The sequence below is a fragment of the Streptomyces sp. NPDC026575 genome (assembly GCF_055567415.1).
The window spans coordinates 1-42,572 of sequence record NZ_JBVHQM010000047.1 but is presented as its reverse complement, the minus strand read 5'-3'; the positions used below and the strand labels follow the sequence as shown (position 1 = coordinate 42,572).

At 71.7% G+C, this 42,572-nt stretch carries 33 protein-coding genes and 1 pseudogene; 12 read left to right on the top strand and 22 right to left on the bottom strand.

Annotated features, from left to right (window positions below; all coding sequences use genetic code 11):
* Positions 1–345: 345 nt before the first annotated feature.
* Positions 346–1,791: a glyceraldehyde-3-phosphate dehydrogenase gene (locus ACZ4NB_RS37325; protein ID WP_467667496.1), complete on the top strand. Its 1,446-nt coding sequence runs from the start codon at positions 346–348 to the stop codon at positions 1,789–1,791.
* Between the two features lie 181 nt (positions 1,792–1,972).
* Here ACZ4NB_RS37325 and ACZ4NB_RS37320 read toward each other — a convergent pair whose 3' ends face one another.
* Positions 1,973–4,144 carry a TerD family protein gene (locus ACZ4NB_RS37320; protein ID WP_467667495.1) on the bottom strand — a complete coding sequence of 724 codons (2,172 nt, stop codon included), beginning with the start codon at positions 4,142–4,144 and terminating at the stop codon, positions 1,973–1,975.
* A gap of 236 nt (positions 4,145–4,380) precedes the next feature.
* Here ACZ4NB_RS37320 and ACZ4NB_RS37315 point away from each other — a divergent pair.
* Positions 4,381–4,458, top strand: a pseudogene (locus ACZ4NB_RS37315) (hypothetical protein); the annotation flags it as partial.
* 20 nt (positions 4,459–4,478) lie between these two features.
* Here the strand turns inward: ACZ4NB_RS37315 and ACZ4NB_RS37310 are convergent.
* From ACZ4NB_RS37310 to ACZ4NB_RS37255, 12 genes are all read right to left on the bottom strand, one after another.
* On the bottom strand, positions 4,479–5,423 hold the full coding sequence (locus tag ACZ4NB_RS37310) for a PE-PPE domain-containing protein (RefSeq protein ID WP_467667494.1): 945 nt from the start codon (positions 5,421–5,423) through the stop codon (positions 4,479–4,481).
* Entirely contained in the window at positions 5,305–6,453 is a 1,149-nt protein-coding gene (locus tag ACZ4NB_RS37305) for a baeRF2 domain-containing protein (RefSeq protein ID WP_467667493.1), read from the bottom strand. Before ACZ4NB_RS37305 ends, ACZ4NB_RS37310 begins: the two co-directional genes overlap by 119 nt.
* A 38-nt stretch (positions 6,454–6,491) precedes the next feature.
* A complete protein-coding gene (gene polX / locus ACZ4NB_RS37300; protein WP_467667492.1) occupies positions 6,492–8,231 on the bottom strand; it encodes a DNA polymerase/3'-5' exonuclease PolX in 1,740 nt (579 codons plus the stop codon).
* Positions 8,232–8,350: 119 nt separating this feature from the next.
* Complete coding sequence (locus ACZ4NB_RS37295; protein WP_467667498.1) at positions 8,351–9,403, bottom strand: chitinase; 1,053 nt, start codon at positions 9,401–9,403, stop codon at positions 8,351–8,353.
* Between the two features lie 234 nt (positions 9,404–9,637).
* On the bottom strand, positions 9,638–9,934 hold the full coding sequence (locus ACZ4NB_RS37290; protein WP_467667491.1) for a hypothetical protein: 297 nt from the start codon (positions 9,932–9,934) through the stop codon (positions 9,638–9,640).
* Between the two features lie 142 nt (positions 9,935–10,076).
* On the bottom strand, positions 10,077–11,669 hold the full coding sequence (locus tag ACZ4NB_RS37285) for an ABC transporter substrate-binding protein (protein ID WP_467667490.1): 1,593 nt from the start codon (positions 11,667–11,669) through the stop codon (positions 10,077–10,079).
* A gap of 6 nt (positions 11,670–11,675) precedes the next feature.
* The gene (locus ACZ4NB_RS37280; RefSeq protein ID WP_467667489.1) at positions 11,676–13,724 is read right to left on the bottom strand and encodes an ATP-binding protein; all 2,049 of its coding nucleotides are present in this window, start codon (positions 13,722–13,724) and stop codon (positions 11,676–11,678) included.
* A 279-nt stretch (positions 13,725–14,003) separates the two neighbouring features.
* Positions 14,004–17,225: an NACHT domain-containing protein gene (locus tag ACZ4NB_RS37275; protein ID WP_467667488.1), complete on the bottom strand. Its 3,222-nt coding sequence runs from the start codon at positions 17,223–17,225 to the stop codon at positions 14,004–14,006.
* Positions 17,226–17,421: 196 nt separating this feature from the next.
* Complete coding sequence (locus tag ACZ4NB_RS37270) at positions 17,422–20,241, bottom strand: caspase, EACC1-associated type (protein ID WP_467667487.1); 2,820 nt, start codon at positions 20,239–20,241, stop codon at positions 17,422–17,424.
* Complete coding sequence (locus tag ACZ4NB_RS37265) at positions 20,238–20,645, bottom strand: effector-associated constant component EACC1 (RefSeq protein WP_467667486.1); 408 nt, start codon at positions 20,643–20,645, stop codon at positions 20,238–20,240. Before ACZ4NB_RS37265 ends, ACZ4NB_RS37270 begins: the two co-directional genes overlap by 4 nt.
* 88 nt (positions 20,646–20,733) lie before the next feature.
* Complete coding sequence (locus tag ACZ4NB_RS37260; protein ID WP_467667485.1) at positions 20,734–21,465, bottom strand: haloacid dehalogenase type II; 732 nt, start codon at positions 21,463–21,465, stop codon at positions 20,734–20,736.
* A gap of 155 nt (positions 21,466–21,620) precedes the next feature.
* Positions 21,621–23,141 carry a PepSY-associated TM helix domain-containing protein gene (locus tag ACZ4NB_RS37255; protein WP_467667484.1) on the bottom strand — a complete coding sequence of 507 codons (1,521 nt, stop codon included), beginning with the start codon at positions 23,139–23,141 and terminating at the stop codon, positions 21,621–21,623.
* A gap of 261 nt (positions 23,142–23,402) precedes the next feature.
* Here ACZ4NB_RS37255 and ACZ4NB_RS37250 point away from each other — a divergent pair, with 261 nt between their 5' ends.
* Both ACZ4NB_RS37250 and ACZ4NB_RS37245 read left to right on the top strand, forming a co-directional pair.
* On the top strand, positions 23,403–23,741 hold the full coding sequence (locus ACZ4NB_RS37250; protein WP_467667483.1) for a hypothetical protein: 339 nt from the start codon (positions 23,403–23,405) through the stop codon (positions 23,739–23,741).
* A gap of 184 nt (positions 23,742–23,925) precedes the next feature.
* The gene (locus tag ACZ4NB_RS37245; protein ID WP_467667482.1) at positions 23,926–24,546 is read left to right on the top strand and encodes a sigma-70 family RNA polymerase sigma factor; all 621 of its coding nucleotides are present in this window, start codon (positions 23,926–23,928) and stop codon (positions 24,544–24,546) included.
* 53 nt (positions 24,547–24,599) lie between these two features.
* Here the strand turns inward: ACZ4NB_RS37245 and ACZ4NB_RS37240 are convergent, their stop codons facing one another.
* On the bottom strand, positions 24,600–25,190 hold the full coding sequence (locus ACZ4NB_RS37240; protein WP_467667481.1) for a GNAT family N-acetyltransferase: 591 nt from the start codon (positions 25,188–25,190) through the stop codon (positions 24,600–24,602).
* 393 nt (positions 25,191–25,583) lie between these two features.
* On the opposite strand from ACZ4NB_RS37240, the gene ACZ4NB_RS37235 reads away from it, so the two are divergent.
* The 3 genes from ACZ4NB_RS37235 to ACZ4NB_RS37225 all read left to right on the top strand — a co-directional run bounded on the left by ACZ4NB_RS37235 (position 25,584) and on the right by ACZ4NB_RS37225 (position 28,344).
* The gene (locus ACZ4NB_RS37235; protein ID WP_467667480.1) at positions 25,584–25,949 is read left to right on the top strand and encodes a hypothetical protein; all 366 of its coding nucleotides are present in this window, start codon (positions 25,584–25,586) and stop codon (positions 25,947–25,949) included.
* Positions 25,950–26,248: 299 nt separating this feature from the next.
* Positions 26,249–26,842: a carbonic anhydrase gene (locus ACZ4NB_RS37230; RefSeq protein ID WP_467667479.1), complete on the top strand. Its 594-nt coding sequence runs from the start codon at positions 26,249–26,251 to the stop codon at positions 26,840–26,842.
* Between the two features lie 26 nt (positions 26,843–26,868).
* Positions 26,869–28,344 (top strand): SulP family inorganic anion transporter, encoded by a 1,476-nt coding sequence (locus ACZ4NB_RS37225; protein WP_467667497.1) that lies wholly within the window; start codon positions 26,869–26,871, stop codon positions 28,342–28,344.
* A gap of 121 nt (positions 28,345–28,465) precedes the next feature.
* On the opposite strand, the gene ACZ4NB_RS37220 is transcribed toward ACZ4NB_RS37225, so the two are convergent.
* The 3 genes from ACZ4NB_RS37220 to ACZ4NB_RS37210 form a co-directional block, all read right to left on the bottom strand.
* Positions 28,466–29,644 (bottom strand): DUF2306 domain-containing protein, encoded by a 1,179-nt coding sequence (locus ACZ4NB_RS37220; protein WP_467667478.1) that lies wholly within the window; start codon positions 29,642–29,644, stop codon positions 28,466–28,468.
* Between the two features lie 102 nt (positions 29,645–29,746).
* On the bottom strand, positions 29,747–30,262 hold the full coding sequence (locus ACZ4NB_RS37215) for a helix-turn-helix transcriptional regulator (protein WP_467667477.1): 516 nt from the start codon (positions 30,260–30,262) through the stop codon (positions 29,747–29,749).
* A gap of 120 nt (positions 30,263–30,382) precedes the next feature.
* Positions 30,383–31,084, bottom strand: a complete 702-nt coding sequence (locus tag ACZ4NB_RS37210; RefSeq protein ID WP_467667476.1) for a TetR/AcrR family transcriptional regulator — start codon at positions 31,082–31,084, stop codon at positions 30,383–30,385.
* Between the two features lie 81 nt (positions 31,085–31,165).
* Here ACZ4NB_RS37210 and ACZ4NB_RS37205 point away from each other — a divergent pair, with 81 nt between their 5' ends.
* Positions 31,166–32,101 (top strand): alpha/beta fold hydrolase, encoded by a 936-nt coding sequence (locus tag ACZ4NB_RS37205; RefSeq protein ID WP_467667475.1) that lies wholly within the window; start codon positions 31,166–31,168, stop codon positions 32,099–32,101.
* Between the two features lie 345 nt (positions 32,102–32,446).
* Here the strand turns inward: ACZ4NB_RS37205 and ACZ4NB_RS37200 are convergent, their stop codons facing one another.
* Complete coding sequence (locus ACZ4NB_RS37200) at positions 32,447–33,055, bottom strand: TetR/AcrR family transcriptional regulator (protein WP_467667474.1); 609 nt, start codon at positions 33,053–33,055, stop codon at positions 32,447–32,449.
* 258 nt (positions 33,056–33,313) lie between these two features.
* Between ACZ4NB_RS37200 and ACZ4NB_RS37195 the strand changes: the two genes are divergently transcribed.
* From ACZ4NB_RS37195 to ACZ4NB_RS37180, 4 genes are read left to right on the top strand one after another with little or no spacing between them, the layout of a single operon-like run.
* Positions 33,314–33,871, top strand: coding sequence for a (2Fe-2S)-binding protein (locus ACZ4NB_RS37195; protein WP_467667473.1), 558 nt, complete (start codon positions 33,314–33,316; stop codon positions 33,869–33,871).
* Positions 33,868–34,869 carry an FAD binding domain-containing protein gene (locus tag ACZ4NB_RS37190; RefSeq protein ID WP_467667472.1) on the top strand — a complete coding sequence of 334 codons (1,002 nt, stop codon included), beginning with the start codon at positions 33,868–33,870 and terminating at the stop codon, positions 34,867–34,869. Before ACZ4NB_RS37195 ends, ACZ4NB_RS37190 begins: the two co-directional genes overlap by 4 nt.
* On the top strand, positions 34,866–37,001 hold the full coding sequence (locus ACZ4NB_RS37185) for a xanthine dehydrogenase family protein molybdopterin-binding subunit (protein ID WP_467667471.1): 2,136 nt from the start codon (positions 34,866–34,868) through the stop codon (positions 36,999–37,001). Before ACZ4NB_RS37190 ends, ACZ4NB_RS37185 begins: the two co-directional genes overlap by 4 nt.
* Positions 36,994–38,205 carry an XdhC family protein gene (locus ACZ4NB_RS37180; protein WP_467667470.1) on the top strand — a complete coding sequence of 404 codons (1,212 nt, stop codon included), beginning with the start codon at positions 36,994–36,996 and terminating at the stop codon, positions 38,203–38,205. The genes ACZ4NB_RS37185 and ACZ4NB_RS37180 overlap by 8 nt, the downstream gene beginning before the upstream one ends.
* A 59-nt stretch (positions 38,206–38,264) precedes the next feature.
* On the opposite strand, the gene ACZ4NB_RS37175 is transcribed toward ACZ4NB_RS37180, so the two are convergent.
* The 4 genes from ACZ4NB_RS37175 to ACZ4NB_RS37160 all read right to left on the bottom strand — a co-directional run bounded on the left by ACZ4NB_RS37175 (position 38,265) and on the right by ACZ4NB_RS37160 (position 42,407).
* Positions 38,265–38,537, bottom strand: coding sequence for a hypothetical protein (locus ACZ4NB_RS37175; protein WP_467667469.1), 273 nt, complete (start codon positions 38,535–38,537; stop codon positions 38,265–38,267).
* 96 nt (positions 38,538–38,633) lie between these two features.
* Entirely contained in the window at positions 38,634–40,877 is a 2,244-nt protein-coding gene (locus ACZ4NB_RS37170; RefSeq protein WP_467667468.1) for a xanthine dehydrogenase family protein molybdopterin-binding subunit, read from the bottom strand.
* Positions 40,874–41,869, bottom strand: coding sequence for an FAD binding domain-containing protein (locus ACZ4NB_RS37165; protein ID WP_467667467.1), 996 nt, complete (start codon positions 41,867–41,869; stop codon positions 40,874–40,876). Before ACZ4NB_RS37165 ends, ACZ4NB_RS37170 begins: the two co-directional genes overlap by 4 nt.
* A 10-nt stretch (positions 41,870–41,879) precedes the next feature.
* The gene (locus tag ACZ4NB_RS37160; protein WP_467667466.1) at positions 41,880–42,407 is read right to left on the bottom strand and encodes a (2Fe-2S)-binding protein; all 528 of its coding nucleotides are present in this window, start codon (positions 42,405–42,407) and stop codon (positions 41,880–41,882) included.
* Positions 42,408–42,572 lie beyond the last annotated feature (165 nt).

Here is a 42,572-nt window from a genome sequence, read left to right as displayed (position 1 = left end):
CCGATAGCTCCGCTATCGAGACGCTCCGGCGCCTTGCGATGCACCGCACCAGACGCCGCGGTCTTTCCGACCCTGACCCATCGGACAGGCCCTAGCCGGACGGCATCCGTGGACCGGGACGCATAGGGGCGATATTTGCCATTCGCCGCTATGCGTCCCTTTTCTCCATCCAGGAGGTGATTGGCTCCGATTGGCGGCTTCCTCTTTGTCGGGCCAAAACGGTGCATTCCATGCCCGGTCTGACCGTGGCGGCCGACTTGCGTCATCTCATCAAGGGGGCGCCGTGAAGGGGCCGAAAGGGCAGGGGCTAGCATATGAGCACCGCCTAGCTCGAAAGATAAGCCTGTGACTGTCAACGACGACTCGTTCACCAACTGGAATACCCGCGAGGAGATCGCGGAGTCGATGATCCCGATCATCGGGAAGCTGCACAGGGAGCGGGACGTCACGGTCCTCCTCCACAGCCGCTCCTTGGTGAACAAGTCGGTGGTCAGCATCCTCAAGACCCACCGGTTCGCTCGGCAGATAGCCGGCGAGGAACTCTCGGTCCTGGAGACCATGCCGTTCCTGCAGGCGCTCACCACGCTCGATCTCGGCCCCTCCCAGATCGACATCGGCATGCTCGCCGCGACGTACAAGACCGACGACCGCGGTCTTTCGGTGGCGGAGTTCACCGCCGAGGCCGTCGCCGGCGCCACGGGTGCCAACAAGATCGAGTGCCGCGAGGGCCGCGACGTCGTCCTCTACGGCTTCGGCCGGATCGGCCGCCTCGTCGCCCGTCTGCTGATCGAGAAGGCCGGCTCCGGCAACGGCCTGCGGCTGCGCGCCATCGTCGTCCGCGGCGGCGGTGAGGCGGACCTGGTCAAGCGCGCCTCGCTGCTGCGCCGCGACTCCATCCACGGCCAGTTCCAGGGCACCATCACCGTGGACGAGGCGACCAGCACGATCGTCGCCAACGGCAACGCGATCAAGGTGATCTACGCGAACGACCCGTCCGAGGTCGACTACACCGCGTACGGCATCAAGGACGCCATCCTCATCGACAACACGGGCAAGTGGCGCGACCGCGAGGGCCTGTCCAAGCACCTGCGCCCCGGTATCGACAAGGTCGTCCTGACCGCCCCGGGCAAGGGCGACGTCCCGAACATCGTCCACGGCGTCAACCACGACACGATCAAGCCGGACGAGCAGATCCTGTCCTGCGCCTCCTGCACCACCAACGCGATCGTCCCGCCGCTGAAGGCCATGGACGACGAGTACGGCGTGCTGCGCGGCCACGTCGAGACCGTCCACTCGTTCACCAACGACCAGAACCTGCTGGACAACTACCACAAGGCCGACCGTCGCGGCCGCTCCGCGCCGCTCAACATGGTCATCACCGAGACCGGTGCCGCCTCCGCCGTCGCCAAGGCGCTGCCCGACCTCAAGGCGCCCATCACCGGCAGCTCGATCCGCGTCCCCGTCCCGGACGTCTCGATCGCCATCCTGAGCCTGCGCCTGGGCCGCGAGACCACCCGCGAAGAGGTCCTCGAATACCTCCGCGACGTCTCGCTGCACTCGCCGCTCAAGCGCCAGATCGACTTCACCACCGCTCCCGACGCCGTCTCCATGGACTTCGTCGGCTCCCGCCACGCCTCGATCGTCGACGCCGGCGCCACCAAGGTGGACGCCGACAACGCGATCCTCTACCTGTGGTACGACAACGAGTTCGGCTACTCCTGCCAGGTCATCCGGGTCGTCCAGCACGTCTCCGGGGTCGAGTACCCGACCTACCCGGCGCCGGTGGTCTGACCGCCACCTCGGCGGACCAAGGCGGCATGACAACGGCCTCCGGCCACTTCCCCAGGGAGGTGGCCGGAGGCCGTTGTGCGCCGGACGCGGCGCGACGTCGGTGGCGAGGAAAGCGAAGGGACTATGTCAGAGGTATGAGAAGGAAGCCCCTTCATGGCCTCGCCGCGCTCAACGCTACCAGTCAGTCGGGGATCAGGTCGCGCAGATTTTCCGGGGTCAGGATCCGGGAGCCCGCGGGCAGGCCATCGGGCCGTTCCAGCCCGATGTAGGTGACCGGGCCGTCCGGGACCGTCGTGCCGTCCCACAGCGTCACGGTCGTGGTGCCGCCGGCCATCAGGTCGGTGAGGTAGCGGACCGTGAGGTGCTCGCGCTCGACGATGCCGCGCAGCAGTGCCGCCACCGACACCCGGTTTCCCTCGACCTGGTTGGCCGCCGGATGGCCCTTGAGGTACAGATGCAGCCACTTGGCGCGCCACCGTCCGTCCTCGCCGCGCAGGAACGCCAGCGGCAGCGCGACCCGGCCCGGTCCGCGCAGCTCGGACTTCATCCGCACGGTGCGCGGCTCGAACGGGCGGCCGCGCTGATCGGCGTCGCGCAGCATGAAGCCGAAGAACGACTCGTCGACCTCCTCGAAGCCTTCCCCGGAGAAGATGTTGACCTGCGGGACGATGAAGGTGCCGCGCACGGCGCCCAGGCGCAGATTGATGAACTCCGAGGCCCCGTCCGGTGCGTCGGTGATATCGCCGGAGTGCTCGCCTTCGACTTCGGTGAGGGCGGTGTACGACAGCCAGGCGACCGTCGCGTAGCCGGCGTCCAGCATCAGCGCCGACAGGTCGTAGTCGGTGCTGCGGTGGGTCTGCTTCCAGTACACGAAGAAGCGCAGCAGTTCGCCGTCGACCGGGGATATCGAGCCGCGGGGCAGCACGCCGAGACCGGCGGCGGTTGCCTTGCCGCTGAGGGGGAGGGCGACGTCGAGGACGTCGGGGTCGATCAGCAGACGGTCCGGGGACGGCAGACGGCGGCGGATCTCGGCATCGATCGCGTCGATCAGGCGCTTGCGCTCGGGGGGCAGCACCGGCGGGCGTTCGTCGGCGGTGACCCAGGCCCGGCCCAGGCGGTTGACGAAGACGCGGCGTTCGCCGGTATCGCCGGCACGGTTGTGGAGGTGCTCGCGGACCGACAGCACGACCCGGCCCGCGACCTTGGGGGCGACCTGCTCCGCGGCCGCCACCACCGCATCGCGCTCGGCCTGGGTGAGGGCCATCCGCAGCAGGCGGTCCAGTGAGCGGAACAGCTTGCCGGGGGCGGCCCTGAGCAGGTCGACCGCGCCCGTGACGTCGTGCCTGCCGAGCAGCTCCTCGACCCGGCTGTCGAAGGAACGTGCCTTCTTCTCGCCCCGGGCGACTGCGAAGACCTCGGCGGCGTGCGGCCAGCGCGGGTACTCGTGCGGATGGAGGCGCTCGCCCAGGCGCTTCCATGCCTCGCGGTGCACGGCGACGTCGGAGAGCTTGGCGGGGGCCGCGGCGACGACGGAGTCGAGGCCGGCGAGCAGCGCGCGGCGGACCGGACGCGACAGTGCGCAAAACCGCGTCGGTTCCTGGAGGGTCACATCGCCGCCGGACAGCGCGCAGGCCAGCCGGAGCACGTCGGTGACGGTGTCCAGCAGCAGGTCCGCGCCGACGCCGAGCCGGGCTCCGTTGACGACCGCGCGGTTCTCCCGGATCGGGATCGCCTCGGGCTGGGCGCCGTGCACCTGGTGCTCGGCGAGGGTCCGCAGATCGCGCAGATCGTCCTCGCCCAGGGGCGTGGTGGATCCGGCCAGGGCCAGATACAGCGCACCGATCTCGTCGTCCAGGTCGCCGCCCCGATGCAGGACCGTGACGCGGTCGCCCGCCGCGGCGATCAGCTCGTCATGGGCGGCGAGCATCTCGGTATAGGTGTGGTGGTAGGTGCCGTAGGACGGGAGGGTGAGCAGGTCCAGCACACCGCTCCGAAGCTGGGCGAGGGTGCCGGGGCGGGCGGTGTCGTCGGCGAGCGCCTCGGCGATGCAGCGCATCCAGAAGTCGAACGTGTCGGGCACGTTGGCCGGGAAATCGATGAAGTGGACATTGTGCTGGACGTGGTCGCCGACCATCTGGCGCACGGTGCGCAGGGTGCGCACCGCGGTGTCGATGACGGTGCCCTCGGACAGTCCCGACAGCTGCTCCAGCAGATCCGCCGAGAGCTTGAAGCCCACGGACATCAGCACGGCGTCGAACTGCCGCGCAGCGACGCCGCCTTCACCGGCGGGGCCGGTGGGGGAGGGGAGACGGAGGGTGTGCCGGATGACCAGCGGTTCGAGACTGTCGTCCATTGCGGCATGATCCCATTACCGCGCGCGACCGCGCATGTGGGTTTTCCGGTGGGGAACGCGCTGGTGAAGGACGGGGCGGTCGGCCGGCGACCACCACCGGGGCCGTGCGCCCGATCCGAAGCCATGTGGAGGCAACAGCGGCCGAGTCCCCGCGGAACGCCGCCCGGCGCGGCCCCCTGCCCAGCGGCCGGCACCACCTCAGCCGTGAACAGGTGGTGGCGTCGCAGCGGATACGCATGCTGACCGCCACCGCGGACGCGATGCGGGACAAGGGGTACGCGGGGACCGCGGTCGCCGAGATCATCCGGCGCGCCGGGGTGTCGCGGGAGACGTTCTACCAGCAGTTCCGTTCCAAGGAGGACTGCTTCATCCAGGCTCTGGACGCCGCCACGGAGCGGCTGGCGGGCCTGCTGGAGGTCGCCCGGCAGCCGGAGCGCGGACCCTCGGCGAACAGTCCGCCTTCGCCCCGCTGTTCCTGGTCGAGGTCTACGCCGCCGGGCCCGAGGCGATGGCCCGCCGTATGGCGTGGCAGCGGCGGTTCGCGGACGCCATCGCCGAGATCTTCGGCGTCGGCGCCGGCAGCGGTGCGGACGAGCGGCGCTTCGGCTGCGAGGCCCTGGTCGCGGCCGCCGCGCAGTAGCTGGTCGCCGCCGCCGGAGACGGCGTGGGGGTTGATGTCGTAGCCGTGGTCGCCGGTGAAGTAGCCGGCCACGCCGTTGGCGAAGCAGGCCAGGTTCGTGATCACGTTCTCGGAGTAGCAGATGCCGTCGTTGGTGTTGCAGATCTCCTTGACCGTCAGATCGCCGAAGCCGCGCGGCCCCTTCATGGTCATGCCGGGCAGCACCGTCGGCAGGTTCGTCTCGATGCCGCCCGGGCCGCCGTCCGCGCCGGGACGCCGGGGATCGCCGTAGAGCACGCCGTTGATCTGGTCGTGCGGGACGGCGTCGCTCCCGGACAGGGCGGCCAGCTCGTCGCCGGCGACGAGCGCGCCCTGCGAGTAGCCGGCGATGGTGAGATGGCTGTCGGAGCAGCTGCCGTGGAAGTTCCTCACCGCCGCGTCGAGTGTGGCGATGCCCTCGGCGACGGAGTCGTCCAGCGACACGGTGTCGCCGGGGTACGGGGCGATGGACGCCGAGTAACCCCCGCGGCCCCCCTTGTGGTCACGTGGTCCAGCGCAGTACCGCGCCGAGGCCGCCCGCGGGGCCCGCGACGCCCTCGGGGACGAGCAGTACCTCGGCGTCCGCCGCCGCGGCGGACCGCAGCAGGGCGTCGTCCGCACGCGCCCGCTCGGGCTTGCCGACGCCCATCGCCTGCGCCTGGCCGCGCCGGACGGCGACCTGGTCGGCGCCGGGTCCGATCCAGACGTCGCGGCCCGCGTCGGACGCGTCCTGCCCGAGGAGCAGTGTGTCCATCTGATGGCTGCGGGCCGCGTCCACGACGGCCGGCACGCCTTCCGCCGCATCCCCGGGGTTGCTGTCGGCCCCGCGCACACCGTGCTCGCCGGGGCGGCCGCGGCCGGCGCGGAAGCGGCCGAGCGCCTCTTCGAGGCGGTCCTGCGCGTACGCGGCGCGGGCCTGTGCGATCTGGCGGTCCAGGACGCTCTTGGAGGCGCCGGCCGACCGGCTGCCGTTCTCGGCCTCGACGGTGGCGGCCCGGATCGGCTCGGGCAGCCGGTTGTACACGGCCCGGCGCTCGCGGGCGTCGCCGGTCAGGACCAGCAGCCGTGCGTCGGTCTGCGACCACTGCCGGGCCAGCTCGGCCGCGATGATGTCGGCGGTCTCGTTCCGGCTGTTCTCGACCTTGTTCCGGTAGTGCCACTCGTACCGGTCCGTGGGGATGCTGCGGTGCCCCCGGCCCCGCCACTCCCTGCCCTCCGCCGTCGCCACGGCCCGGCTGCGCTGGGCGTCGCGCAGCTCCAGATCGGCTCCGGTGCGGTCGATGTACGCGACCAGGCACGCCGGCTCCTCGCCGATCAGCCCGGGAAGCGGGGCGATGTGCGGCAGCAGGGTCCAGGTCGCCTCAAGGCGCGTGGGCGTCACGCTGAGTGGGACGTCGAGTACGACCTCGGCGCCGGCGGCGAAGACGGCCCGGCCGGGAGGCGCCCCGGAGGACGGTTCGTGGGCGAGCCGGTCCACCACGGCCCGGCAGGTGTACGGGTCGGCGCCCGCGTCGATCAGCAGCGAGGCCACGGCGCGCTGGCGGAGCTTCTGCTGCCGTGGCGCGTCCTCGGTCGCGCGGGTGGTGTCGATGTACACGGAGGCCCAGGGGCCCAGACGACCGAAGAGCGGCTTGAGAAAACCGAGTTCCATGATCTTCCCCCGGATCGGGGACGGTGTGTACTACCAGATTAGGCCGATGTGGCCGCGGGGCCCCCTTTGCGGAGGAATCGGCGCAACCGGGCCAGGGGCCAGGTGTTGATCACGTCGTCCGCGGTCAGCCAGCCCCGCTGTGCGATGCCCACGCCGTAGCGCAGGTACTCCAGGTGCAGTGGTGCGTGCGCATCGGTGTTGATCGCGAACTTCACGCCGTACCGCTTGGCGCGCAGGATGTGCTCGTCGGACAGGTCGAGCCGGTCGGGGTGGGCGTTGATCTCCAGCGCCGTCCCGGTGCGGGCGCAGGCGGCGAACACCGCGTCGAGGTCGATGTCGAGGCCCGGGCGCCGGCCGATGATCCGGGTGGTCGGGTGGCCGATGATGTTGACCTCGGGGTTCTCGCAGGCCGCCACGAGCCGGCGGGTCAGGGCATCGCGCCCCTGGCGGAAGTGATCGTGCACGGAGGCCACACAGAGGTCGAAGCCCCGCAGGAACTCCTGCGGCCAGTCCACCGCGCCGTCCGGGCCGATATTGAGCTCGGTGCCGTGCAGCAGGCGCATCTTCCGGTGCCGGCCGTCGAGTTCGCGCACCCGCTCGCGCTGGGCCAGGGCCTTCTCGTCGGTCATCCGCTGCATGGCCATGTCCGGGGCGTGGTCGGTGATCGCGTAGTAGCGCAGGCCCCGCCGGGCGGCGGCCGCCACCATCTCCTCCAGCGGGGCCAGGCCGTCGGTGAGGTCGGTGTGGGTGTGCAGGTCGCCCCTGATGTCCGCCTCCGTGACCAGGTCCGGCAGCTCGCCGCGCAGCCCCGCGGCGACCTCGCCGCGGTCCTCCCGCAGCGTCGGTGGGATCCAGGGCAGGCCGAGCCGGGCGTAGACCTCCTCCTCGGTCTGCGAGACGATCTTCTTTCCGCTCTTGGCGTGGAACAGGCCGTACTCGGAGAGCTTGAGCTTGTGGTGCACGGCCATCTCGCGGGTGCGGATGTTGTGCGCCTTGGAACCGGTGAAGTACTGCATCCCCGCGCCCCAGGAGTCCGGCGGCACGACCCGCAGATCGATCTGCAGGCCCTTCGTGGTGCGCACGGAGGTCTTCTTCGTGCCCTGGACGATCACCTCGGCCGTGCCCGGCAGCCCTACGAAGGCGTCCATGAAGGGGGCGGAGCGGGCCGCCGCCACGAGGATGTCCACATCGCCGATCGTCTCCCGCATACGGCGCAGCGACCCGGCGTAGCCGCAGTTCTCGCAGCCGGGCAGGGTCGACAGCGCGGCCACGATCTCCTCGGCGACGTCCATGGCGGCGTTGATCGGCACCCGGTCTCCCGCGGCCCGCATCAGGTCGATGCCGTGCAGGATGTTCTCCTCGGTCTTGGGGCCGAACCCCTTGAGGTCGCGCAGCCGCTCCTCGTGCACGGCGTCGAGGAGTTCGGGCACCGAGGAGATATGCAGGTCCTGGTAGAGCGTCATGGCCTTGCGCGGGCCCAGGGTGGGGATGGCCATCAGCTGCCGTACGCCCGCGGGGACCCTCGCCCGGACGTCCTCCACGGCGGGCATGCTCCCGGTCCGCAGATACCCGATCACCTTGTCGGCGATGGACCTGCCGACGTTCGGGATCTCCCGCAGGCCCTCGGCGTCGAGCCCGGCGACATCGGCGTGGTGGCTGCCGATGGCGCGTGCGGCCTTTTCGTAGGCGCGGGCCTTGAACGCGTCTCCGCCGGTGATCAGGACGAGGTCCGCGTACTCCTGGAGCAGCGCCTCGACCTCCTCGTTGCGCCGGACCACGGGACCATTTTAGGGCCTTTCCGACCCCGACCCATCGGACAGGCCCTAGTGCGGTCGCGTGCCCCGGACCTCTCCTGGCGGCGCGGTCGCCGTCGCCGCCAGGAGCCCCGTCGCCGGCTTCAGCGGCCCTGCGCGGCCTTGACGTTGTCGCCGAACGTCCAGCCCTTCGACCCGTCCCAGTTGAGCGACCAGGTCATCAGGCCCTTCAGTCCGTTGTCGTAGGTGTTCCATGCCTGCGTCACCAGGTGCGGTGGCATATGCCCGCCGCCCGCGCCCGGTTGCGCGGGCAGTCCGGGGACCTGCTTGTCGTAGGGGACCCGGATGGTGGTGCCCTGGACGGTCAGGCCCTTGTCGAGGCAGTCCGTCTGCGCGGTGAAGCCCTCAAGGGTGCCGGCGGAGTACGAGTCGCCCCGGCACCCGTACATGCTGCCGTTGTAGTACTGCATGTTCAGCCACCAGAGCCGGCCGTTGTCCGCGTACTTCTTGACGATGGGCAGGTACGCGCCCCAGATCGATCCGTAGGTCACGCTGCCTCCGGTGACGTAGGCCGTCTCGGGCGCCATCGTCAGACCGAAGCCCGGCGGCATCCGGTCGAGCACGCCGTCGATGATGCGGATCAGGTTGGCCTGCGAGGCCGACAGCCGGCGGATGTCGCCGCTGCCGGTCAGGCCGGTCTCGATGTCGATGTCGATGCCGTCGAAGTGGTACTTCTGCAGAATCGGCACGAGCGTTTCGACGAACCGGTCGGCGACGCCGGTGGAGTTGAGGTCGATACCGGCCGACGCTCCGCCGATGGACATCAGGACCGTGAGGCCGTCGCCCTTGGCCCGGCACATCTCGGCCGGGGTCGGCACCTTCACGGTGGCGTCCATCCCGTCCTCCCACAGGACCGTGCCGTCCGCGCGGATGACCGGGAACGCCGTGTTGAGGACGTTGTACCCGTGGTCGCGGATACGGGCGTCGGTGATCGGAGTCCAGCCGAAGGGCGGATGGACGCCGTTCGCCGCGCCGTCCCAGTTCTCCCAGTACCCCTGGAGGACCTTGCCCGAGGGTCTCGGTTCGACCGCGCAGGGATCGTCGTCCCGGGGCGTGCCCGGTGCCGCGGAGACCAGCATCGGTACGACGCAGGCCATCGCCAGGCCGGCCCTCAGCAGACGCGCCATCCGACCGATCACGGTGTGCTCCCTTCGGAGTGTGACGGGGCGTCACCGAGGGCCGGGTGCGGTGCGGCGGGAAGTCCGCGGGGTGTCCGCGGTGCTCCGTGCGGGGTGGTGACGGGCGGCGGTGACGGGCACAACGTAAGTTGGTCCATACCTGTCGTCAAGAGGTATGGACCAACTGGGGATCCGCCGCTGCGGGCGGTTCGGCTGCGGGCGTCGTCACCGGCCGGCGCCGCCGGGGAGCGGTCAGTGAACGGGGGCGGTGAGCTCGCCGCCCCGGTAGCAGCCCTCCCGCTCCTCGACCACGAAGGGCGCCATGGCCGTGCGGCGGCGCTGCTCCTCGTCGGAGGCGCGCCAGGCGTCGCATGCCTCCTTGGAGTCCCAGAACGAGACGCCGGTGATCTCGTGTCCGTCCTCGGACCAGTACGCGTAGGCGCGGCGCAGGGCTCGCGGGTACGGATGAGGGCGCCAGGACCGCTCGAAGTCCTCCAACGTGCCCGGCTTGATGCGGCGCGTAGTCACCCAGACGAAGTGCTCCTCCATGGTCGCCTCCTGGTGAACGCTGTGGCGGCGGGATCGTGCCGTGCGCCCCTGGTGGGGCGTTCTCCCACCACCGTAGGTCGGCCGCGGCGGTTCCGCCCTGCGGTCACCCGCCGCATCGCACCGGGTCGGGCGGGTGCCGGCGTCAGAAGGCGGGGCAGGTGTCCTTGGCGCCGTCGCGGTAGGTGCGGTAGAGGGGGAGCGGGTTCTGGTTGCCGGTTCGGGCGGGCGCCGGGTACTCCACGACGGGTACGGGTTTGCACACCGCCCACTGGTCGTTCTTGCCCGGCCCCTCGAAACCGTAGGTGCCCGCGGCGCCGACCAGGCAGGAACTGCAGCTGTCGCCGGCGATGCTCGGAATGACCAGGGTGTTGTAGACGTCGTCCTTCGTCGGGATGCGCAGGGCCTCCGGGGCGTGCTTCCCGCCCTCGTTGATCTCGCTGAAGGTGCGGTCCACGGCGTCGGCGAGCAGGGTGAAGGCGTCGTGGTACATCACGGCGTAGCCGTCGTCGAGCGGCTTGGCACCCAGCTCGTACTCCTTCGAGAGCTCCTCGAAGCGGTCGAGGAAGCGGCCGAGGGCCTTCGCGGGCTTGTCCTTCCCACCCCACCAGGCCGGATCGACGGAGGACGCGTCGACGATCGTGGCCTGCGCCTCGTTCAGCCACCGCGTGGGCGCGTCCGCGGTGAGCGTGGGCTCCAGGCCGATGCCGACCTTCAGGATGCGCAGCTTCGTGGTGCGCCCGCAGCTGCCCTCCTGGGCCAGGCGCTCGATGAACGCGGGCAGGTCCTGATCGCGCCCGGCGAAGAAGACGGTGTCGGACCTCTCGTTGCAGATCTTCTGCACGGCGTCGGTGAACCGCTGGGGGATGCCCTTGTCGGTGCCGGACGAGCCGGTGAAGTTCGAATGGTGGTTGGACAGGTCGTACCCCTTGCCGAAGTGCCTGTCGAAGACGGCGCGCAGGTTCTTGGAGTAGACGTCCTCCTCGCGGTTGTCCCAGACCAGGAACCCCTTGTGCTTCCCGGGTTTGGTGTCCAGGTAGAGCGCGAGGGCGCGGGCGAACTGGTCGTTGTTCGGCGAGGGCTTGAAGAAGTACCGGGAGTTCATGGTGGCCGCGGTGATCACCGGCCCGACGGTGGGAATGCGGTGCTCGCTGAGCGCGGCGATCGTCTTGCGGGTCTCCGGTGTGCTGCTCGGTATGCCGCTCACGCCGACCAGCGGCGCCCGGGTGTCCTTGGCCAGCTCGGCGAGCCGCTCGACGACCGGCTGCCAGGCGTCGAGGTTCCGGCCGTCGGGGGCGAGCAGCAGCTGGTAGTGCGGTCCGGCGAAGCGGTTGGCCTGCCGCTGCGCGGCCAGCGCACCGGCAAGTCCGCGGCGGATCATGTCCGTTGTCATGGCGCTGTGGTCGTCGGCGGTGAAGGGCATCATCAGCGCGATCCGCACGTACGGGATCTTGGGGCCGCTCGGCGGGTTCTCCCCGTCCTGCCGCACCCGGGCGTTCTCGTCCGCCACCGCCTCGATGAGACCGGCGATGCCCGGGTCCGCCTCGAAGGCGCCCGCGGTGACGCCCACACAGTCTCCGCCGATGTCCTGCAGATCGCCGCCGCACCGCCCGGGACCCCGCACGAGGCGGACGGCGGAGAGAATCACGAGGGCGGCCAGCACGCCGAGTCCGAAGGCGGCCAGCCACTCGATGGGCCCCCACTCACGGGGATGACGTCGGAACAGACGGACCAGCATGCTGCCTCACTGACCGGGGAGGGGGAAGGGGCGCCTCTTCCGCGCCGCCGCAGGCCAGCTGCGGGCGGCCTGGCCGAGGACGGCGTGCCAGGTCGGGTGCCGCGGCGAGAGGTACGCCAGCTCCTCGCCGACCGCCTTGCACATATCGGGGTCCGGCTCCGCGTACGGCTCGGACACATGCCACAGGGCGTGCAGCAGCCGGTTGACGCACCGCTCGACCTCGTGCAGGTCCGCGTACCGGGCGTCGTGCGCGCCCAGCGCGACCTGCATCCGCACATCGGTCCACTCCCCGGCGGGCGGTGTGGGGGCGGTGGCGGCGTACTCCAGACACCGCAGCCAGTGCGCGGCGCCCTGCTCGTCCTGTTCCGACTGGAACTCCTCGGCCAGGGTGGCCACCACCGTCTCGGCGTTCCCGGCCGCGAGCGTGTGCCGCAGCGCGTCCGCCTCCCCGCTCTCACCGCGCTGGGCGTGGTGCATCCGCAGAAAGCGGTGGATCTCCTGCCAGCCGCGGCCGTCGTCGGCCCCCCGGGAGGTGCGGCGCGCCTCGTGCACCAGCAGCGTCTGCAGCAGGGCGTCGCTGACCAGCGGCCGGTCCGGCGGGGTGAACTGCTGCCACTGCTGCTCTTCGAGGTAGTCGGTGGCGGAGTTGGCGGGCAGCTGGTCGGGGCCCTGCAGACGCAGATGGCCGGCCAGCGCCTCCGCGGCCGTGCTGTCGCGGGCGAGCGAGAGCAGGGTCAGCCGGTCGCGCTGGCGCCGGTTGGGCAGCAGCCGCTCCAGGAGCGCTTCGGTGACGGGGCGGCCGTCCGGCGTGTCCAACTCCAGGAGGTCGCGCGGTGCCACGCCGGCGCCCTGCTCCGTCGCGTTCAGCACCGCCGCGCACAGCACCGTGGCCGCCGCGGGGTGCCCGCCGGTCAGGGAGTGCACGGCGGTGGCCAGATACGGGTGGAGCGGCCGGGCCGGCCGGTCCGGCACCAGCAGGGGCAGGATGTCGTCGCGGTTCAGCGGGGTGAGCGGCACGGTGAGCAGCCCGGCGGAGGGAGCGAGGCCCTTGCGCTCCCAGCCGGAGGACTTCACCAGGTCGGGCAGGGCGCGGCGGACCGCGGCCGGCGCGCTCTCCGGTAGACCGCCGAGCCGGGTGGCCACCACGACCAGCTCCTCGCGCTCGGGGCGGTGGGGCCGCGCGCGGTGCTCCAGCAGCAGTTCGAGGAAGTCCTGCCCCGCGGCGCAGTGCGCGTCGTCCAGCAGGATCAGCGGCCAGGGCTCGCGGTTCCACCGCTGCAGCCTGCCGTACGAGGCGGAGACATCGCGCAGGAAGGCGGCCATCAGGCTCTGCTCGGCCGCGTGCCGGTAGTCGCCGCCCTGCTGGAACCACTCCCCGAGGAGCACCAGCGGATCCTGGCCCTCCGCACCCGGCGGAAACCGGCGCCGGTACCACTCCACGGCCCCGGCCGGACGGTACCGCTCGGCGTACTCCGCGACCACGGCGGCGGTGACCGCCTCCCGGCTCCCCGCCGCGTCCACCGCCTCCTCCAGACGGCCCTCCACGGCGGTGGCCCAGGTCTGCCGCAGGGCGTTCTCGCTGCCGGTGGCGAGGCGGCAGGCGAGCAGCAGCCGGGCATAGCGCAGGCACGCCGCGTCGCGCTGCTCGCCGTTGCCGTGCTGCCAGCCGGAGACCGCGAACAGGCCGGGCAGCAGCACGGGGAAGCGCCGGCGCAGCGCCGGCGCGAGCCCGCACACCAGCTCGGCCAGGATCTCCACACACGTCGAGGCGACGGCCGCACCGCCGGACGACACGGGCCCGAGCGCGTCGGCATCCGCCGCCACCGCCTGGACGTGGGCGAGGGGCAGCCGGTCCGCGTAGCGCGCCGCCAGCTCCTTGAGGACGGCGCTGCGCCCCATGCCGTGGTGCCCCGTCAGCAGCACCACGGGCAGATCGCCCGCATGTTCCCGCGCGGTCCGGGACCTCTCGTCGTAGGCCAGACCCGTGAGCCGGGGGATGAGCGAGCGCAGCAGCGGGTCCCGGCCATAGAGCGGTGACCCTTCCCAAATGCGCATCTGGCTGCGTCCTGCCTCCGTCGTCCGTGGCTGCCAGACAGCCGCAACCTCGGAGACGGGCGGCACCGTTCCCCCGAGAAATCAGCCGCTAGACACCCGTATCAACCACGCCTGGAGTCATAGAACTTACAGGCGCCGCAAACCGCCCGCCAGGCGAATGCCACACTGCGTCACCTGGTTGTGACCGCTGGAACCGGCGGCGTACGCGGGGCGCGGACGGTGGCACGCCCGGCGTCGGGGGGCGCATGGGCGGCGCATCGACAGCGCGTCGACGGCGCGTCAGGGATGCGGATAGATCTCCAGCTCGACGCTCTCCGGAAGCGCGTCCGCTCCCCGGACCTCTCCCGGGTAGGCGAGCCGGACCCGGCGCAGTCGGCGCAGCCCGGCCAGCGAGGCCAGATCGAGCTCCGCGACCTGCGACAGATGGATCTCCTCAAGCCCCGGAAGACGCAGCGCGATCCGCCGCAGCGGTACCGGCGAACCGGCCCTGGCCCGCACGTCGAGATGGGTGACCTGGGGGATCTGGGTGCGCGGCGCGAACAGCAGCATGCTCAGCTGCTGCGGGGAGAGGGTCAGCTTGCGCAGATTCGACAACCTGCCGATGAGCGAGCCCCATTCGTCCGGCGTCAGCCGCTCGCTGGCGTCCTGGAGCCGCAGCTCCTCAAGCCCCCGGCAGGCCACTATGCCCCCCATCTGGGCCGCGGCCGGCGGCAGTGACAGCAGGCGCAGCTCGGCGGCCCGGGGCAGGTCGGGCAGACCCCGCCAGGGCACCTCCGGTCCCACCAGGAGCCCCTCCAGCCGCGGGCAGTCCGCCAGCTTCAGCAGCGGCTCGAACTGCGGCAGGTCCCGTAGCTCCAGCCGCTGCAGGCGCGGCAGTCGGGTCAGCGGCGTGGGGTCCTTCACGTTCCGGCACCCCTGCAGGACGAGCGTTTCGAGGCCGGGGTAGGCGGAGAGCAGATCGAGGTCCTCCAGCTGGAGGGTGTTGCGCAGCCGCAGCTCGCGCAGCCGGCGCGGATCGAGTGTCGAGCGGATCTCCTCGGGGCTGAAGTCGCCGTGCAGACCCACGCGCTGATACCCCGACATGGTGCGCAGGGCGTCCAGCTCGGCGCGCGAGCGTACCGTGACGGCCTCCTCGGGGGCGGCTTCGAGCAGCGGGCGCACGATCTCCTCGGCGTACACGTCCGTGTCGAACCGGTCCCAGTGGCCCAGGAGTTGGGCGCGGACGGCGGGCTGGTCGGTGCCCAGGAACTCCCGGAGCCGGGGGATGGCGGCGTCCCCGCCGATCTGGCATATCGCGTGGACCGTGGCCAGCTCCTCGTCGCCCGCCAGTTCCCCCGCCCGGGGCAGCAGGCCCAGCAGCAGCGGGCCCGTACGCGCCAGCGACCTGGCCTCGCGCAGACTGCGCGGCGGGACCATCCGCGCCGCCCGGTCCTCGATCGCCTGGCGCACGGTCGGCTCAAGGCGGGTGGCCTGCTCCAGCGAGGCCAGCGCGAGGAGCCGCAGCCTGGCCTGCACCGCGGCGTCCTTCTCCCGGTCCCCGCGCTCCCGCAGGCGCGTCAGCAGGTCGGCGCGCTCCTGGTGACGGGCCTGTGCCACGGCCATCTGCACCACGTCCTCCCACTGGTCCAAATGTGCGTTGTTCACCAGCATGCCCATATCACGCTCCTCCAGCACGGCCTTGGCGCCCAGAAAGTCCTGGAAGGTCCGGTGGATGAAGTCCACCGCTCCGGTGGCGGGTTCGCGCAGCAGCCCGGACCGCTCCAGGAGGTGCTGAAGGGCCTCCTCGGCCGTCCCGACCTCGGCCAGGCGCGGCACGGAGGGCTGCAGCCGCCGCACCACGTCCACCGCGTCCGGCCAGTCCAGTTGCGTCCGCTCATTGCGGATCAGCCAGTACGCGAGCTTCTGCAGCGGCTCCGTGGCGGCCTTCTCGTCCAACTCCGGCCTGCGGCCGCGGCCGTACACCTCGCGCTCCAGGTCGCGGCGCTCCAGAAGCATGGAGAGCGCCGCCTCGTACAGGGAGGCGCGGCCCTGGGGCAGAAAGCCGCGGCGCTCTCGGTGCAGGGCGCAGATCAGGCTGCACATCAGCGGGTTGGTCGCCAGTCGGCTCAGCTCGGGGCTGCTGCGCAGCGACAGCGTGAGCGACTCACCGAGCTCCTGCGACGCCCCGGCCGCCGTGTGCCAGCGCCGGATGAACTGCTTCATGTCGGCGGGCCGCATCGCGGTGAGCGTGAACTCCTGGAAGCCCTCGCGCCCGAGCCAGCCCCGCTCCAGGGCGGACGGGCGGGAGGTGAGCAGCCACAGATTGCCGGGGAAGACGGCGAGCAGCTTTCTGATCCACGCCCGGGCGCGCGTCCGGTCGTCCTTCGGGATCTCGTCCGCCCCGTCGATCAGCAGCACTCCGCGGCCGTGCTGGAGAACCCGCGCCGCCCATCCCTCGGGCTGGGTGCCCACCAGCGGGCAGCCGATCCAGCGCAGGAAGTCCTCGGGCATGGGCAGGTCGGCGTCCTTGCGCGCCAGGGTGCGTAACGGCAGCACGAACGGGACCCGCCCGAGCAGCTGCGACAGACCGCCGGGCACCCGGTCCTGCTGGGCCGTGGTGATCGCCAGCCACTGCACCAGGGTCGTCTTGCCGGTCCCCGCCACCCCGCGCAGCAGCGCCCGCTCATGGCTGGCGAACACCGCGTCGGCCGGCCCCGCGGCCCGTTCGGCCTCCGCGTCCCGGTCGGTGCCCGGCTCGCCGATCGCGACCGGAAGCGGGTCGGCTCCGCCGCGGTACGGCATGGCCTCCAGGCTCAGATACGCGGTCTCCAACGGCCAGTCCTGGCCGTCCGGTTCGCGCAGATCGACGCCGTAGATCGTCAGCCGGCCATGGCATTCGACGATATAGCGCGCGTACTCCTCCTCGAACCGCATGTCCTGCCGGCTGATGTCCGGCAGCCGCTGCAGAATCCGGTCCAGCTTCTCGCTCTGCTCGCGGATCTCGCGGCTCTGCTCGATCTGGGCGCGGGCCGCGAAGCCCGGCTGCTGGCTGAAGAAGCGCACCAGATGGACACAGGCCGTCTCCAGCAGCCGGTCGTGGAAGCGGGCGGCGTCGTCGCTCAGGAGCCGGCGGGTGCTGGGGCCCGCGACCCTGGACAGCTCCGCGGCGAGCCGTTCGGGTCCGAGGGCGAAGGCGTGCACATCGTCGATGTCGAGGTCGCCGAGCGCGTGCAGGGTGCGGGTCAGCGCCTGCCCGACCGCGTCGTGCTCATCGGCGCCGACCGGCGGATCGTGCGGTCCGGCGGCCCGCACGGCGCGGCGGACCAGCTCGCGGGCGATCTTGTGCAGATCGTCCTCGGTGAGGGTGCGGTGCTCCTTGGCGAAGGACACCAGCCGGCGGATCGGGATCGGACGTTCACCGAACTCCGCACCCGGCGCCTTCGCGGGCGGCAGCAGCAGCCGCTTGAGCAGGGGTACGACCACCGCCGACGCGATCCGCAGCCCCACCGTGCCGCCGTCCACAGCAGCCCCTCCCTCACCAGCGCCGCGTACCCGTACCGGGCCCGCGGTTCCCCCGATGCCTGTTCACCTTATCCGCGGAGGCCCGTCTCACGTCAGGGCGCACAGTCGTCCCGCCGCGCGCCAGCGCCGCCGCACCTGTACTACGCCGACCGCGCGGGAACCGGTTCCCCACCGGCGGCAAGGCTGGAGACACCCGCTATGACCCCTTGACGCCGAGTGAGGCGTAGTCGTAGGCCCCGTAGGCGTCGGACGTGTAGACGTTGGTCAGCCGGGGGCTCCGCCAGGTGACGACCTTGTCGTAGACGAACGGCAGGTAGGAGGCGGCCTTGGCGACCGAGCGGTTGACCAGCCCGTACAACGGTGCGGCCGATTCCGGTCGGATGTCGGCAGCCGCCGAGTCGAGGGTCTTGTCGATGAACGGGTCGTCGACCTCGGAGACGTTGTAGTTGCCGGTCTGCAGGATGAATCTGCTGTCGACCAGCGGCTGCCAGAACGCCTGGCCGGTCGGGTAGTCGGCGCCCCAGCTCCCCAGGACGATGCCGTAGCCGTTCTTCCGTACGACCTCCGGCGCACCGGCACGCTCGACCCAATGCAGTCTGTCGAGCTGATCGATCTGGGCGGTGATCCCTACCTTCTTCAGCGATTCCTGGAGGGCTTCTGCTGCGTTCCGTTCCTGCGGATTGTCACCGCGCACCACCACATGCGTGCTGAACCCGTTCGGATGGCCGCATTTCTTCAGTTCCTCCTTGGCCTTGTCCACATCCGGCCGGCCACCGTTCTTGCGCACGCCGTACGGGTCGTACGAGGGGTCCGAGCCGGCGAGTCGAGGCGGCAGCATGCTCGGGGCGATGTCGCCGCCCGTGACACCCCCGAACGCGCTCTGCAGCGCCCTGTGGTCGGCCGCGTAGACGACGGCCTTGCGGCAGCTCACGTTGTCCATCGGTTTGACCGACTTCGGAAAGGCCGCGTAACGGACCATACTGGTAAGGGGGTTGTCGAGGTTGTTCTTTTGGGTGGCGTCCCGCATTGCCCTGGTTCGGGCGGACGGACCGAGTCCCCGGCTGCCGAAAGCCAGGTCGTACTTACCGGCCAGCAGACCGGCGTCCGCGGTGTCCTGCTTGGCGAAGTCCACTGTGATCTTGTCCGGCAGCGCCGAGCGGATGGGGTCGGAGGGCTTTCGCCAGTGCGGGTTGCGGACCAGCTCCAGCGACTTGCCGGGCACGTAGGAAAGGAATGTGTACGGCCCGCTGGAGAACGGGTGGTCGCCGTATTTGGCCGCGGTGTCCTTTTCCTGTTTCACCGGTGAGGCGGCGGTCATGGCCAGCAAGTACTCGAAATCGCTGTTCGGCTTGGGCAAGCGGAAGACGATGGTGTGGATGTCGGGTGTCTGGATCGCGTCGAGGCCCAGCTTGTCGCGCGAGGTGTCCTTGTACGGACCCTGGTAGGTGCGGCCGGGGTCGAGCGCCTGCTGGAGGTAGAGCGGGCCCCCGGAGACGACGTCCTGCGCCCAGAGCCGTTCGATGCCGTACTTGATGTCCTTGGACGTGAGCGCGGAGCCGTCCTCCCAGGTCAGCCCCTTGCGCAGGGTATAGGTGTAGGTCTTGCCGTCGTCGGACACCTTGGCTCTGTCGGTGGCCAGATCCGGTCTGAGTTCCGTGCCCTTGGCGCCCGGCTTGGCAGCGTAGGTCACCAGCTGACGGGTGTAGAAGCGGGCGAAGTTCCAGACGAAGCCGTAGTAACTGCGTTGCGGGTCCCAGGAGTCGGGTTCCAGGCTGCCGGCGAACCTGAGCGTTCCGCCGGTTGCCTTCGACGCGTTGACGACTCCCTTCGTCGCGGCGTTGTACAGGGCGCTGGAGCCGCCGCTCTCGTCGGACCGGTCCGGCAGCCAGTGGATGACGGCCGGGATACCCGCGGCCAGCAGCACCGCCAGCGCCGCCGCCAGCCCGATCTTGAGCCGTGGTCGGTCGACTCCCGTGGACTTGCGCGGCTGCGGGGAGGCGATGGTCTGCGGTGCCTTGTTCGTCTGCGGGGACCCGGTGGTCCGCGCGGGCTCGTTCGCCTTCACGGAGGGAGACTCGGCCGGAGCCGGAGGAGCCTCAGCGGGAGCCGGAGCCGGTGTCGAAGCCGGAGTCGGATCCGGTGCGGGCGAAGGGGACGGTGGCCGTGGGGGAGAGGGCGAAGGACCAGGAGCAGGAGCAGGCGAAGGAGACGGGGGCCGCGGCGGTGGCGCCGAGTCCGTCTCCGGGGCCGGGGCCGGGGCCGGGGCTTCGCGGAGATGGACCCGATTACGGGCCAGCGCGATCGACCCGCCCGTGTTGCGGTTGCGTTGCTGCGGCAGGGGCCTGGCCTTGGCCGCCAGGTTGGTGTGCAGATGCCGGTACAGGGTGTGCATGTCCAGCAGGGGCGGACCGTCGGGGATGCCCTCGGCCAGGGCGGTGATCAATTCGCCGGTGAAGGCGGTGAACTCCTCACCCGGAGGGGACAGTGCCGTACGCGTCTCGGCGGAGGCCGCCATCAGGCAGGTGCCCTCGATCAGCGCGCGATCGGCGACCTGATCGATGCCGCTCATCCCGCCCAGGAGCGCCCGGCCGCTGTAGCAGCAGTCCAGGATCACCACCTTGCGCCGGGCCTTGACCCGCGGATCGAGAATCGCCCGGCGCACCCACTCGTACGGCAGCGCGCGGTACATGCGCTTCTGGTCCGAAGCGGGCAGCGCCAGGAACAACTCGTCGCTGTACGGGTCGGTGAGTCCGTGGCCCGCGTAGTAGACGACCAGGGTGTCGGTGGCCTGTAGGGCGACGCTGTGGAGCGTGTCGAGCACCGCCTCGGCGCTCTCGGGCTGGGGCAGCACGCGGCAGTGGGCATCCGGCAGCCCCCACAGCGCGTCATCCGTGAACGCCCGCTTGAGCCCGGCCAGATTGCGCTCGACGGCGGGCAGGGCGGTCAGACTCGCGTACTCATGGACGCCGATGAGCAGCGCCCGTGACTCGGCGGGGTCGGGTAACGCCGTCGTCACGGCTGGGCGTCCGTCCCGGCCCCGCTCACCGGTGTGCCCGGTTCTCCCGGGGGCTCGCGCAGGGCGTCGACGATGCGGCGTACGGCCTCCGGGGAGCCGTCCTCCACGGTCACGGTGACACCGTCGATCTCGATCCGTACGGCGGGTGCCGAGGGGCGGCTGGACCGCCACGTGGCGCAGGCCACCGCCAGGCTGCTGAGGGCGATGCCATGGGTGAGCACCGCGTTGATCACCTCGAACGCGCCGCCCATTTCACCGGCCCCGGACGGCCCCGAGTCCAGCGTGATCTCGGCCTGTTGGGCCACATCCGGATCCTGGGCCAGCCAGCGGTACAAGGACGTCACGGACGCCGTCGAGGAGCTTCCTTCCCCGTCGTCCCCGTCCACGATGATCTCGACCCGCACCCTTGCGTTCCCCCTAGGGCCTGAAGGCCGCACGGGCCCCAACAGAAGTGCCCATGCTAGTCACTTGACCCGGGGCACGGAGGGCATGTCATGAGACTGGTGTGTTGACTGTGTCGGTCTCGGCAAGCCTGCGGGCGAGGTCGATCACGTCGTCGGCGATGAGGTCGACTCCGGCGGGCGGATCGCTCGGTGCGGCGTCCGGCCCCCACTCCAGCGGGCGCGGGATATAGGCGGTACGGAGTCCGGCCCCGGCCGCCGCCGCGAGATCGTCGGGGTGGCAGGCCACCATCAGCAGCCGTCGCGGCTCGACTTGGAGCAGCTCGGCGGCCATGCGGTAGACCTGCGGGTCGGGCTTGTAGGACGTGGCCAGCTCGGCCGACAGGACGCAGTCGAAGCGGAGCCCGGCCTGCTTGGTGAGGCGGGTGAGCAGGCCGACGCCTCCGTTGGACAGCGTCGCGGTGAGCACCGGGGTCTGGTGGAGCAGCTCCAGGCCGGGTGCGGCGTCCGGCCAGGCGCTGAGCCGGTGCCAGGCCCGCACGAGCTGGTGCCGCTCGGCCTCGCCGAGGGCGGTGAGCCCGTGTTCGGCGAGCACCTCGTCGAGCATGAGCCGGTGCAGCTCGTCCAGCGGCCGCCAGGGCAGCTCTCCGGCCAGGAACCTGTGCAGGACCGGGCGGTAGCGGCGCCGCCAGGCGTCGGCGACGGCGGGCCAGTCCGCCTGCAGACCGGCCCGGCCGCCGACCTCGGCCAGCGCGTCGGTGACGCCGGAACGCCAGTCGGTCATCGTCCCGAACACATCGAACACGGCGGCATCTATGTCCATGAGCCCCTCCCCATCCCCTCGGGTGGTGGTCGCACCCGTCTGCTGGTGCTGCTTTCCCGATCATGCCGCAGTGGTGGGGTGAGGGGCGTCTGCGCCGGCGGGAAGGGCTCCTCTTCGGCGTTCGAGGGGGCCGGGCAACTTCCCTTGCCGAAGCGCTACTTGTCGCGGCGCTGACCGGCGGAGGCCGGCGCGCGGCGGCGGCGCGCGATCTGACCGAGGACGAGGTCCACGACCAGGAACGCGACGAGCGATATGCCGAGCAGCGGCACCGCCCAGCCCACCGCCCCCGCGACCACCACGAGCGGCAGCAGCAAGGGCAGCGGGACCTGACGCCATGCACCGCGCGCGACCGGACGTCCGAAGGACAGGGCGCGGTCGCGGGTGGGGCGGCGCTGCCACCACATCCGGTAGCCCCAGACGATCAGGAAGATCAGGGTCAGCGCGAGCGCCGCCAGGGCGGCCTGATTGGCGAGCCCGAACAGGGTGCCGGTGTGCAGATCGATGCCGTAGCGGGTGAGCTTGGCCAGAACGGGGTAGTCGGCGAAGCGTTTGACGTCGGTGACCTGACCCGTGGCCGGGTCGACGGCGATGGCGTCCTGCTTCTCCGGCCAACTGCGCTGGACCTGCTTGACGACGTAGGCGGTGCCCCGCTCCGCCGGCAGGACGATCTCGACCGGGTCGGACAGCCCCTTGGCGCGCGCCGCCTGCCATACGGTGTCGACACCCACGTCACCAGCCGCGGACCCGCCCTGCGTGCCGCCCTGCTTCCCGTCCTTCCCCGGCATGCCGGGCATCCCCGCCATCCCCCCGGAGCCGCCGTGGTGGGCGTGCTCCCCGGCCACCTCCGTGGAGACCGTCGGGGTCGCCTGCCCCAGGGACTGGCGGAGTTCGTCGATGTTCGCCCCGGCGTACGTGGACCAGGTCAGGCCGGTCGCGGAGAGGAAGAACAGGCCGGCCGCCGCCCAGATACCGACCGCGCCGTGCCAGGACAGCGACCTGCGGCGCCCGGTGGCGGAACAGTCCGGCAGCGCGAGGGTCCGCAGTCGGCGGGTCGTCCGCTTGCGTCCGATCCACAGCGCGAGCCCGCCCCCGGCGACCACCCACAGCCAGCTGGCGGCCAGTTCGCTGTAGAGCCGGCCGTTCTCGCCCAGGTGCAGATCGCGGTGGAGGTCGTCGAGCCAGGTGCGCAACGGCAGCGCACCCGTGGCACCGTACGTGTCCAACGCTCCCCGGACCTCGCCCGTGTAGGGGTCGACGAAGACGGACAGCTGGTGCTCCTCGGGTACGCCCGGTACGCCGGACAGCAGGACGCGGGTGGTCGTCCCCGGCTCGGGTGCCGGGCGTATGGCGGCGATCTCGCCCTGCGGATGCGCCTCGCGGGCCTCGGCGACCTGCCGTGACAGCGGCAGCTCGCTCGTACCGACCGGGACCGTCAACTCGTGTGCGTAGACCAGCTTCTCCGCCTGGAACGAGCCGGCGTACAGCAGCCCGGTGACCGCGGAGACGAGAAGGAAGGGCGCGATGAGGACACCGGCGTAGAAGTGCAGGCGGAGCACCAGGGGGCGGAGGGCGGCCCAACCGGCCCGCCGGGTCGTCGCCGCCGGCTGCGTGCCGGGGTCGGTGGGATCGGGGGTCTCGCCGGCGGTGTTCGACGCGAGAGGTTGTTCGGTCGTCACGTGGGCCTCCCGGTTCGGCGATGGTCGCGAAGGTGCGGTGGCTCGGCCTGCTGCTGAAGCCCGCTGCCGTGCCCATCAGGGAGTCGGACGCGGGGAGGGGCGAGTTCCGAGAGCGAGATGTGAGCTGGGTCACATGCCTGGCCGTCGTGCGGTGCGGATGCATGGCGCCCCGGTCGTGCGAAAGCGTGAATGCGCGAATGCGCGAATGCGCCCCGGGCCGACCCTCCCGGAGTGTCCGAAGGCGATGGCACGATGTCAGACATGACGGCCGGGTCGGTTTTACGTGCGGTACGCGTCGCGATCTTCGCGGCCGTGTGTGACGGCATGGTCCTCGCGCACGCCGCGGCCGCCCTGGTGTGCGGCTGGTGGCTGTGGCGCGGTGAGAAGGCGGTGTTCCGGCTCGCCCGCAGCGTGGCCGCGGCGCTGGCCGCGGCGCTGTTCGCGCCCTTGCTGCTGGTTCTGACGTCGCTGTGCCGGAGCGGCCCGAGGCTGCCCGTTCGCCCGGTGGCCGCTCAACGCCCGCTGGAGCGCCTGCGTGGAGTGCGCCTGCAGTACGCGGTCTCCCGCAGAGGCCCACCGGGGCCTTCGTTCTGCCGCTGACCGCGCGTCCACCCTGGGCCGGCGACGGCCGCCGCCCCCATCGCTTCACCGGGCGCCGCCGCCCTACCTGCCGCCCCCCTGGCCCTCCGGCCTGCCCATGGAAGTACGCCCGGTTGCTCCCGCGGACGTGCGCGCCTGGACCTGCGCCTGTCGAGCGGCCCCGCACCCCGAAGGACGTGTGGCGATGATTCCTGCCCTTGTCGGTCCGGCCCGCGGTTCGCGGATCACCGTCGATGACGAGCAGTTGACCGGCCTGGCGCTGGCCGCGCGGGGCGGGGATCCCGACGCCGTCGAGCGCTTCATCTGCGCCTCCCACCGCGATGTGTGGAGGTTCGTGGCCCACCTGTGCGGCGATCCGAACGGCGCCGACGACCTCGCCCAGGAGACCTACCTCCGCGCCCTCACCGGGCTGCCGAGGTTCGCCGGGCGCTCCTCCGCCCGCAACTGGCTGCTGTCCATCGCCCGCCGGGTGGTGGTCGACCGCTACCGGTCCGCCGCCGCCCGCCCGCGCATGGCCGACGTCGACGACTGGCAGGCGGTGGCGGAGCACCGGCAGCCCGGCGGACTGCCCGGCTTCGAAGACGGTCTGGCCCTGCGCGAGTTGCTCGACGCACTCGACGGTGCGCGCCGCGAGGCGTTCGTGCTCACCCAACTCGTCGGCATGCCCTACGCCGATGCCGCGGCGGTCGTCGGCTGCCCGATCGGCACCGTGCGCTCCCGGGTGGCCCGGGCCCGCGCCGACCTCACCGGCTGGCTGAGGTCCGCCGACAACGCGGCCCGGGTTCCTCGTGCCGCCGCGGTGTAGCCGATTCCCGGTCGCTGATTCCCGGTAGCCGATTCCTGGGCGCTGACTTCTGGTCAGCGGGGCGGGAGGGGGATCTCGTAGTGCACGGTGCCGAAGCCCGCTCCGTGTTCGCCGGTGGTCCTGGCGTCGAAGACCTCCTTGGCGATGCTGTTCCAGAAGCCCCGGGCGCCCGGGATGTCGACGTTGGTGTGGAGGTAGACGCAGTCGTAGCCCCCGGTGGCGGCGGCGAACTCGCAGGCCATCGTGACCATCGCGCGGGCCAGCCCGTGCCGCCGGTGCTCGGGGCGGACGTAGACGCGGACGAGTTGTGCGGTGGAGCCGGAGGGGTAGCGCTCGGCGAGCCATCGAGGGTGTGGCGGGTGCGCCGGGCCGTGTGACAGCAACCCGGTGGTGGCCACCACCTCGTCGCCGGACAGGGCGACGATCAGCTGATGGCGCGGATCGTCCAGGTACCGGCCCTGGATGTCGATCACGTCGGGATGCCACGCAGGCACATATCCGTAGCCGAACTCGCGGTAGAAGGTGTCGAGCATGACGCTGCGTGCGCCGGCTGCGTCCCGGGGCTCGGCCGGGCGGATGGTGTACGGGCCGATGGTCTGATCGGTGACGGGGTGCGGGGCTTGCCCGTGGTGTCGCTCGTGCATGTCGTTCCAGGTGTGGGGTGGGGGAGGTGGGGGTGTCGCGGTCCGTCCGTCACGTTAATGGAAATGACATCCATTACCAAGTTGGGGTAAGGTGAGGTATCAGGATTCGCGGGATTCGAGACAAGGAGCGGGAGCCGTGCCGCTGGCGATGTTGCAGGTGCGAAAGACGGCCCATGCGTTCGTGGCCCTGATCTCACGGGCCGGGGAGTAGGGCGGAGAGGGGACGGGGTCGGATGGGTCGCGGCCCTCGGACGGGGTTGAGTTCACAGCGAGTTAACCCGCTGCCTACACCGGCCCCCTTAAACTTCTGAACGGACATGGGCCGAGTAAGGCCGTCAGCACGCACACCGTCCGACCCGTTGTACAGCCCGACTCTCTGTGAGGAGCCGAGTAGTGACACGAGCCAGAACGGTCCAGGTTCTCCTGGGAATGCTGGCCGCTGCCCTGCTGGTCCTCCAGCTGTTCGCCCATGGGGCCCGCGGAACGGAGGCCCATGTGGCCGCGCCCGCCGGCACCGGTGGCCAGGCCGTGTCCTTCGACCACCCTCCAGTGCCGGAAGAGGCGTCCGGACACCACTGGACCACCCGTAGCCGTCAGGAACCCGAGGGCGTGCCCACGCCTTCGGCGGTCCCCGACGCGCCGTCACCGCTCGCCGTCCCCGTCGTCGCCGCTCCGGACGCTTCCGGTGCCGTGCGCCACGGCGACACCGAAGCATCGGGTGACAGATCCCGCGCCGCGCTCCAGGTCTTCCGCTGCTGAGCGGAAGGTAGCGCGAGCCACGGTCCGCGAGCGCGTCGCGCCGGTCCCGCAGTCACCTTCCGTACACGCTTTCCGTACGCGGTTCAGACGCGGGATCAGGTGCCCGTCCGTGCCCGTCCGAGCGGAAACCCCGCCGGGCGGCCATGCCTGGGGATTCCCCGATTCCCGGCGCTCGCCGGTGCTTTCCGCCGGGCGCGCGCTCGCTCCCTGCACCGTCACCTCTTTCACGATCCGCGTCACACCGACGCGGTCTCCCGTCACACCGACGCGCCCCAAGGGCGCTCAGGAGGCACCTCTTCATGAAGCACCTCATCGACCATGCCCGCTCCTTCCCTCAACTCGCCGCACGGCGACCGGAGGAGTGGAGCCGCCTCGCCGAAGGGCAGTCGCCGCACGCCCTGTTCATCACCTGCTCGGACTCCCGGGTCATTCCGTCCCTGATCACCGGAGCGCGCCCCGGGGAGCTCTTCGAGCTGCGCACGGCGGGCAACATCGTTCCTCGGCACGGCGGGTCGCGGCCCGCAGGCGAGGCGGCCACCATCGAATACGCGGTGGAGGTTCTCGGCGTCGCCGACATCATCGTGTGCGGCCACTCGCACTGCGGCGCCGTGGGCGCGATGCTGCGCGGCGAGGACCTGACGGCGGTGCCCGCGGTCCGCGACTGGCTCGGACACGCGACACCGCTGCCGGACGGTACGGACTCCACCGCCCCCGACATCGCCGAGGCGGTGCAGTCCCACGTCCTGGACCAGCTCGACCGCCTGCGCGGCTACCCGTGCGTGGCGGCCCGGCTGGCCGACGGACGGTTGGGCCTGCACGGCTGGTTCTACGAGATCCACACCGGTTCCGTGCTGGCCCACCAGCCGCACGCCGACGCCTTCCGCGCGCTGTGAGCGCGCCCGACCGGCAGCGGACCGGCCTGTTCGGCCTCCGCGGGAAGTCCGGTTCCCTCGATCTGCGGCGCGACTTCGCCGCCTCGCTCGTGGTCTTCCTCGTCGCGCTGCCGCTGTGCGTCGGGGTGGCCGTCGCCTCCGGGGTGCCGGCCGAACTCGGTCTGATCACCGGCATCGTCGGCGGACTCCTCACCGGCCTGCTGCCGGGCAGCAGTCTCCAGGTCTCCGGCCCGGCCGCCGGACTGACGGTGCTGGTCTACGAAGCGGTGCGGGAGTACGGCGTGGCCGCGCTCGGCGTGCTGGTGCTCGCCGCGGGCCTGCTCCAGCTGCTCATGGGCGCGCTGCGGCTCGGCCGCTGGTTCCGGGCCATCTCCGTGGCCGTCGTCGAGGGCATGCTCGCCGGGATCGGGCTGGTCCTGATCGCCGGTCAGCTGTACGCCATGGCTGACACCAAGGCCCCGTCCAGCGGTATCGACAAGATCGCTGGGCTGCCCGGAATGCTCGTCGACACCGTGGGTTCCGGCACCGCGCTGACGGCCTTCGGGCTGGGCGCGGGCACGATCGCCGTCCTCGTGCTGTGGAAGAAGCTGCCGAAGGCCGTGCAGGTCGTGCCCGCGCCGCTGGCCGCGGTGGCGCTGGCCACCGCCGCCTCGGTCGTGCTCAAGCTGCCCGTGGCGAAGGTCGAGGTGCAGGGCCTCCTGGAGTCGATCCAGCCGCCGGGCCTGAGCGACCTCGACCGGCTCGCCGGTGTGGGCGTCGTCGGCACCGTGCTGGCGTTCACGCTGATCGCGTCGGCGGAGTCGCTGTTCAGCGCGGCCGCGGTGGACCGGCTGCACGACGGGCCGCGGACCGACTACGACAAGGAACTGATGGCGCAGGGCGCCGGCAACACCGTCTGCGGACTGCTCGGCGCGCTGCCGATGACCGCGGTGATCGTCCGCAGTGCCGCCAATGTGCAGGCCGGGGCGCGGACCAAGGCGTCGCGGGTGATGCACGGGGTGTGGCTGCTGCTCTTCGCCGCGCTGCTGCCCGCCGCACTCGGCGTCATCCCGCTCGCGGCGCTCGCGGGCGTCCTGGTGCACTCCGGCTGCAAGCTCGTCCCCGTAAGGCAGTGGGGGAAGCTGTGGCGTGAACACCGGGGCGAGGCGCTGATCCTGGCCGTCACCGCGGTGGCGATCGTCGCGGTGAGCATGTTCGAGGGCGTGCTCATCGGCCTGGCCCTGGCCGTGGTCAAGACGGCGTGGGAGACCTCGCATGTACGCGTCGACGTGATCGACAAGGGGGCCGGTCCGATCCAGGCACACCTGACCGGCAACGCCACGTTCCTGCGGCTGCCGAAGCTCCTCGACACCCTCGAAGCCCTGCCGCAGAACCGGCCGATCGAACTGCACCTGGCCGGTCTGCGCCACCTCGACCACGCGTGCCGGATGTCCCTGGAGAACTGGGCCGCCCGCCACAGCGCCGAGGGCGTCGAACCGGTCCGGATGGCCTCCGTCACCTGAGGACGGGCGGGGCTCCCTTCGGGGGACTCCCCGGGTACGGGCCGGGGCCCGCCGCCGACACCACGGCGGCGGGCCCGTCACCGTGACCGCACTGCAGCAACTGCCCTCCTGTGGGCGCGAGTTATCCGAGCGGCGACGCAGCCCGCCCCGTGCGGTGGGCGACGGCCGGGCCCTCCCGCCCGATCCGCTCCCGGCCGTACACGACGCGCAGGCCGACCACGGCGGTCGCCGCGAACGCCAGCACACCGCAGCCGATCGCGACACCCGCCGACAGCGCGGTCTGCCGGTCCAGACCCAGGTACCGCTCGAACGGCAGCGCCACGGACGCCGAGAACACCGGCGCCAGGCACAGGGCCGTCAGGTGCAGCCGCCACTCCTCGCGCGCCCAGCTCCTGCCGTCGCGGCCCGCGCGCCCGAGGGCGATGAGCATCACGGCGTAGGTCGCGGCGTACGGGACCAGGTAGGCGAGCAGCAGCCGCCGTCCCCCGGTGCCCCACCCCAGGTAGGACGTGGCGATCCACACCAGGGCGGCCGCGCCGGCCAGATGCGCGGCGGCGAGCACGGGCCGCGGCACCCATGTCCCGGTCACCCCGGGAGCCGCCTTGCGCCTGTCCATGGCGCGGGAGGCGATCAGCGCACCGAACGCGACCACGGAACCGAGGTGCATGATCGCGATCCGGTTGATGGCCGTCATGGAGAGGCCGGGCCAGATCCACGGGAGCGCACCCCACTCAAGACGCAGCAGCGGCGCGGTCATGAGGAAGCCGTAGCACAGCAGCATCCACCGCTGGTGCAGGTCGGGGAGGCGCCGGACGGCGGCGAGGATGCCGAACGTCACGCTCAGCACGGTGCCGACCAGGATGGTGGTGAGGTCGATCCAGAACGCCGCCCCGCTGAACGCGTCGTCCGGTGCGGTCCGCGCCAGATAGGCCGCCGCGCCCGCCATGGAGACATACACCGTCAGCGCGAACACCACGCCCACGGCGCGGTGCAGCCGTATGCGCCGCCGCACCGCCGAGAGCAGCTGGACCGGCCCGAGCAGCATCAGCGCACCGCCCAGCACCGAGTGGACGATCATCGCCGCCAGGCTGTGCCCGTAGGGCCCGATCCGGGTGGCGAGGGCGTCGGCGACGTACCGCGGGGACACCGCGCGGGACAGGATCCACTCCCCGAACGCCGGTGCGCCGCGGTGCGCGTACGGCCACAACCCGGTCATCGCGATGGGCGCGTAGCCGACGCAGACGCCCACCACCGCGATCGTGGCCACGCGGCGCCAGGGCACCTTCCGGAGACGGTTCACGGTGACTCCCTCGATCGCGGCACCGGGCCTCGATAGTCCTGTCTGGACTATCGAGACGGTAGGGGTGCTCCGTCGCCGTGGTCAACGGTCACCGCGGCGGCATCATGCGCCGCGTCGCTTCACCCACTGCCAGAAATCGACCATCATCCGCTCATACCGGATCCCGAACTCCAGCGCCTCGCGCTGCCCCCGGGTCAGCGCGTCGCCCACGGTCTCCGCGAGTTCCTCGTAGTTGGCGAGCGTGTGGTGATGCTCGGTCAGCTGCACCGGGGCGAGCGCCTCCGGCCGGGCCCCGAACCACAGCTTCAGGATGCCGCGTTCGCGCGCCTCCACCGGTACGAAGGCCGGATCGGCGAGCCACTCCTCCAGCGCCGCCTTGCCCGCCGCGGTCAGCTTCATCAGCCGCCGGTTGCGCCCGCCCGCCTGCCGGACCTCCGACAGCAGGCCCGCCTCCACGAGGCGGTCGCACTGCGCGTAGACCTGTGCGTGCGGCATCGACCAGAACGGCGCCACCGTGCGGGCGGCCTCGCCCTTGACGTCGTACGGACTGGCCTCACCCAGTTTGTCGATGATGCCGAGGACGAGGAACGAGGGTGTGGTCAACCGGGCGTCAGGCATGGCGTGACGGTATCGCGAGGGCCGGCCGGTCGTAGTGGTGCCGTCGATGTGCCGTAGCACCCGCGTGGTGAGGGGGCGGAGTGCTTCGGTCGGCGGTCGGCGCGGCGACCGAAGCGCACCTCAGGAGGGTTCGGGCAGGAGGAGCCCGGTGAGCACCCGGTGCATCGTCCGCTCGAACCGCACCTGCGCATCCTCCGCCGGGTCCGTTCCGGAGCGCTCGGCCAGGGCGGCCGCGAGATGCGGATGGTCTCCTTGGGCGGCCGCCTCGCCCAGGTAGGCGGCCTGTGCCGCCTGGCGGTCGGTGTTCCCGCGGCTGCCCTGGAGTTCGGCCCGGGCGAACTGGGTGACCAAGGCGTTCATCAGGGCGACGACTTCCAGCTTGGCCGGGCCGGGCAGTCGGACGGAGGCCATGGCCCGCAGGGCGTACTCCAGGAAGTCCAGGCTCCTGGGCCCCAGCCGCAGCGGCTCCGCCGGGACGTCCGGCAGCCAGGGGTGCCGTAGGTGGACGGCCTTGGTCCGGGCGGCCAGGGCGACCAGATCCGCCACGGGGTCGCCACGGAGCGGGACGTCGAGGTCGATCTCCTCCGCCACCGCGTCCGTCATCAGGTCGAGCAGGTCCTCGCGGCCGGCGATATAGCGGTAGAGGGATGCCTGTCCGGTGCCCAGCTCCTTGGCCACCTGGCGCATCGACACCGCCGACAGGCCGCCCCGGTCGGCCAGTTCGACGGCGACGGCGGCCAGCTCCGCGCGGCTGTGCACGGCCGCGGGGCCGCGGCTCCCGCGCTCGGGCCGCGCCCAGACCGTCAGCTGTTCCTCGGCCATTCCTCCACCCGCCTCCTGCGTTCCCATGGCACATCCCTTACTCTAAAACTGCGAACATAGATCGCAGTTATGGAGGTGCTCATGTCCCCCACCCCGGAAAACCTGTGGAGCCCGGTCCGCTGGGCGGAGAACGGCGCGGTGCGGCTGGCCTTCGACTCGCTGACCGAAGGGGCCGACGGTGAGCCGCTCCTGCTGGCCACGGGGCTGGGCGCCAACCGGCTATGGATCCCGGACGGGTTGTGCCGGATGCTGGCCGCGCAGGGCTTCGCCGTGGCCCGGTACGACCAGCGCGACGGCGGGGAGTCGACCCATCTGCCGCCCACCCCCACCGGCAACCCCATCACCGCGCTCTTCGCCAAGCGGGGAGAGGCGTACACGGCCGAGGACATGGCGGATGACGCCGTTGCCGTCCTGGACGCCCTGGGATGGCGATCCGCACACCTGATGGGCGTCTCCCTCGGCGGAGCCGTCGCCCAGCGCGTGGCACTACGGCACCCCGGTCGCGTCCGGACCCTCGTCTCCATGGCGGCCGTCCCCGGAGACGCCTCGGGACTGCGGACCATGCGGTACGTCCGGCTGGGGACCCTGGCGAAGTTCGCCCGCCTGCGGTTTCCCGATACGCCCGAGGGGGCCCTGGCGGCCGGTGTCGAGGTCTCCCGCCTCCTCGCCTCGCCCCACCGGCCCTTCGACGAGCCGGCCGCCCGAGAGGCCGTCGCACGCAACATCGACCGCGGCATACACGACCCGCAGGCGCAGAGCCGCCAGATCGGCGCCCAGTGGCACGGCCCGTCGATCACCGCCGTCACCCATCCCACGCTCGTCCTCCACGGGGCGGACGACCCCCTGATCAAGCCCGGCGCGGCGAAGGTGATCGCCTCCCGGATCCCCGGCTCGCGCCTGGTCCTCCTGCCCCGAGTCGGCCATGAACTCCCCGCATGCGCATGGGGCGACGTCGCCACCGAACTCCGCGCGCTGGCTGACACCCATCGCCCCCTGCCTCGACCGTCCGTCGACTGAAGCGCCCAGCGGGAGGGGGGCTCCGCCGCGGCATGCGCAGTCCGCGCGCGCGACGTCCGGCGACCGCGTCCGACCGGCCGTGGCAGGTTGCTGACGCCGCCTGCGCAGGCACATACCCGCAGTGGAGGGGCTGCACGATGATGAGTCGGGTGAAGAGAACCACTGAGCCTGAAGCCGTCGTGGCGCGCCTTTGGCGGGAACACCTGCGCGCGCCGTTCCCCGCCGCGCACTCCGCGGCTCGGAGAGCCGAGCAACCACCTCAGGCGCCGTTTCACTTGGCGGGCTGCGGGCCGGCGTCCGACACGAGCCGAGCCAGCCGACGCAGCCTGGGACTGCGGGCCCGCCTCACCGTCCGGGCGCGCCCGCGCGCAGGCCGTCCATGACGAGGTCCAGCAGGCGGTCCGCGCGGGAGTGCCAGTCGCCGTGCGGGTCGATCTGCCAGAGGCCGGCGATGGCCAGGAGGAAGTCGTCGGGGGTGAGCCCCGGGCGGATGGTGCCGGCCTCCTCGTTCGCCTTCAGCAGGGCGGCGACGGCCGCGGTGACCGTGCCGTGTCCCAGGCCGGCCATGGCGCCTTGTGCGGTGGTGGCCTTGCGCATGGCGTCGCGCAGACCGGCCTTGGTCATGGCGTACTGGGCGAGGCGGTCCATCCACTCCCGCAGCGCCTGGTCGGGTGCGCGGGTCTCAAGGAGCTGGCAGGCGGTGTCGGAGACCTGCCGGACCTCGTGGCGGTAGACCTCCAGGACGAGCGACTCGCGGTTGGGGAAGTTGCGGTAGAACGTCCCCTGTCCGACGCCCGCCTTCTTCGCGATCGCGCTCAGCGGGGCGTCGGCGGAGTGCGTCAACTCCTCCAGCGCGACTTCCAGGATGCGCTCTCGATTGCGCTGTGCGTCCGAGCGCAGCGGTGCTTCTTTCGCCGGGGTGGCCTTCCCCGGCGTGCTCTCTGCGTGCTGCACTCGTCCCCCTTTCGGGAATCACCGACGGTCGACTCTTGCTAACCGGACAGGTGTCCGATAGATTCGACGGTAACCGGACAACTGTCCGCTAGGTTCACCATAGCTTATGTCGCTTCGCACAGAGACCCCTGTGCAGAGCCGTGCCACGACCTTTCGAACCGCTCACGGGGACAGCTCGACTTCCCGGCCCCTCACGCAGGCCCCAGCGACCGCGCCCCGATGCCCGCCGCGCCTTATATACGCGAAAGAAGGCTGATCATGGCCCTATCGGCGTCCAGCGCCATCACCCTGAACGTCAACGGCGAAAAGCACACGCTGCCCGTCGACCACCGCACCACCCTCCTTGACGCGCTGCGTGAGCGACTCGATCTGACCGGGACCAAGAAGGGCTGCGACCAAGGCCAGTGCGGCGCTTGCACGGTGCTGATCGACGGGCGCCGGGCCGTCTCCTGCCTGCAGCTCGCGGTCGCCGCCGAGGGGCGTGAGATCACCACCATCGAGGGCGTGGCGGACGGCGAGCGGCTGCATCCGGTGCAGCAGGCGTTCCTCGACCTCGACGGCTATCAGTGCGGCTACTGCACGCCGGGGCAGATCTGTTCGGCCCTGGCGGTCATCGAGGAGCACGCGGCCGGCTGGCCCAGTGCCGTCACCGAGGACATACGGCCCGAAGCGGGGGCGCCGCCGCTGACCGCCGACGAGATCCGGGAGCGGATGAGCGGCAACCTGTGCCGCTGCGGCGCGTATGTATCGATAGTGCAGGCGGTCGCGCGGGCGGCGGAGGCGAACGTGGACGTGGACACGGAGGCGGGGGTATGAGGGAGTTCGGCTATCAGCGTGCGTTCGACGTGCCGGGTGCGGTCGCCCTGCTCGGCGCCGAACCGGACGCGCGCTTCCTCGGCGGCGGCACCAACCTCGTCGACCTGATGAAGGCCGGCGTGGAGCGGCCCGCACTCCTCATCGACGTGCGCGAACTTCCCCTGGACCGGATCGAGGTCACGCCGGACGGCGGTCTGCACATCGGCGCGACGGTCACCAACAGCGATCTGGCCGCCCACCCCGAAGTGCGGCGCCGCTACCCGGCGTTGGCGCAGGCCGTGCTGGCCGGGGCCTCGGGACAGCTGCGGAACATGGCCACGGTCGGTGGGAACCTCCTCCAGCGCACCCGCTGCGGCTACTACGCCGACCTGGCCAAACCGTGCAACAAGCGCGTCCCCGGAAGCGGTTGCCCCGCCATCGAGGGCGAGCACCGCAACTCCGCGATCCTCGGTGCCTCCGATCAGTGCGTGGCCGTTCATCCGTCGGACATGGGGGTGGCGCTCGCCGCCTTCGACGCCGTCGTGGCCTATGAAACGGCCGACGGGCCGGGCGAGTTGCCGTTCGCGGAGTTCTATCCGCCCGTGGGGGACAGTCCGCATCTGGAGACCGCGCTGCCGGCCGGGGCGTTGATCACCGGCGTCACCCTGCCGCCGGCCCCGGTCGCCGCACACTCCCGCTATCGAAAGGTGCGCGAGCGCGCGTCCTACGCGTTCGCCATCGGCTCGGTCGCCGCAGCCCTGGACGTCCGGGACGGTGTGGTGCGCGAAGTGCGCCTCGCCTTCGGGGCGGTGGCGTCCCGGCCGTGGCGGGCCCGGGAGGCCGAGCGCGTGCTGACCGGAGGCCCGGCGGACGCCGCCGCGTTCGCCGCCGCCGCGGACGCCGAGCTGGCCGCCGCCGCAGCACTTCCCCACAACGGATACAAGGTGACGCTGATGCGCAACCTCGTCGTCGCCGAGCTGACCGCACTGACCGAGCCCGCCGAGGAGGCCGCGCGATGACCACGACGACACAGGCCACGTCCGCGCAGGGCGCCGTCGGCGCCGCGCACACCCGCGTGGAGGGCCGCGACAAGGTCACCGGCGCGGCCCGCTACGCCGGCGAGATCCCCTTCGCCGACCTCGCCCACGGCTGGCTGGTGTTGTCCACCGTCGCCCGCGGCCGCATCCGTTCGGTCGAGTCGGCCCCCGTTCTCGCGATGCCCGGCGTCCTGGCCGTCCTGCACCACGGGAACGCGCCGCGCGTCGACGGCGACTACCTGGGCATGCTGGGCCGTCCCGACCCGATCGTCGAGGTCTTCCAGCACGACCGGGTGCCGTTCATGGGCTGGCCGGTGGCGCTGGTCGTCGCCGAGACGTCCGAGCAGGCTCGGGAGGCGGCCGAGACGCTGGTCGTCCACTACGACGCGGAGTCGCACGACGTGGCGTTCTCCGCCGGACGTCCCGGCACCTACACGCCGGACGCCGCGGGCATGCAAACGGAGAAAGGCGACCTGGAGGCCGAACTCGCCGCGTCCACCCACGTCGTGGACGCGGAGTACACCACGCCCGAAGAGCACCACAGCGCGATGGAACCGCACGCGGCGACCGCGCGCTGGGACAGCGGCCGTCTCGAAGTCTTCGACTCCAACCAGGGCAGCACCTGGGTCGCGGACGAGCTGGCGAAGCTGTTCTCCCTCGACCCGGCCTCGGTCCGGGTGCGGTCCGAACACGTCGGCGGGGCCTTCGGGGCCAAGGGCATACGCGTGCACCAGATCCTCGCCGCGATGGCGGCGACGGTCCTGGACCGCCCCGTCAGAGTCATCATGACGCGCCGTCAGACGTTCTCGCTGGTCGGCTACCGCAGCCCCACCGCGCAGCGCGTCAGGCTCGGCGCCGACAGCGATGGACGGCTGCGCGCCTTCGACCACCAGGGGCAGAGCCTGACCTCGACCGTCCATGAATTCGTCGAGCAGAGCGCTGGGTTCGGACGTCCGCTGTACGACGCCGACGCGCACCACACCGTCAACCGCGTCGTACCTCTCGACGTGCCGACGCCGACCTTTATGCGCGCGCCCGGTGAGGCTCCGGGCTCGTTCGCGCTGGAGTCCGCGCTCGACGAACTCGCCGAGAAGTGCGGCATGGACCCGATCGCGCTGCGGGCCCGCAACGAACCGGACGTGGGGCCCGTCTCCGGCCTCCCGTTCAGCAGCCGCAATCTCCTGTCCTGCTTCCAGGAAGGTGCCCGCAGGTTCGGCTGGGCGGACCGGGATCCGCGTCCCGGACTGCGCCGTGAAGGGCGCTGGCTGCTCGGGACCGGCACCGCCACGGCCACCTTCCCCGTGCTCGTCGGCCCGTCCACGGCGGCCGTGACGGCGGAGGTCGACGGCACCTTCACCGTACGGATCACCGCGGCGGACGTCGGGACCGGAGCGCGGACCGCGCTGACCCTGATTGCCGCGGACGCCCTTAAGGTGGCACCGGAGCGCGTCCAGGTACGCATTGCGGACAGTGACTTCGGCCCGGCGATGCTTGCGGGCGGCTCGATGGGCACCCGCTCCTGGGGCTGGGCGGTCACAGCCGCGGTGCGCGAACTGCGGGATCAACTGGCCCTCGGCATCGACATTCCGGAGCAGGGCATCACGGCACGGGCCGACACTACCGAGGCCCTCGGCGCACTCACGCAGAAGGAACGGCACTCCTTCGGAGCGCAGTTCGCCGAGGTCGCCGTGGACGTCGCCAGCGGCGAGGTCCGCGTCCGGCGGATGCTCGGCATCTTCGCCGCGGGCCGGATCATCAACCCGCTGACCGCACGCAATCAGTTCATCGGCGGTATGACCTGGGGCATCTCGATGGCGTTGCACGAGGAGGCCGTCAGGGACCCGGCATCGGGCGGTCATGTGGGCGCCGACCTCGCCGGATACCACATCGCCTCGAACGCCGATGTCCCGCTCATCGAGGCGGACTGGGTCGACGACCCCGATCCGGAGGACCCGGTCGGGATCAAGGGCATCGGCGAGATCGGCATCGTCGGCGCCGCCGCGGCGATCGCCAACGCGGTCTGGCACGCGACCGGTGTACGCCACCGGCACCTGCCCATCCGCCCCGACCGCGTTCTGCAGGCGGGAGCGCCCGACGGGACCCGACATGCTTGATATCGCCGAGGAGTTGAACCGCTGGGCGGAGGAGGGCCGGTCCTTCGCCGTCGCCTCCGTCGTGGCGGTGAGCGGCAGTGCGCCGCGCGGCCCCGGCGCCGCCCTGGCCGTCGACGCCGAGGGCACGGCCATCGGGTCGGTCTCCGGCGGCTGCGTCGAGGCGGCGGTCTACGACCTGTGCGTCCAGGCGCTGAAGGACGGCGAGACCGTGCGCGAGCGGTTCGGCTACAGCGATGAGGACGCCTTCGCGGTGGGGCTGACCTGCGGCGGGGTCGTCGAGGTCCTGGTCACGCCGATGGGCGCCGGCGCGCCGGTCAGAAAGGTGTGCGAGGCGGCGCTGTCGGCCGCCGCCCGCGGGGAGACCGCGGCGCTGGTCCGGGTGGCCCGGGGGCCGGAGCGGCTCCTGGGCCGGGCGCTGCTGGTGCGCCCCGACGGCTCGTTCGAGGGCGGCCTGGGCGGCCTGGGCGGCCTTGGGGAACTCGACCGGGCGGCGGCCGGCGAGGCCCGTGCCCTGCTCGACGCCGGCCGCACCGGCACGGTCGCCCTCTCGGAGAGCGGCTCGCGCTGCGACCCCGCCGACCTCTCGCTGTTCGTCGAGTCGAGCGTGCCACCGCCCCGCATGATCGTCTTCGGTGCCGTCGACGTCGCCGCGGCGCTGGTGCGTACGGGCAAGTTCCTCGGCTATCACGTGACCGTGTGCGACGCCCGTCCGGTCTTCGCCACCCGCACCCGCTTCCCCGAAGCCGACGACCTCGTGGTCGACTGGCCGCATCGCTACCTCCAGCGCACCGCGACCGACGCCCGTACGGTCCTGTGCGTACTGACCCACGACGCCAAGTTCGACGTTCCCCTGCTGACGGCGGCGCTGCGGCTGCCGGTCGCGTTCGTCGGCGCGATGGGCTCCCGCCGCACCCATGAGGACCGCAACCGGCGGCTGCGCGAAGCAGGTCTCACCGTCCGGGAGTTGGCCCGGCTGCGGTCCCCGATAGGTCTCGACCTCGGAGCCCGTACACCCGAGGAGACCGCGCTGTCCATCGCGGCGGAGATCGTCGCGGCCCGGCGGGGCGGCACGGGCGCTCCGCTGACCGGTTCGGGGACTCCGATCCACCATGACGCGGACGCGGACATGGACATCAACGCGGACCCGGATGACGAGGCGGACGGGCGGGGGGCCGGTAGGGCCGGGAGACATGCGGCGGCATGAGGCGGCTCGGGGCACTGACGAACGCCGGGGCGCCGATCCGGGCACCGGCGGCGAGCCCGTCAGCTGTGGCCCGGAGCCCCGGCCGTTCTGCCGTGCGCGTGGTGCCAGGCCGCGACACCCCGGCAGAGCCCGTGCGACAGCATCACCAGCACGAGCGTCAGCGCGCAGCACAGCACCCAGCGCGGGATGCGGGCTCCCCACCGTGTGACGGTCGCCAGTGCCACCGTCGCCGCGAGCGCACCGAGCGCACCGAGCGCGGCGTTGGCAGCCTGGGCGAGCCCGGCGTGTGCGAACTGCGCCTGTATGGACTCGGGAGCGGGCTGACCGGGCATGCCGACAGGTGCCCCACAACGGGCACCGCACTTACGGGCAGTGCCCGGCCCACACCCCCGCTCCCGCCCACACCCCCGCTTCCGCCCCGCCCTGGCTCACAGCAGGTCTTCGAGGGTGATGGGCAGTTTGCGGAAGCGGCGTCCGGTGGCGTGGTGGATGGCGTTGGCGATGGCTGCGGCGGCGCCCACCTGGCCGACCTCACCGACGCCCTTCACGCCGAGCGGGTTGACGATCTCGTCGGTCACATCGACGAGTTCGACCTCCACCGACGGTGCGTCGGCATGGACCGGAACGAGGTAGTCGCCCAGGCTGGAGGCGACCCAGCGGCCGCGGCGCGCATCCATGTAGTTGGCCTCCAGGAGCGCCTGGCCCAGCCCCCAGAGCATCCCGCCCATGAGCTGGCTGCGGGCCGTCTTGGGGTTGAGGACCCGGCCGGGCGCGAAGGCGCCGACCATCCGACGGACCCGGGCGATCCCCAGGCCGGGGTCCACGGCGACCTCGGCGAACTGGGCGCCGAACGTCATCATCCCGTAGCGGGTGCTCTCGGCCGACGGGGACCAGGAGCCGCCCGCCTCGACGTCGGGGAGGAAGTTGCGGTGCAGCAGATCGCCGTAGCTCTCGCCGGTCCCGGGATCCGCATCCAGCGTCATCCGGCCGTCCCGTACGACGACGGCGCCGGGGTCCGCACCGTGCAGGGGCGACTGGGTGTCCGCGACGGCCAGCGCGATGAGCTGGTCGCGCAGGCGGGTCGCCGCGGTGTGCACGGCCGCGCTGATCATGCCCGCTCCCGACGAGCCGACCGCGGCGGCGATGGTGGGCAGGGTGGTGTCACCGCCCTCGAAGCGGCAGCGCTCGACGGGCAGGCCGAGGGCGTCGGCGGCCACCTGCGTCATCACGGTGGCGACCCCGGTGCCGAAGTCGGGCGTCGCGGCCTGCACCACGGCGGTGCCGTCGGAGTACAGGCGGGCTCGGGCGCGCTGCGGGTTGTTCGGACCGTAGACGGGATATCCGGCGGCTGCCATGCCGTAGCCGATGAGCCATCTGCCGTCGCGGTGGGACCGGGGTTCGGGGTTGCGCCGATGCCAGCCGAAGCGCTCGGCCCCGCGTGCGTAGCACTCCCTGAGCCCGCAGCTGGACCAGGGGTTGCCGGTGGTGGGGTCGGTGTCGCTGTAGTTGCGCAGGCGCAGTTCCACCGGATCGATGCCCAGCCGGTGGGCGAGGTCGTCCATCGTGCTCTCCAGCGCGAACATGCCGGAGGCTTCACCAGGGGCCCGCATGAAGGTCGGCGTCATGGTGTTGGCGCGGATCAGCCGGTAGACGCCCTCGTAGTTCGGGCAGGCGTAGATCTGGCCGGCGACGCCGAGGGAGGGCTCGGCCCAGTCGTCGAAGTGCGAGGTGGGCGAGAGCTTGTGGTGGCGCAGCGCGGTGAGCCGGCCCTCCTTGTCGGCGCCCAGCGTGATGCGCTGCTCCTGTTCCTCCCGGTGGCCGACCGAGGTGAACATCTGCTCCCGGTTGAGGGCGAGTTTGACGGGGCGTCCGACCTGGCGGGCGGCGAGCGCGGCCAGCGCCGGGTGCGCCCAGATCATCGCCTTGCAGCCGAAGCTGCCGCCGACGTAGTGCGAGACGACGCGCACCTTCGAGGGGGTCAGACCGAGCAGCGCCGCGACGGTGAGCTGGGTGGCCGTCACCCCCTGGGTCGCGTCGTAGAGGGTCAGTCGGTCGCCGTCCCAGGCCGCGGTGGTGGCCGAGGGCTCGATGGGGTTGTGGTTGTTCGCGGCGTAGCTGTAGGTGGCGTCGATGCGCACCTCGGCCCGCGCCAGCCCGCTCTCCACATCGCCGCGCTCGCTGCGGCCCGGGATGAAGCCGGCGAAGATCGCCTCGGGCTCGTACGCCTCGTCGCGCCCCTGGTCGAGGGTGGTGACCGACGGCGTCTCCTCGTAGGAGACCCGGATCAGCGCACCCGCGTGCTGGGCCCGTTCGAGGGTGTCGGCGACGACCACGGCGACCGGCTGCCCCGTGTAGTGGACCACGTCGTCCTGGAGCGGGAAGAAGGTCTGCCCCGGAGCGGGCATCCCGGCGAGCGAGGGAAGCAGCGGGGGCCGGCCGGCGGCCTTCGGCAGGTTCTCGTGGGTGAGGACGCTGAGCACCCCTTCGGCCTGCAGCGCCTCGGAGGCGTCGATCGCGGTGACCCGGCCGCTGGGTACGCGTGCGCCGACCAGGACGGCGTACGCCATGCCGACCAGGAGCACGTCCGCGGAGTAGTGCGCGCCGCCGGTGACCTTGTGGCGGCCGTCGACGCGGTCGGTGGGCTGTCCGATCGCCAGGGTCGGTGTGCTCATGACGCGCGCTCCGGTTGGGTGAGGGTCTCCAGGACCCGGACGAGGGTCCGCTGGGCCAGCTCGGCCTTGAAGGCGTTGAGCGGCACGGTGCGGGCGCCGGCGAGCTCCTCGCTAGCGGCCCGTGCGAAGGTCTCGGTGCGGGCGGGGGCGCCGCGCAGCACCTCCTCCGCGCGGCGGGCCCGCCAGGGCTTGGTGGCCACACCGCCCAGCGCCAGCCGCACCTCGCCGATCACACCGTTCTCCACGGTCACCGTGGCGGCGACGGAGGCCAGCGCGAACTCGTACGACTCGCGGTCGCGGACCTTGGTGTACAGCGAGGTGCGGGCCGCGGGCAGGCCGGGCACCTCGATGCCCACCACCAGCTCACCGTGCTCCAGCGGGTGCTCCAGGTGCGGGGTGTCGCCGGGCGGCAGGAAGAAGTCGTCGATCGGGTAGACCCGCCGGCCGCGCGGGCCCTCCGTGTGGATGCGGGCGTCCAGAGCCACCAGCGGTACGGCGACGTCCGACGGGTGGGTGGCGATGCAGTGGTCGCTGACGCCGAGCACGGCGTGCCCGCGGTTGAAGCCGTCCAGGGCGCTGCAGCCACTGCCCGGATCGCGCTTGTTGCAGGGGGACGTCGCGTCGCGGAAGTAGCCGCAGCGCACCCGCTGCATCATGTTGCCGCCCATGCTGGCCATGTGGCGCAGCTGCGCGGAGGCGCCGAGTTCCAGCGCCTGCGCCACCATCGGGAAGCGCTCCCGTACGGCGGGCGCCGCGGCCACCTCACTCATACGGGCCAGCGCGCCGATGTACAGACCGCCGTCCGGCCGGTCCTCGATCTGGGTGAGCGGCAGATCGTTGATGTCCACCAGCCGGCGCGGCAGCAGCACGTTCTGCCGCAGCAGATCGACCTCGGTGGTGCCGCCGGCCAGGAAGTCGCTGGTGGGGTCCGCGGCGACGGCGGCCACCGCATCGGCGACGGCGGTGGCGCGGGAGTAGCTGATGGGCCGCACAGAGGTCTCCTCAGGTCTGGTCGCGGACCGCGCGGATAGCGGCCTGGATGTGCGGATAGGCGGCGCAGCGGCAGATGTTGCCGCTCATCCACTCGCGGATCTCGGCGTCGTCCGAGGCATGGCCCTCCTTGAGCAGCGCGACCGCCGACATGATCTGGCCGGGGGTGCAGTAGCCGCACTGGAAGGCGTCCTGCTCGACGAAGGCGCGCTGCATGGCGTGCAGCTCGTCCCCCTCGGCCAGCCCCTCGATGGTCGAGACCGCACGGCCCTCGCAGGCGATCGCCAGGGTGAGGCAGGCCAGTACCCGACGGCCGTCGACCCATACCGTGCAGGCGCCACAGGTGCCCTGGTCGCAGCCCTTTTTCGCACCGGTCAGGTCCAGGCGTTCACGCAGTGCGTCCAGGAGGCTGACCCTGGGTTCGACCTCGCAGGTCCGGTCCTCGCCGTTGACGTGCAGGGTGATCTTCACCGGGTCGGGGCCGCGTTCCGGGAGCACGGCGGCCGCGGGCGCCCTGGACGGGCTGTGGGGAGCGGACACGGGCAGACCTCCTCAGGCTGGATTTTTCATCCTGTTTCATCCGCATCGCGGCCGCGACCCGACACCGGTGGCCTAGGGCCTGTCCGATGGGTCCTGGCCGGGCCCGCGGCGTCTGGCACGGCACCTCGCGGCGTTGCCGAATCATCCCGATAGCTCCGCTATCGA

What these genes read in the sequence shown, in the direction of transcription:
- ACZ4NB_RS37195 (WP_467667473.1), top strand. Translation starts at nt 33,314, where the DNA reads ATGGCCCTATCGGCGTCCAGCGCCATCACCCTGAACGTCAACGGCGAA.
- ACZ4NB_RS37175 (WP_467667469.1), bottom strand. Translation starts at nt 38,537, where the DNA reads ATGCCCGGTCAGCCCGCTCCCGAGTCCATACAGGCGCAGTTCGCACAC.
- ACZ4NB_RS37210 (WP_467667476.1), bottom strand. Translation starts at nt 31,084, where the DNA reads ATGGCCGAGGAACAGCTGACGGTCTGGGCGCGGCCCGAGCGCGGGAGC.
- ACZ4NB_RS37305 (WP_467667493.1), bottom strand. Translation starts at nt 6,453, where the DNA reads ATGGAACTCGGTTTTCTCAAGCCGCTCTTCGGTCGTCTGGGCCCCTGG.
- ACZ4NB_RS37180 (WP_467667470.1), top strand. Translation starts at nt 36,994, where the DNA reads ATGCTTGATATCGCCGAGGAGTTGAACCGCTGGGCGGAGGAGGGCCGG.
- ACZ4NB_RS37205 (WP_467667475.1), top strand. Translation starts at nt 31,166, where the DNA reads ATGTCCCCCACCCCGGAAAACCTGTGGAGCCCGGTCCGCTGGGCGGAG.
- ACZ4NB_RS37250 (WP_467667483.1), top strand. Translation starts at nt 23,403, where the DNA reads ATGACGGCCGGGTCGGTTTTACGTGCGGTACGCGTCGCGATCTTCGCG.
- ACZ4NB_RS37230 (WP_467667479.1), top strand. Translation starts at nt 26,249, where the DNA reads ATGAAGCACCTCATCGACCATGCCCGCTCCTTCCCTCAACTCGCCGCA.
- ACZ4NB_RS37260 (WP_467667485.1), bottom strand. Translation starts at nt 21,465, where the DNA reads ATGGACATAGATGCCGCCGTGTTCGATGTGTTCGGGACGATGACCGAC.
- ACZ4NB_RS37170 (WP_467667468.1), bottom strand. Translation starts at nt 40,877, where the DNA reads ATGAGCACACCGACCCTGGCGATCGGACAGCCCACCGACCGCGTCGAC.
- ACZ4NB_RS37280 (WP_467667489.1), bottom strand. Translation starts at nt 13,724, where the DNA reads ATGCGCATTTGGGAAGGGTCACCGCTCTATGGCCGGGACCCGCTGCTG.
- ACZ4NB_RS37285 (WP_467667490.1), bottom strand. Translation starts at nt 11,669, where the DNA reads ATGCTGGTCCGTCTGTTCCGACGTCATCCCCGTGAGTGGGGGCCCATC.
- ACZ4NB_RS37240 (WP_467667481.1), bottom strand. Translation starts at nt 25,190, where the DNA reads ATGCACGAGCGACACCACGGGCAAGCCCCGCACCCCGTCACCGATCAG.
- ACZ4NB_RS37215 (WP_467667477.1), bottom strand. Translation starts at nt 30,262, where the DNA reads ATGCCTGACGCCCGGTTGACCACACCCTCGTTCCTCGTCCTCGGCATC.
- ACZ4NB_RS37190 (WP_467667472.1), top strand. Translation starts at nt 33,868, where the DNA reads ATGAGGGAGTTCGGCTATCAGCGTGCGTTCGACGTGCCGGGTGCGGTC.
- ACZ4NB_RS37290 (WP_467667491.1), bottom strand. Translation starts at nt 9,934, where the DNA reads ATGGAGGAGCACTTCGTCTGGGTGACTACGCGCCGCATCAAGCCGGGC.
- ACZ4NB_RS37245 (WP_467667482.1), top strand. Translation starts at nt 23,926, where the DNA reads ATGATTCCTGCCCTTGTCGGTCCGGCCCGCGGTTCGCGGATCACCGTC.
- ACZ4NB_RS37320 (WP_467667495.1), bottom strand. Translation starts at nt 4,144, where the DNA reads ATGGACGACAGTCTCGAACCGCTGGTCATCCGGCACACCCTCCGTCTC.
- ACZ4NB_RS37185 (WP_467667471.1), top strand. Translation starts at nt 34,866, where the DNA reads ATGACCACGACGACACAGGCCACGTCCGCGCAGGGCGCCGTCGGCGCC.